The organism is Akkermansia sp. UBA7090 (assembly GCF_002493465.1).
GTDB classification, from domain to species: Bacteria; Verrucomicrobiota; Verrucomicrobiia; order Verrucomicrobiales; family Akkermansiaceae; genus Akkermansia; species Akkermansia muciniphila_A.
Map to the genome: position 1 here is coordinate 173,015 of NZ_DKYW01000025.1, position 57,671 is coordinate 230,685.

At 55.2% G+C, this 57,671-nt stretch carries 42 protein-coding genes, 4 tRNA genes, 1 other RNA gene and 1 riboswitch (2 of these 48 running past the window's edge); of the genes, 15 read left to right on the forward strand and 32 right to left on the reverse strand.

Going from position 1 to position 57,671, the window contains the following annotated elements; genetic code table 11:
* The 11 genes from B3075_RS08985 to B3075_RS09035 form a co-directional block, all read right to left on the reverse strand.
* On the reverse strand, nt 1-859 hold the 5' portion of the coding sequence (locus tag B3075_RS08985; RefSeq protein ID WP_290487990.1) for a 6-phosphofructokinase. The gene continues 386 nt to the left of window position 1, outside the view; the window shows 859 of its 1,245 coding nt (coding positions 1-859); the start codon lies at nt 857-859; the stop codon falls past the left edge of the window.
* Nucleotides 860-1,033: 174 nt separating this feature from the next.
* Nucleotides 1,034-1,945 carry a sialate O-acetylesterase gene (locus tag B3075_RS08990; protein ID WP_290487992.1) on the reverse strand — a complete coding sequence of 304 codons (912 nt, stop codon included), beginning with the start codon at nt 1,943-1,945 and terminating at the stop codon, nt 1,034-1,036.
* 115 nt (nt 1,946-2,060) lie between these two features.
* Complete coding sequence (locus B3075_RS08995; RefSeq protein ID WP_290487993.1) at nt 2,061-3,161, reverse strand: substrate-binding domain-containing protein; 1,101 nt, start codon at nt 3,159-3,161, stop codon at nt 2,061-2,063.
* 936 nt (nt 3,162-4,097) lie between these two features.
* Nucleotides 4,098-4,180, reverse strand: a tRNA-Leu gene (locus B3075_RS09000).
* A gap of 260 nt (nt 4,181-4,440) precedes the next feature.
* Nucleotides 4,441-4,572: a hypothetical protein gene (locus B3075_RS09005; protein ID WP_290487994.1), complete on the reverse strand. Its 132-nt coding sequence runs from the start codon at nt 4,570-4,572 to the stop codon at nt 4,441-4,443.
* Nucleotides 4,573-4,622: 50 nt separating this feature from the next.
* A complete protein-coding gene (locus B3075_RS09010; RefSeq protein WP_290487996.1) occupies nt 4,623-5,213 on the reverse strand; it encodes a bifunctional adenosylcobinamide kinase/adenosylcobinamide-phosphate guanylyltransferase in 591 nt (196 codons plus the stop codon).
* Nucleotides 5,188-6,003 carry a cobamide remodeling phosphodiesterase CbiR gene (gene cbiR, locus B3075_RS09015; protein WP_179218391.1) on the reverse strand — a complete coding sequence of 272 codons (816 nt, stop codon included), beginning with the start codon at nt 6,001-6,003 and terminating at the stop codon, nt 5,188-5,190. Before cbiR ends, B3075_RS09010 begins: the two co-directional genes overlap by 26 nt.
* On the reverse strand, nt 6,000-6,740 hold the full coding sequence (cobS, locus tag B3075_RS09020) for an adenosylcobinamide-GDP ribazoletransferase (protein WP_290487999.1): 741 nt from the start codon (nt 6,738-6,740) through the stop codon (nt 6,000-6,002). The genes cbiR and cobS overlap by 4 nt, the downstream gene beginning before the upstream one ends.
* Before the next feature lie 19 nt (nt 6,741-6,759).
* Nucleotides 6,760-7,800, reverse strand: coding sequence for a nicotinate-nucleotide--dimethylbenzimidazole phosphoribosyltransferase (cobT, locus tag B3075_RS09025; RefSeq protein WP_290488001.1), 1,041 nt, complete (start codon nt 7,798-7,800; stop codon nt 6,760-6,762).
* A 5-nt stretch (nt 7,801-7,805) separates the two neighbouring features.
* Nucleotides 7,806-8,789: an adenosylcobinamide-phosphate synthase CbiB gene (cbiB, locus tag B3075_RS09030; RefSeq protein ID WP_290488003.1), complete on the reverse strand. Its 984-nt coding sequence runs from the start codon at nt 8,787-8,789 to the stop codon at nt 7,806-7,808.
* 3 nt (nt 8,790-8,792) lie between these two features.
* Entirely contained in the window at nt 8,793-11,369 is a 2,577-nt protein-coding gene (locus tag B3075_RS09035) for a cobyric acid synthase (protein WP_290488005.1), read from the reverse strand.
* Between the two features lie 346 nt (nt 11,370-11,715).
* A riboswitch (cobalamin riboswitch) is annotated at nt 11,716-11,852 on the forward strand.
* 35 nt (nt 11,853-11,887) lie between these two features.
* On the opposite strand from B3075_RS09035, the gene B3075_RS09040 reads away from it, so the two are divergent.
* The 3 genes from B3075_RS09040 to B3075_RS09050 all read left to right on the forward strand — a co-directional run bounded on the left by B3075_RS09040 (nt 11,888) and on the right by B3075_RS09050 (nt 18,596).
* Nucleotides 11,888-13,894, forward strand: a complete 2,007-nt coding sequence (locus tag B3075_RS09040) for a TonB-dependent receptor plug domain-containing protein (RefSeq protein WP_290488007.1) — start codon at nt 11,888-11,890, stop codon at nt 13,892-13,894.
* Nucleotides 13,895-14,039: 145 nt separating this feature from the next.
* Nucleotides 14,040-16,157: an extracellular solute-binding protein gene (locus B3075_RS09045; RefSeq protein ID WP_290488009.1), complete on the forward strand. Its 2,118-nt coding sequence runs from the start codon at nt 14,040-14,042 to the stop codon at nt 16,155-16,157.
* A gap of 96 nt (nt 16,158-16,253) precedes the next feature.
* A complete protein-coding gene (locus tag B3075_RS09050) occupies nt 16,254-18,596 on the forward strand; it encodes a beta-galactosidase (RefSeq protein WP_290488011.1) in 2,343 nt (780 codons plus the stop codon).
* A gap of 250 nt (nt 18,597-18,846) precedes the next feature.
* On the opposite strand, the gene B3075_RS09055 is transcribed toward B3075_RS09050, so the two are convergent.
* The gene (locus tag B3075_RS09055; protein ID WP_290488013.1) at nt 18,847-19,449 is read right to left on the reverse strand and encodes a porin family protein; all 603 of its coding nucleotides are present in this window, start codon (nt 19,447-19,449) and stop codon (nt 18,847-18,849) included.
* 147 nt (nt 19,450-19,596) lie between these two features.
* Here B3075_RS09055 and B3075_RS09060 point away from each other — a divergent pair, with 147 nt between their 5' ends.
* A complete protein-coding gene (locus tag B3075_RS09060) occupies nt 19,597-20,919 on the forward strand; it encodes an amidohydrolase family protein (RefSeq protein ID WP_290488015.1) in 1,323 nt (440 codons plus the stop codon).
* Between the two features lie 146 nt (nt 20,920-21,065).
* Nucleotides 21,066-22,460 carry a dihydrolipoyl dehydrogenase gene (gene lpdA, locus B3075_RS09065; RefSeq protein ID WP_290488017.1) on the forward strand — a complete coding sequence of 465 codons (1,395 nt, stop codon included), beginning with the start codon at nt 21,066-21,068 and terminating at the stop codon, nt 22,458-22,460.
* Nucleotides 22,461-22,961: 501 nt separating this feature from the next.
* Here lpdA and B3075_RS09070 read toward each other — a convergent pair.
* The 13 genes from B3075_RS09070 to B3075_RS09130 form a co-directional block, all read right to left on the reverse strand.
* On the reverse strand, nt 22,962-23,615 hold the full coding sequence (locus tag B3075_RS09070; RefSeq protein WP_290488019.1) for a GyrI-like domain-containing protein: 654 nt from the start codon (nt 23,613-23,615) through the stop codon (nt 22,962-22,964).
* Nucleotides 23,616-24,044: 429 nt separating this feature from the next.
* The gene (sucB, locus tag B3075_RS09075) at nt 24,045-25,172 is read right to left on the reverse strand and encodes a dihydrolipoyllysine-residue succinyltransferase (protein WP_290488020.1); all 1,128 of its coding nucleotides are present in this window, start codon (nt 25,170-25,172) and stop codon (nt 24,045-24,047) included.
* 15 nt (nt 25,173-25,187) lie between these two features.
* Entirely contained in the window at nt 25,188-27,953 is a 2,766-nt protein-coding gene (locus B3075_RS09080) for a 2-oxoglutarate dehydrogenase E1 component (protein ID WP_290488023.1), read from the reverse strand.
* A 63-nt stretch (nt 27,954-28,016) separates the two neighbouring features.
* Nucleotides 28,017-29,054, reverse strand: a complete 1,038-nt coding sequence (cydB, locus tag B3075_RS09085) for a cytochrome d ubiquinol oxidase subunit II (protein ID WP_290488025.1) — start codon at nt 29,052-29,054, stop codon at nt 28,017-28,019.
* Nucleotides 29,055-29,075: 21 nt separating this feature from the next.
* Complete coding sequence (locus B3075_RS09090) at nt 29,076-30,455, reverse strand: cytochrome ubiquinol oxidase subunit I (protein WP_094136387.1); 1,380 nt, start codon at nt 30,453-30,455, stop codon at nt 29,076-29,078.
* Nucleotides 30,456-30,607: 152 nt separating this feature from the next.
* Nucleotides 30,608-31,078 carry a L,D-transpeptidase gene (locus B3075_RS09095; protein ID WP_290488027.1) on the reverse strand — a complete coding sequence of 157 codons (471 nt, stop codon included), beginning with the start codon at nt 31,076-31,078 and terminating at the stop codon, nt 30,608-30,610.
* Between the two features lie 27 nt (nt 31,079-31,105).
* Nucleotides 31,106-31,561 carry a low molecular weight protein arginine phosphatase gene (locus B3075_RS09100; RefSeq protein WP_290488029.1) on the reverse strand — a complete coding sequence of 152 codons (456 nt, stop codon included), beginning with the start codon at nt 31,559-31,561 and terminating at the stop codon, nt 31,106-31,108.
* Nucleotides 31,558-33,027 carry a hypothetical protein gene (locus B3075_RS09105; protein WP_290488031.1) on the reverse strand — a complete coding sequence of 490 codons (1,470 nt, stop codon included), beginning with the start codon at nt 33,025-33,027 and terminating at the stop codon, nt 31,558-31,560. Before B3075_RS09105 ends, B3075_RS09100 begins: the two co-directional genes overlap by 4 nt.
* 18 nt (nt 33,028-33,045) lie before the next feature.
* The gene (locus B3075_RS09110) at nt 33,046-33,984 is read right to left on the reverse strand and encodes a phosphotransferase (protein ID WP_290488033.1); all 939 of its coding nucleotides are present in this window, start codon (nt 33,982-33,984) and stop codon (nt 33,046-33,048) included.
* 98 nt (nt 33,985-34,082) lie between these two features.
* Nucleotides 34,083-35,306 carry a tryptophan synthase subunit beta gene (gene trpB, locus B3075_RS09115; RefSeq protein WP_290488034.1) on the reverse strand — a complete coding sequence of 408 codons (1,224 nt, stop codon included), beginning with the start codon at nt 35,304-35,306 and terminating at the stop codon, nt 34,083-34,085.
* 163 nt (nt 35,307-35,469) lie between these two features.
* The gene (locus tag B3075_RS09120; RefSeq protein ID WP_290488035.1) at nt 35,470-35,904 is read right to left on the reverse strand and encodes a MarR family winged helix-turn-helix transcriptional regulator; all 435 of its coding nucleotides are present in this window, start codon (nt 35,902-35,904) and stop codon (nt 35,470-35,472) included.
* A gap of 1,254 nt (nt 35,905-37,158) precedes the next feature.
* Nucleotides 37,159-37,668: a ferritin gene (locus tag B3075_RS09125; protein ID WP_179218388.1), complete on the reverse strand. Its 510-nt coding sequence runs from the start codon at nt 37,666-37,668 to the stop codon at nt 37,159-37,161.
* A 104-nt stretch (nt 37,669-37,772) separates the two neighbouring features.
* Nucleotides 37,773-39,416, reverse strand: a complete 1,644-nt coding sequence (locus B3075_RS09130; protein ID WP_290488036.1) for a hypothetical protein — start codon at nt 39,414-39,416, stop codon at nt 37,773-37,775.
* Between the two features lie 145 nt (nt 39,417-39,561).
* On the opposite strand from B3075_RS09130, the gene B3075_RS09135 reads away from it, so the two are divergent.
* The 3 genes from B3075_RS09135 (at nt 39,562) to B3075_RS09145 (ending at nt 41,009) form a co-directional block, all read left to right on the forward strand.
* Nucleotides 39,562-40,032, forward strand: coding sequence for a RidA family protein (locus B3075_RS09135; RefSeq protein ID WP_343125184.1), 471 nt, complete (start codon nt 39,562-39,564; stop codon nt 40,030-40,032).
* Between the two features lie 69 nt (nt 40,033-40,101).
* Nucleotides 40,102-40,184, forward strand: a tRNA-Leu gene (locus B3075_RS09140).
* A gap of 105 nt (nt 40,185-40,289) precedes the next feature.
* A complete protein-coding gene (locus B3075_RS09145) occupies nt 40,290-41,009 on the forward strand; it encodes a SanA/YdcF family protein (RefSeq protein ID WP_290492075.1) in 720 nt (239 codons plus the stop codon).
* Between the two features lie 839 nt (nt 41,010-41,848).
* Here the strand turns inward: B3075_RS09145 and B3075_RS09150 are convergent.
* On the reverse strand, nt 41,849-42,841 hold the full coding sequence (locus B3075_RS09150; RefSeq protein ID WP_290488624.1) for an alkaline phosphatase family protein: 993 nt from the start codon (nt 42,839-42,841) through the stop codon (nt 41,849-41,851).
* Nucleotides 42,842-43,024: 183 nt separating this feature from the next.
* On the opposite strand from B3075_RS09150, the gene B3075_RS09155 reads away from it, so the two are divergent.
* Nucleotides 43,025-43,432, forward strand: a complete 408-nt coding sequence (locus B3075_RS09155; protein WP_290488625.1) for a hypothetical protein — start codon at nt 43,025-43,027, stop codon at nt 43,430-43,432.
* Between the two features lie 294 nt (nt 43,433-43,726).
* On the opposite strand, the gene ssrA is transcribed toward B3075_RS09155, so the two are convergent.
* Nucleotides 43,727-44,086: a transfer-messenger RNA gene (gene ssrA / locus B3075_RS09160) on the reverse strand.
* Nucleotides 44,087-44,167: 81 nt separating this feature from the next.
* A tRNA-Arg gene (locus tag B3075_RS09165) sits at nt 44,168-44,244 on the reverse strand.
* Between the two features lie 213 nt (nt 44,245-44,457).
* On the opposite strand from B3075_RS09165, the gene B3075_RS09170 reads away from it, so the two are divergent.
* Nucleotides 44,458-46,608, forward strand: a complete 2,151-nt coding sequence (locus tag B3075_RS09170; RefSeq protein ID WP_290488626.1) for a RecQ family ATP-dependent DNA helicase — start codon at nt 44,458-44,460, stop codon at nt 46,606-46,608.
* A 315-nt stretch (nt 46,609-46,923) separates the two neighbouring features.
* Nucleotides 46,924-47,016, forward strand: a tRNA-Ser gene (locus tag B3075_RS09175).
* 868 nt (nt 47,017-47,884) lie between these two features.
* Here the strand turns inward: B3075_RS09175 and sucD are convergent.
* Complete coding sequence (gene sucD / locus B3075_RS09180) at nt 47,885-48,772, reverse strand: succinate--CoA ligase subunit alpha (RefSeq protein WP_012420745.1); 888 nt, start codon at nt 48,770-48,772, stop codon at nt 47,885-47,887.
* A 21-nt stretch (nt 48,773-48,793) separates the two neighbouring features.
* Entirely contained in the window at nt 48,794-49,975 is a 1,182-nt protein-coding gene (gene sucC, locus B3075_RS09185) for an ADP-forming succinate--CoA ligase subunit beta (protein ID WP_128155113.1), read from the reverse strand.
* Between the two features lie 201 nt (nt 49,976-50,176).
* On the opposite strand from sucC, the gene hisD reads away from it, so the two are divergent.
* From hisD to B3075_RS09205, 4 genes are all read left to right on the forward strand, one after another.
* On the forward strand, nt 50,177-51,475 hold the full coding sequence (gene hisD / locus B3075_RS09190; protein WP_094135412.1) for a histidinol dehydrogenase: 1,299 nt from the start codon (nt 50,177-50,179) through the stop codon (nt 51,473-51,475).
* 263 nt (nt 51,476-51,738) lie between these two features.
* Nucleotides 51,739-52,635, forward strand: a complete 897-nt coding sequence (locus tag B3075_RS09195) for a bile acid:sodium symporter family protein (RefSeq protein ID WP_094135413.1) — start codon at nt 51,739-51,741, stop codon at nt 52,633-52,635.
* Nucleotides 52,636-52,852: 217 nt separating this feature from the next.
* Nucleotides 52,853-54,520: a tetratricopeptide repeat protein gene (locus B3075_RS09200; protein WP_290488627.1), complete on the forward strand. Its 1,668-nt coding sequence runs from the start codon at nt 52,853-52,855 to the stop codon at nt 54,518-54,520.
* Nucleotides 54,521-54,596: 76 nt separating this feature from the next.
* Nucleotides 54,597-56,189: a tetratricopeptide repeat protein gene (locus B3075_RS09205; protein ID WP_290488628.1), complete on the forward strand. Its 1,593-nt coding sequence runs from the start codon at nt 54,597-54,599 to the stop codon at nt 56,187-56,189.
* A 366-nt stretch (nt 56,190-56,555) separates the two neighbouring features.
* On the opposite strand, the gene B3075_RS09210 is transcribed toward B3075_RS09205, so the two are convergent.
* The gene (locus tag B3075_RS09210; protein ID WP_094135416.1) at nt 56,556-56,882 is read right to left on the reverse strand and encodes a hypothetical protein; all 327 of its coding nucleotides are present in this window, start codon (nt 56,880-56,882) and stop codon (nt 56,556-56,558) included.
* A gap of 141 nt (nt 56,883-57,023) precedes the next feature.
* Nucleotides 57,024-57,671, reverse strand: the end of a protein-coding gene (gene xseA, locus B3075_RS09215; protein WP_290488629.1) for an exodeoxyribonuclease VII large subunit. 717 nt of this gene lie beyond the right edge of the window; the window shows 648 of its 1,365 coding nt (coding positions 718-1,365); its start codon lies beyond the right edge, outside the window — the gene reads right to left on this strand; its stop codon occupies nt 57,024-57,026.

Genomic DNA, 57,671 nt, shown 5'->3' on the forward strand with positions numbered 1-57,671 from the left:
TGGCTCCGGTTTGCCGCTTGACGGATTCCGCAAGCATGGCTCCCAGGCCGCCCAGCTGCGTATGGCCGAAGACGTCCCTGTCTCCGGATTCCGCGACAAAGCGGCCGTCTGCATATTGCACGCCTTCCGAGACGGCGACCATGCAGCAGCCGTTCTGTCTGTAAATCCGGTCCACATCCTGCCAGAATTCCTCCATGCGGAAGGGAACTTCCGGCAGGTAAACCAAGTCCGGCCCAGCTCCCGCATACGTGGCCAGCGCTGCGGATCCGGCCAGCCAGCCGGCGTGGCGGCCCATGATTTCCACGATGGTGACGCGTCCCTTGTCGTACACGCGGAGATCCTGGTGAACTTCCATGCAGGAGGTCGCGATAAATTTGGCGGCAGAGCCGAAACCGGGGCAGTGGTCCGTGCCGTGAAGGTCATTGTCAATAGTCTTGGGGATTCCGATGACGCGGCATTCGTAACCGGACTGCTGCATGAATTTGGATATCTTGTTGCAGGTATCCATGGAATCGTTGCCCCCGTTGTAGAAAAAGTAGCGTACGTCGTATTTTCGGAAAATTTCCAGCAGACGGCGGTAATCCGTATCGTCCGCGGATGGGTCGGACATCTTGTAGCGGCAGGAACCCAGGGCCGAGGCCGGAGTATATTTGAGCAACTCCAGTTCTTCGGAATCCTCCCGGGCCATGTCGAACAGGCGTTCCTTGAGCACTCCCTCAATCCCGTTGGCGGCTCCCAGCACGCGCGTGATCTGTTCGCTTTGCAGGGCGGCTTGAATGGCTCCCAGCGCGCTGGCGTTAATGACGGCGGTGGGGCCTCCGGACTGGCCGATGATGCATGCTCCTTTCAATGGGTTCATGGGCAATAATGGATGAGAGAGTTCTGTTGAGTCCCCCCTTTCAACAGCGTTGGAGGCAGGGAATGAAATGATAGTCAACCCTATCCGCAGCCCGGAGGGATGTCAAACATTATCGGTTTTCCGGATGGGGCTGCCAGGGCTGGAGAAAGTGAGGAAGAAAAAAGAGCGGTGGCATCAGTTTTTTTGTCTCCATATCTTTTCCAATGCGGAGGCAAAGCGTTCTCCCAGAGCCAGAACTCCATGCGTGCCCAGATGGATGGTATCCGTGGGATAGGGGGTGCGGAAGTCCATGCTGCGCAGTTGGAGATCGTCTGCGGGAACATAAACCGCATTGTTGACGGAGAGAGAAGTACGGGATTCTTCCGCTACATCCTTTTGCCCCTGCCGCACTTCTTCCCTGCCTGGAAAACGGGCCGGAGCGGGCACGGGAAGAACGCTGCCGTAGATAAAGGCCAGATCGGGGGCCTCCAGGTCTGCTCTGATGCGTTTAATCAGGTTGTTCAGGTTGGCGCCGTAAGACAGAGAGTTTTTGATGCCGGCAATGTCCCTTGCGTCTCCTTCTCCCTGTTGCCACACCATGGCTTTCAGGACAGGAGTATATCCCTGTTTTTTCAGGGCTTCCATTCCGTTGCGGACGGTACGGATCAGTTTGACGTATTCTTCCCCTTGCTTATCCTGAGAAGTTTGTCCAGGGTTCCATTGCAGGAAAAGGTTGCTTCCGCTCCGGGCGTGCTTGATGAGGACCCATTTTTTTTGCGGGAATTTTTTCTGCAACGCTGTTCCCAGGCTTAATTCCACGCCAAAACGGTCGGGGGATTCGGAGGCCGGGCTCAAGGGAACAAGCTGTTCTGCCGGTTCTACCCCTTTGAGGGAACCGGAATAGTACAGAAGAATCCGTTTATCCGTCTTGAAGCAGGGAGGAATGTTGTTTACATACCCTTGCCCTGTGGCGTTTGACTGGCCGCCAATGAGGATAACGTTGATTTCATCCGCATGCAGGGAAGGCGCCAGAAAGACCGGCAGGGAACAAAGCAGCCATGAAAAGAGGAAAAAACGTGCAGAGCATGGCAGTATGGAAACAATCATGGCGGGGATATTCCTGATACGTTTCCGGAAAGAAGATTCTGTCTTCTAAAGGAATTTTTCTTTGCCTGTTGCCAATATATTTTTCTGTTGATGCTTTCCTTTCCGGAAAAAGGTATTATACGGATAAGGAGTGCCGGGAAACGGATTGACCGGGGTATATTTCCGGAATGACGGAAATGCTCTTGATATTTTTCCCGGCTGTCAGGGAGCGGAGCATCCGTATGAGTTTGTGAACCGTTTTTGTCTGGTTCTCTTCATAATAGGTGATAGTGGGCAGCAGGCGTTCCATGAAGGGTTCGTACGTCAGGCTTACCAGGCTGAGCTGGTCCGGAATGCTCAGGGAGCGGGCTTCCACCCAGGAAAGGATAGGAACGACCTGATTGCCCCGCGTGGCTACCAGAGCGGACATATCCGGATGTTCTTTAAACGCTTTGGCAAGGTATTCAAAGAAGAGCGGCGTTTCAAACGGGGAGGGAACCAGGACGGGATTCCATCCCTGTTCCGCAAAACTGAAAAAGCCTTTTTGCATGAGCTGGTGGCCCTTCAATGGATCAGGAGGCAGGCACAGGCCTACTGTTCTGTGTCCCTTGTTCCAGAGGTGCTGCGCCGCATGATGCGTGGTGGCCGCCCAGTGGCGGTCCAGATAGGGCAGGTTGCTGCTCTGGTAGGAAGTGCCGCGCACAATGCAGGGAATGCGGTGCTTTTTGAACCAGAGCTGGGTTTGTTCCGAGGAACGGTGAAGTATCCAGCAGACGCATTCGGATTTGGTAACAAGCTTGGCAAGCCTCTTGTCCGGATTATTGCCTAAAATCCAGGGAGCTTCAAAAATGCGGACGCTGATGCCGTCTTCCTCCAGAATTTTGGAGATGGTGTATATCTCCGCCAATACGCTTTGAGCCAGCCTTTTCAGGGGCAGTGGCGTCAGAAAACCGAGAATTTCTCTTTTTTCCTGAATCGAATGGCAAAAGATGTTTTTAACCGTTTCTTCTTCCGTAGTTTTCAGGATGCGCCGCGGAACCTTGATGCGTGCGGGGGCAATCCATGCATCCCTTTCCAGAAGAGTGAGGGCCTTTCTGACAGTCTCCCTGCCTACGGATAACCTGTGTCCGAGTTCCCTTTCTCCGGGCAGGATATTGATCAGGCTGCCGCTGAGAATCATCTGTTTGATTTTATTGGCTACTGTTTCAACCAATGAAGATGCCGGCAACGAAGTCATACTCTTCTATATACGTATTGCATTGCGTGAATTCGAGCCAATTGTAGGGATTGCCTGCCCCTCTAAATCCGAAACGAGTGCAGTGTTGTTGTAAATTGTTGATTATATGATAATTATTTAACAATTTAGTCTCCTGGTCTTTTTTGATGAAGTGAAACAGGCGGATAATGTATATATGATATTTTATTATCAATGCATTACATGTATGCGCAATACAGTCGCTATTGGTTTGTGATTATTAGATAATATATTTAATATAAATACTTTATTGATTGTTTTGTTGGATGGTCCATTTCTCATCATCCTTTTTTCATATTCCCCGGCAGGAAATGTGCACGTATCGGCATGGATGATTTTTCTCCCGTTTCCGGCACTAAATCTGCTTGATGAAAGTGAATACCATACCGGGCGCATCCTATGCGCTGACTTGCACGGCTGCGTGTACTGTCCATGCGCTTCTTAGCGACGCTGCCTCCCTGATTGTTCTGGAAACGGAAAATTCCGGACAATATATATTCATAGCTCCCACTGATACAATAGAGGTATCAGACGAACACGCTCTGGTGACACAGACTTTTTAAAAGCGGCCGTTCCGGGATCGTCTGGCTGTGGCGGCATAAGGCCGGGTGTAGATGGCGATCCGGAAAAGCCGACGGTGGCAAAAGCGGCATGAACCATTTCTTTTTCCTGATCATCCGCCATGAAGCGCAGTATCCATGATGCAATCCAGCCAAATACTGTTCGTCAACGGTTTTTCGACAATCGGCAGAGGAGCGGGAACGGAATTTTTCCACCAGATCATTGTCTGGCGTAAACCGGGCGCGGGCCCATCTCCTTCCGTCCTGGTATTACCGCGGGAAGTCTCTATGAGAAATGAAGCGTTACCGGCTGATCATAGAAAACCCTGGGAGCGTTCAGCTACCAGGGTTTATTAATTGGTACCGCCGGTGGGACTCGAACCCACACTCTTTTGGAACTCGATTTTGAGTCGAGCGCGTCTACCATTCCGCCACGACGGCACATGAGGCAAAAGAATTAAGAGGCAAGAGGGCCGGAGAGTCAAGAATTTCCTGTGGAATATAGTGAGCCGCGGAAAAAACGGAGGGAATTTCCCGCGGATTCTCTCCTTCATGTTTCCGATTGGAAATAAGTGTTTGAGATAAGCAGCGCACGGCAGCGTTAACGTTCTGGTTGATCACGTGTTTCCTCTGTTCCTGTCGGTAAAAGGCTCCGGTGTTCCAGGCTTTGGAGATGGTCCGGTTCAGACTGGCGTTGACGATTAAGGTATGGCGTCCTGGACGGATGCCGGATTCTTCATGTAGTTCCTGCCTGCGCCACGAGTTTCCCGAAAGCGTTTTTCATGGATGATGAAAGCGATGCCAACATGGCACAGGGTGATGATACGCTTCATGTCCGGCATTTTCTTTTCCTGACCAATGGGAGCATCGTTCTTCGGGTGGTTCAGCCTTTTTTCACAGTCAGGGGCAGCCCAGCGACCATGAAGTAAACTTCATCCGCGCTTCTGGCAAGGAGTTGGTTGGCAATGCCGAGCCCGTCGCAGTAATGGCGCGTTTCCGCATCTGACTGGCTGATGCCCATGCCGGTTTCAGAAGAAACAAGCACCCATGGCACGGGGGATTGGCGGATGAGTTTTTTCAGAGCTTCTATTTCCTCAATCAGCGCTTCCTGGAATGGTTCGTAGTCCGTGGGGTCCTTCTGTGCGTACAGGGTATTGGAGGCAAGCAGGGTGACGCATTCCAGAATGACGCCGTTCACCTGGTCCAGCAAGCCGGATTCCCTGACGGCGGAAGCTACATGACGGGGACATTCCAGCGTGAGCCAGCTTTCAGGACGGCGTTCCCGGTGCTTGCGCACGCGGTATTCCATGGAGCCGGCCCCGGGCCACACTTCCGCCGTGGCGACGTACAGGATTTTTCCCCCGAATCCGGCGGCTATTTGTTCAGCGTATTGGCTTTTGCCGCTTCTGATGCCGCCCAGGACGAGCGTCATGCGTGCGGTATTGGCGTCAGTGTTTGGTGATGTAGCGTTCATGGGATTCCAGCATGGCCTGGTGGGAGTTCAGAAAGTCGTCCAGGCTGAAGACTTCCAGGGTAATGGGGGGGGAGAATCGGATATCCCACATGGGGTGCAGGATGGCGTCCAGCGTGGCGGGGGGCATGTGGTGCAGGGATTTGTGGTCCCGTTTTTCCAGCCCGTGCAGGTGGCACATGCGTATGTCCGGCAGCCAGAGCGGCAGCAGTTTTTCCGGCCGCAGGCCTTCCTTCCAGACATGGCCTATGTCAAAGCAGCGGGAATGGGGAGTGGCGGAGACCAGTTTGTCCAGGTAGTCGGTCGGGTGGCGTTCCAGATTTTCCAGGGCCAGGCATTCCGGAGCGGGCAAATGGGGCGTTATTTGCTCCAGGCTGCGGAGGATGCGTTCCGTTTCACGCTCCGTAAGGTGGGGGCGCATGTCCGGGCCGGGAATATGATCCGTAACCACGTGCATGACCCACGTGTGGGGTTCCAGTTCCCGTGTCAGGTCAATGGCGCGGATGATGTTTTCCGTATAGCGGCGGCTTGATTCTTCCGTGGCGAAACCGCCGTCCGTGGGCAGGTGGACGTTCCATTTGACCCCGGCATCCGCGGCGATGCCGGCCAGTTCCCGTATTTCCGCAGGAGTAATGAGTTCTTTGCCGCAGTCTCCGGCTTCCAGCAGGAGCAGGGCGACATCATCCGCGTAATGGACGCATTCCCTGATGGCGGGCACGTAGTAGTCCGGGATGATGAAGGAGGTGCAGCCGATGTTGAGGCCCGGAACGCGGCATTTGTGCGGAGTTTTCATAAGGTGCAGAAGGTGAGCAGGACGATCCATTCCGTGCATTCCACGGTACAGCCGAACACATCCCCGGTGACGCCGCCCAGGCGGCGGCGGGCATACAGGAGCAACGCCGTGGAACCGACCAGGGCGGCGAGCAGGGCGTACAGTCCGTGCCATCCTGCCAGCGCACAGGCAGCCAGAGTGACGGCGGCGGCTATCAGGGCGTGAACGGGGCGCGTCCCCTGCTTGAAAGCTTCCCCCATGCCGCCGGGGCGCGCGCCCGGAAAGCGCATGGCGATGAAGATCTGGCTGCGGGCCAGCAATCCTGCAAGAGCGCATGCCGTGAGCAGAAGTTCCCAGGAACCGCAGGCCGCCAGAGCCGCCAGAGCGGCTCCCTTGAATGCCAGGTTGAAGAACAGAGCCGTGCCGCCGAAGGTTCCCAGGCGGGAGTCTTTCATGATTTCCAGCCGGCGTTCCCTCGGCACTTCCACGGGCAGTCCGTCCCCGCAGTCCGCCACTCCGTCCAGATGCAGTCCGCCCGTGACGGCTACCCAGCAGGCGCAGCCGATGACGCCGCAGACCAGGGGGGGGAAGAGCAGGGTGGCCGCCCAGGTCAGGACGCCCGCCAGCCCTCCCACGACGAGTCCGACCAGCGGGAGCCATGCGGAGATGCCGTTCAGGTCGTTTTGCAGCGGCCACGGTCCTACCGGAAGCCGGGTCAGAAAGCCGAAGGCAGAGCGGATGGTGGTGATGACAGCCATAGATACGGGAAAGCTGGGGTCAGCGCGGAACGGTAATGTCCAGCTCCGGCAGGGTTTTCATTTCAGACAGCACGCGCGTGGCGGCGTCCAGCAGAGGAAAGAACAGGGCAGCCCCCGTGCCTTCCCCCAGGCAGAGGCCCAGGTCCATGTACATGGTGACGCCGATGTGGTCCATAATGAGCTGATGCCCAGGTTCCGCGGAGTTGTGGGAGCCGATGAAGTATTGCGCCGCTTCCGGGCGGATGCCCTGGGCGATGGCCGCCGCCGCCCCGGCAATGAATCCGTCAATGACGATGGGGACGCGCAGGGAGGCCGCGCCCAGCATCAGTCCGGCCATGGCTCCTATTTCCGGTCCTCCCACTTTCGCCAGCACATCGATGGCGTCGGAGGGGTCAGGTTTGTTCAAGGCGATACCCTGTTCAATGAGCTCTATTTTTTTGCGGATGACTTCCCCCTTGACGCCGGAACCGCGTCCCGTCACGGTTTCCACCGGGGTTCCCGTGAGCACGGCCACGATAGCGGAGGAGGGCGTCGTATTGCCGATGCCCATTTCTCCGGCGGCCACGATGTCCAGCCCTTTGCTTTTTTCTTCACGGGCCATGTCAATGCCCACTTGCAGGCATTCCATCGCCTGTTCCCTTGTCATGGCCGGGCCCCTGCTGAAGTCGTTGGCGCCGTGCATGACTTTTCTTTTCACCAGCCCCGGCAGATCGCCGAAGTCGTAATTCACGCCCACGTCCACCACGGAGAGCCGGGCTCCCGCGTTGCGCGTGAAGGCGTTGATGGTGCCCCCGCCCTGAAGGAAGTTGCGGGTCTGGATGTAAGTGACGTCTGTGGACGTCAGGCTGAGGCCGTGGTCGGCTATGTGGTGGTCCGCGGCGAAGAGGACCACAGCCTTGTCTTTCAGGCGCGGCGCGGGGTTGCCGGTCATGGCGGCAATCCGGATGGCTACGGGTTCCAGCTTCCCCAGGGCGAGGGGGGGCTTGGCCAGTATTTTCTGATGGTCCAGGGCGGCTTTTGCAGCCTGTTCGTCCAGCGGGGGAATATGCAGTTTGTTCATAATGGTCAGAAGTAGGGAATAAAGAAGAGGATGAGGGTGAAGAGCACCGTGCCCGCGGCGGCGGTCATCCACATGAGGCGTATGGCCAGGGCCAGGTCGCTGACGGTAGCTTCCGTGCGCCCGGTTCCTATCCACGGATAGTCCGCGGGAATTCCCTTGTAGGAGACCGGGCCGCCGATGCGGAGGCCCAGCGCGCCCGCGAAAGCCGCCTCGCTCCAGGCGGAATTGGGGCTGGCATGGGCGCGGCGGAAGGCCCAGCCCGTGGTGAGCGCCCTCCGGGCGGAAGTTTTCTTCACGAAGAGGGCCGCCAGGGAAATGCACGGCAGGATGAGGCGGGCGGGTAGGAAATTGAGAGCATCGTCCGTGCGTGCGGCAAAGGTGCCGAAGTGTCTGTACCGGTCGTTCTTTTTTCCCCACATGGCGTCCAGAATATTGAAAACGCGGTGCGTCAGCGCGGCAAAGGCCGCGCCGAAGAAGCCCCCGGCCAGGCTGCCTGCGGCGGCCCAGAACAAGGTGGAAAAGACGCCGTCCGTCAGATTTTCCGCCACGCTTTCAATGGCAGCTCTGGCCATGCCGTGACGGTCCAGCCGTTCCGTATCCCGCCCCACGATCATGGAGACGGAGCGTCGGGCTTCTCCATCATTCCCGCTGCGCAGGGCGTTTTCCACGTTCCGGGCATGCTCGGCCAGGCTGCGCGGGGCCATGCAGATGTAAATGACCAGAACGGACGGAATCCAGAATGCACGGAGGGAGGATAATAAGGAAAAGGGGAGGAAGAGCGCCGCGCATCCGAACCATGCAGGGATACAGGTTGCCAGCGCCGCCGCCATTCCCGCATGAAAAGTTCCTCCCCACCTCTGCCTCGCCAGTGTTTCCATGCGGCGCGCGCACCGGCCGATCAGACAGACGGGATGGCGCCTGTTGGGCGGTTCTCCCGCCAGAATATCCAGCAGGAAGGCCGCAGGCAGGATGAACGGGCACGGGAACATGGGTCAGCGTTTCAGTTGGAGAGCTCGGTAAATGGTTTTCAGATCCAGATGTTTCCGGACTACCTCCGCCAGACGGTCCAGCGCTCCGTCCAGGTCATAAGCGGTGTGCAGGGCTGGGTTGGCCTTCAGCCCCGAATCTTTCCTGACCATGTTGATGAACGCGCGGCGGAATTGGTCTCCGTCCAGCATGCCGTGCAGGTACGTGGCCCAGATGCGGCCTTTGCCGTAGCCGCAGGGGGAACCGTCTTCCCGGAACATGATGGGGGCGCAGCTTCCTTGATGACGGGTAACACCGTGGTGGATTTCATAGCCTGCGGCGGGAGTAGGTAGCGGCGTGCTTGCCCGGCGCACGTTGAGCAGGGTTTTGGCGGCGGCGAAGGTGGTGGAAAGTTCCAGCAGCCCCAGCCCCGGCGTGCGCTCCTCCGGGGATTCCATGTGCAGCGGGTCCAGAATGTCCGTTCCCAGCATTTGCAGCCCCCCGCAGACGCCCAGAATCCATTTTCCTTTTCCGGCATGACGGCGGATGAGGTCTTCCAGCCCGGCGGAACGGAGGGAGGCCAGATCCGCCGCCACGCTTTTAGTGCCGGGCAGGATGACCAGGTCCGGATTTCCCCATTCTTCCCGTGTCCGCACCTGGCGGAGCCGGACGTCCGGTTCCGCCGCCAGCGGGGCGAAGTCCGTAAAGTTGGAGACGTGGGCGGGCATGACCACGGCCACATCCAGGCAATCCGCATGTTTCCCGTGCTCCCCGTGGCCAGGGGGCAGCGTGGCGCGGTCTTCTTCCGGAATGTTGATGTCCCGCATCATCGGGATGACGCCCAGCACGGGCTTGCCCGTATGGTTCCGCATGTAGCTGTGCGCAGGGGCCAGCAGATCCGGGTCTCCTCGGAATTTGTTGACCACGAACCCCGCCAGCAGTTCTTTTTCCCACGGGGCGAATGTCATCCACGTTCCCAGAAAGGAGGCGTATACGCCGCCCCGGTCAATATCCCCGGCGAGCAGAACCCTGGCACGCGCGTAGTGGGCCATGTTCATGTTGACCACGTCTGCTGATTTCAGGTTGATCTCTCCTGGGCTTCCGGCCCCTTCCAGACAGAGGAGTTCATATTCATCCGCCAGGGAATCGTATGCCTTGCATACGTCCGGCCAGAAGCGCCTTTTGGCCGTGAAGTATTCCCGCGCGTCCATGCTGCCTACAGGCCGCCCCATCACGATCACCTGGGAGCCGGTATTGGAATGGGGCTTGAGAAGAATGGGGTTCATCCTGGCATCCGGATCAACGCGGCAGGCCTGGGCCTGCACTATCTGGGCGCGGCCCATTTCCTCTCCCAGCGCAGTTACGCCGGAGTTGAGGGCCATGTTCTGCGCCTTGAACGGGGCCACCCGGTAGCCGTCCTGAAGGAAAATGCGGCACAGGGCTGCCGTGAGCACGCTTTTTCCCGCATCGGAGCAGGTGCCCTGAATCATCAGGGCCGGTCTGGGCGATTTACGGATAATGGAAGGGCCGTTTCCCGCCAGTTCGGCGCGCAAGGCTTCTGCCAGCAGGGCGTGTTCCTCCGGCGTGCGGATGCCGGAGCGGAACCAGCCGCCCGTTTCCAGTCCCGGATAATTGGAACAGTCGCGCAGCGCGATGCCGTATTTTTTCAGGAGCCGGGCTGCCAGGCCATGAGGCGCCCCTGCCAGGCGGAAGAGCAGGAAGTTGGCCTCAGACGGGAGTACGGCGGCTCCCGGCAGGGAGGAGAGCCTGCGGAACAGGTCATCCCGGCGTTCCCGGTTCCGGGCGCGTTCCCTGTCCGCCCAGGAAGAGGGGTGTTCCAGAGCGGCCCTCACCGCCGCCGCCGCGAAGGCGTTCACGTTCCAGGCGGGCAGGGATTGCCGCAGCCGCTCTGCGAGCGGAGCTGCGCAGATGGAAAAACCGCACCGGACGCCGGCCATGCCGTAAAACTTGGTCAGGGAGCGCAGCACCACCAGGTTGGGCAGGAGGGATGCTTCCCGGAGCAGTGATTCCGTCCCTTCTGCGTAATCCATGAAAGATTCATCAATGATCCAGATGACTTCAGGGCGGCCCTGAACGGCCCTGCACAGGGCCGCTGCGTCCAGCAGGCCACCGGACGGATTGGCGGGATTCGCCAGAAAAACGGCGCTTCCGTTTGCTGCCTGTTCCGCCAGACGGCGAAGAGACGGGAGGAAGGAATTCCGTTCCTCCGTCCGGATGGAAAGAACATCCGTGCCGTGGCGCAGGCAGGCCAGCCTGTATTCGGAAAAAGCGGGTTCCGGAATGACGGCCTGTTTCAGGTTTAATGCGCGCGGAAGGGCGTGAATGAGTTCATTGGCCCCGTTCCCAAATGCAAAGCAGCCGGCTGGCATCCCATAATGAACCGCCGCCAGATCACGCAAATCCGCCATGTCCGGAGAAGGGTAGGGTACCGCGTTTTCCATGGCCTTCCACAGCGCTGAGGCGATGAACTCCGGCATTCCTTCCGGCCTCAGGTTGACGCTGAAGTCTAGAATATCCCGTTCCGGGCGGCAGGCTTCCGCCGCCAGGGATTTTAAGTCTCCGCCATGTGAAAAAACGTTCATGCTACAGTGATTGGAACCGGCGCGCCAAAGGTCTGCCCGTACCGGAGAAAGAAAGGAAACGCCTTGCAAATTCGGAATTCCTCAGAACCGGAGGCTTCGCCGGAAACGGGAAATCTTCCCAGTCCCGGAACAGTGGGAACAAGGCGCGTCATGAGCGCATCATGTCCTGTATGCGCCGGGAGTGACAAGACAAAAATGGAACGCCCTGTATGGAAAAGAGGGATGAAAAGAGAGGCGCTGAAACGAGGAAACGTTCTTAAGACGGCGGAATGTTCAAAGAAAAAATTTTTTGTCTTGTCATACCGGTCTCTTTGGTATTTCATCCGTCCCATGAACCCTTATGGGAAGGGTTACAGACCTCAGGGACGCCCGTAGCCGGGCAGGAAATAGATGGGGAATACCGGTGTGAATCCGGAGCGGTACCGCCACTGTAAGCGAGCCTGACTCGCAAGCCAGGAAACCAGCCTGTGAGGTTGTCCAACTGTTCGGCGAGTTACCGAACGTAAGGCACTACAACCATGCTTTATACGAAGAAAGCCCTTCAAATGGGCGCTATTGCTGTTGGCCTTGGCGCATTCGCAGGCCAGTCCTCCCTTGCCGAGTCCGCTAAAAAGGAAGACTCCAAGCCCTCCGTCAAAACGGAAACCATGCAGGTGATGCCGGAACTGACCATGGCGTCTCACTTTGTGGGCGTGCCGTACAATCGCTCCGGAGTGTCCGTTTCCATCATCAAACCGGAAGAATTCCAGAAGGCGGGCATTGAAACCCTGACGGGCGCTCTTTCCCAGACGCCCGGCGTTTTCACGCTGGACGGAGGCGGCACCTGGCAGCGCGGTTCCGTGAGTAATACCGTCATCCGCGGGATGAACAAGGAGACCTACACCCTGACCATGGTTGACGGCATGCGCATCAGTGATGCCAATATGTCCGGCAACAAGCTGCTGGGCATCACCAATCTCTTTACGGTGGGCAATGCGGAAGTGGTGAAAGGCGCGCAGGGCGCCGTTTTCGGTTCCGGAGCCATTGGCGGCGTCGTCGCGATGGATACTCCGGAGGGGGAAGGCGAGCCCGTAACCAGGATTTTTGCGGAGGCCGGTTCCTTCGGCTCTTTCAACAGCTATGTCACTTCATCCGGCAAGATCAAGAAGCTTTCCTATTTTGTGGGCGTTGGGTTTGAAACTACGGAAAACGATCCGTCAATCTATCCGGCTATTTATGACAACAGGACAGGCATGAACGATTTCCGCCAGTGGCAGGAAGCCGTGCGCCTGGGCTATGACGTCAATGACAAGGTGAAGGTGAACTTTACCTATCGCCGCCTGGATTCCTACTTTGAATATCCCACGCCGTATGTGGATTACAGCCAGTGGCCTTCCGTTCCGGATTCCCATCTGTACAATACGGAAGACAAGAACCGCAGCAACCTGGTGACAGGGCGTGTGGATGCGGAGATTTCCAAGCTGTGGTCCACCAGCTTCATGGTGGGGCATTACAACATGGACTATTCCTGCCATACTCCCGGATTTGACTTCCAGCCCAACGTGATGCGCAACCGCCGCTTTCAGATGGAGTGGCGCAACGCACTGACGTGGAACAAGGAATGGAAAACCATCGCCGGCATGGCCTGGGACCGTTCCGACTACATGAGCGAAAACAATTACGTTGCCAAGGATGAATGGCAAAGCACGCTTGCCTTCTTTGCGGAGCAAATGTGGTCCCCCACGGACAGCTTTGACGCCAGCGTGGCCCTGCGCCTGGAACATGATTCCGTCTGGAACAATCATTTTACGTGGCGTTATTCCAATTCCTGGAAAGTGACGGGCAAGGATTCTCCCACCCGTATTTTCGGTTCTGTGGGTTCCGGTTTCCGCGCGCCCACCTATTTTGAGCAATATGCGGCCAATTACGGTTATGTAGGCAATCCTGATCTGGAGGTGTCCAAGTCCCTGGGCGGCGACCTGGGCGTGGAACAGCGTCTGGCGGACGGCCATTATGCTTCCGTGACGGGCTTCTGGACCCGTATCGACGATGAAATCGGCACCATGAGCGTAGGCGCCTGGCCTGATTCCTATACCACTTACACCAATTATTCCCACTGCACTTCCTACGGCGTGGAAGCAGCGTTCAAGGGACAGTTCAAGGACGCGTGGAACAGCGGCTATTATGCCAATTACACCTTCACGATGCCCAAGCGCGATTCCATCGGCAAATACGAAACCATCCAGATGGCCAATACCGCCCGCCACACCATCAACGCAGAGGTTTATACCTCCCCGGTTGAAAAGCTGACGGTCGGCTTCGGCGTGACGGCTGCCATGGGACGCACGGACTACAACTATGCCCGTCTGGACAATTTCTTTACGGCGCGCCTGTTCGCCCGTTACCAGGCAACGGACAATGTGTCCCTCCATGTGCGTCTGGAAAACCTGTTTGACCAGAAATTCATCATGACGAATGATTATAACTCCGGCCCGCGTGAAGCCCGCGGTTTCGGAATCTTCGGCGGTGTGACGGTCGAATTCTAATTCCTTTCACTACTAATTGTTGATTGCTCCCCCATCTTCCGTTTTGCGGGCTGTTTCAGGCGAAGTGAACAGTTCCGCGCGGAAGATGGGCTTTCTGTTTTCCGTAGTTCCCGGAATCGGTTAACATGCGGCAGTCATCTGAGCTGTGTTGCGCTGGATATCCATACTGGGGGCATTGGCCCTTTCCGTCTTTCTGGGAGGTGTCTTCTACTTTTCCCAGCGGGAAGAGGATGTTTGGCATGAGATTTCCGGGCGGATGGACGGCAGGGGAATGCCTGCCGTATTTGACGGTTTTGTGGAACGCTGGAACAGAGCCGTGGAGTGGGAGCTGCGCCGTGAGTTGGCTGAAGGGGAAAGGAAGAAAAAACTTCTGGTCGTTTCCCGAGGGGAAGGGGACGATCGGCGTTTGGCGGAACAGTCCCGTTCCGTGGAACGCATCAGGAAAAGGCTGTTATTGAAAGACCATATCCGCCTTCTTCCTCTGGAAGACGTGCCAGACGGATTGGAATGGCAAACCGGAATGGAAGAGCCGGAGGTGGGCGATCCGCGCGCCGTCAAGGGGGGGAAGGTCCGGTTGTGGGTCAATACTCCGTTTCCCGGAACGTTGCGTGCTTTCGGACCGGGAAGTGAAAATTTTTTCAATTACTCCGCCATTGACAACGTGTGGCTTCCCCTCGTGGGGTTGCATCCGGAAACCTTCCGGCCCATTCCGGGGTTGGCGGACCGCTGGGCCCTGTCCGCAGATGGAAAAACCGTTTTTTATCATCTGGATCCGGAAGCGGCCTATTCGGACGGACGCACCGTGAAAGCGCAGGATTTTCTGTTGAATATTTGCCTCCGCACGTCCTGTTTTGCCCGGGACCCGTTCTGGACTACCCTGTTCCGTTCCATGTATGACCAGATTACGGTATATGGGGATTCCGTCATTGCCCTTACGCTGCCGTCCCGCGGGCCGTTGCTGCCTTACATGGCCTGTGCGGATTTTCATCCGGCCCATCCCGGTTTTTATCATGATTTCAACGCTCTGTTTCTGGAACGCTACCAGTGGAAAGTCCCTCCAAATACGGGAGGCTACATGGCTGTTCCCGCTAAAATCCGGATAGGTGAAAGCATTACCCTGGCCCGCGTGAAAAAATGGTGGGCAAAGGACAGGAAGTATTACCGCCATTCCTGCAATGCGGACCAGGTGGAGCATGTGTTTGTGAACATGGAAAACAGGGCGGTAGAAATGTTCCGCCGCGGGGATCTGGACATCATGAACGTCCGCAAGCCGGAGGTGTGGGAAACGGGGCTGGAGCAGCCGGAAGTGCACCGGGGCTATATAGATAAATACAGTCAGGAAGCCAATTATGCCTGCCCTCCGTACGGCCTGTATCTGAATTGCTCGGACAAACTGTTGAAAAATCCGGATATCCGCCGCGGGCTGGCGCATTCCGTGAACATGGGTATGGTGATTGATACCCTGTTCCGCGGGAATATGAGAAGGCTCGGTTCCTACATGGAGGGGTACGGAGACCTGACTCTTCCGTTGAAAGCGCCGGAATACAGCAAGAAAAAAGCCATGGAATATTTTGCCCGCGCCGGTTACCGGGAAATGGGGGCTGACGGCGTGCTGAAAAATGGACGGGGAGAACGGCTGGTGGTGGAGTTGACATTTGCGGATTCATCCACCCTGATGACTAATGTCTGTTCCATTCTCCGGCAGGAAGCGCTGAAGTGCGGGGTGGACCTGCGTCTGGATTCCCTTACCTACAGTGTCTGTTCCCGTAAGGTTTTTGAAAAACGGTATCAGGCGGCTCTGTGGGCGTGGCCGTTGCAGACGCCGTTCCCCCGGCTGTATGAAACATTTTCTTCCGAGTTGGCGTATGACGCCCGCGGAAATCCCGTAAGCAATACGAATAATATTGTTGCCGTGTCGGACGCTGAACTGGATGCCGCTCTGGATGCGGAACGCAATGCCCCGGATACCGATTCCCTGAAACAGGCCCTTCACCGTGCCCAGCAGCGCCTTCATGAACTTTGCGTCTGGATTCCCGGCTGGAGGGAGCCCTACACGCATATCGCCTGCTGGCGCTGGATACGCTGGCCGGAATCACCCACGCGGTTCTGTTCCCCCAGAATTTACGATCCTCTGGAGTCGCACCTGTACTGGGTGGATGAGGAAATAAAGAGGGAGACGCTGGAGGCTCGGAGCCGGGGCGTTCCGTTTGAGGAAAAGCATCAAATAATGCATCTTGAAAGAAAGGATGGTTCCGCTCCGTAATAAAACCGGGCCGCCTCTCTTTTTAAATTGAAAGGAGGTGGTTTTTCATCATAATCCCCATCTCATTTACTGCAATTAATTATTAATTCCATCACCATGAAATTATCCTTTTTCCCCGTTCTTCTTCTGGCAGGGCATCTTGGCGTGGCCGCTCCCATGCCTCTGCCGGAATCCAATGACGGAGCCAAACATGTCTTTTCCACTAATCAGGAAAATTTTTTGATGGACGGAAAGCCCGTCAAAATCATTTCCGGGGAAATGCATTACCCCCGCGTGCCGCGCCAGCACTGGAAAGACAGGTTCCAGCGCATGAAAGCCATGGGCATGAATACCGTCTGCACTTATCTGTTCTGGAACGCTCATGAACCGGAACCGGGCAAATGGGACTTCTCCGGCAATCTGGATTTTGTGGAATTCATCAAGGAAGCCCAACAAGCAGGCCTGTGGGTCATCGTGCGTCCGGGGCCCTATGTGTGCGGGGAATGGGAATTCGGCGGATTTCCCGGCTGGCTGCTGAAAGATGAAGATTTGAAAGTCCGTTCCCAGGACCCCCGCTTTCTGGAACCGGCCATGGCTTATCTTAAAAAAGTCTGTTCCATGCTGGAACCGCTGCAGATCACCAAGGGAGGCCCCATCATCATGGCCCAGGTGGAAAATGAATACGGCTCCTATGGTTCCGACAAGGATTACGTCAAGAAGCACCTGGACGTGATCCGGAAAGAACTTCCGGGCGTGGTTCCCTTCACGTCGGACGGTCCGAACGACTGGATGATCAAGAATGGCACGCTTCCGGGCGTGGTTCCCGCCATGAATTTCGGCGGCGGAGCCAAGGGCGCCTTTGCGAATCTGGAAAAGCACAAAGGCAAAACGCCCCGCATCAACGGCGAATTCTGGGTGGGATGGTTTGACCACTGGGGCAAGCCCAAGAATGGCGGCAGTACGGAAGGTTTCAACCGCGACCTGAAGTGGATGCTGGAAAACAATGTTTCTCCCAACCTTTTCATGGCGCATGGAGGGACCTCCTTCGGTTTCATGAACGGGGCGAACTGGGAAGGCGCCTACACGCCGGACGTCACCAATTACGACTACGGCTCCCCCATTTCCGAAAACGGAACCCTGACGGACCGTTACCGCACGTTCCGCCAGACCATTCAGGATTATTACGGTGATACGTACAAGCTTCCCGAACCTCCCGCCCAGCCGGAAATGATGGAGCTGCCCCCCATCACGTTTACGGAAACGGCCGGCATGTTCTCCCGTCTTCCTCAGCCCGCCATCCGCAAGGATCCCGTCCACATGGAAGCCCTGGGGCAAAGCCTGGGCTTCATCCTGTACCGGACAAAGGTGCAAGGCCCGGTGAAAGGAGAACTGAAGATGAACAACATGCAGGACCGCGCCATCGTTTACGTGGACGGCAAGAGGCAGGGGGCGGCGGATCGCCGTTACAAGCAGGATTCCTGTGACGTGGTGATTCCTTCCGGACTTCACACGGTGGACATCTTTGTGGAAAACATGGGCCGCATCAACTTCGGCGGTCAGATCCAGGGCGAGCGCAAGGGCATCCGGGGGCCCATCACGCTGGACGGCAAAAAGCTGGAAAACTTCCTTATCTACAACTTCCCGTGCAAGGGAGTGGAGCTTTTTCCCTTCTCCGGCAAGAAGCCGGCGGGCGACCAGCCCGTGTTCCACCGCGGATATTTCAACGTTTCCAATCCCAAGGATACCTACCTGGATATGCGGGACGGCTGGAAGAAAGGCGTCGTGTGGGTGAACGGCCGCAATCTGGGCCGCTTCTGGTTTATCGGCTCCCAGCAGGCTCTTTATTGCCCCGGAGAATACCTGAAACCTGGGAAAAATGAAATCGTGGTGTTGGACGTGGACGGAGGTTCCGGCACGGTGAAGGGGGTGAAGGAAGCCATTTATGAAGTCAACAGAGACCCCGCCATGGCGGATGTCTTCCGCGTGGGCAAACCTGTGGCTCCCGCTGCCGGCCAGCTGGTGCATAAGGGGACCTTCGCCAGGGGGGCGGATCAGCAGGAAATCAAATTCCGCGCTCCCGTCCAGGCCCGTTACATCGCCATTGTCAGTAAAAACGCCCATGACAACGGCCCCCATGCCGCTATTGCGGAGCTGAACTTCCTGGATGCCTCCGGCAACCTGCTTCCCCGCGAACAGTGGTCCGTGGTTTATGCGGATTCCCATGAAACGACGGGGGAAGCCGCCCAGGCGGGCCTGGTGATGGACAACCAGCCCACCACCTACTGGCATACCAAGTGGCAGGGGGACAACCCCCAGCACCCGCACATGATCGTGCTGGATCTGGGCAAGGTGCAGAAACTTTCAGGATTCCGCTACCTGCCGCGCCAGAACCGGGAAAACGGCCGCATCAAGGACTATGAAGTCTATGCGTCTCCCAAACCGTTCAAGCCTGCCAGGTAAGATCCACTGAATTGCTGAACTTTCCAGGGCCGCTCCCTCTTGAATGAGGGGCGGCCTTGTTGCGTCCGGACATCCCGGAAGAAACAGTCCTCCTTTTTCCGGATAAGAGCCGTCCCGGTTTAAAGAGGCGTATCAGCTTTTCGTTCCCTTGTTTTCCGCTGTTGTGCGGGTTGGCATTTCATGCGCAAAAAAAGACGGCTCCGCAGTGTAACGGAGCCGCCGAAAGGCAGTAAAAACTGATAGCTGGTTGTTAGAAGTTCCAGGAAAAGCCCAGCTTGATGGTGTGGTAGCCGGGATCATTGTAACCCTGAATCTGGTAGTATTCGTAGCCAATCAGGAAGTCCGCGCTGTTGGAGATGCTGAACTTGAAGCCGGCCTGGGCAGCCCAGGAGAACTTGGTGGAGGAAATGGTGCGGGAACGGCTGCCGTCTTCCAGGCCATGAATGGTGGTCTTCACGTCGCCGTAAGTGGCGCCGACTTTGCCGCCCAGATAGAACATGGTGTAGTCGCCGATGGGAAGGTTCAGCGTGTAACCGGCCATCATCGGAATATAGGTGGAACGGAGGCTGGCGGTATAAGGACCGCTGATGCCCAGGTCCTGCACGCTGGGATGGTGGGAACCGGCCAGAATACCGCCGTTCAGGGAAATTTGATGAACAATGCTGCCGGTTTCAATATAGTTGAAAATGCTCAGATTGCCGCCGGCCACGTTGGGCATGGCGTCTTTGGTGGCGATTCCGTAAGCCCCTTCCAGGGACATGCCGAACTGGCCGTCGTATTTGTCGGCATGATAGGCGCTGGCGGAAGACACGGAGGCCGCAATGGCCAAACCTAACAGTATAGTTTTGTTCATATGGAGATAAATGGTGAATTTAACTGTAATACATTCTTGGCAGTTTTCTCTTTTGAAGTCAAACATGAAATATCAAATGGACGCGAAATCCCCAAACCCGGGGAGATGAAGTTGCCAGAACGCTCCCGGTGGGGTACATTCTGCTTCATGGAACAACAAGCGTGTGATTTGCTGGTGACCGCTTCCCGCATTCTGGGCGGGGCGGAACAGTCCGGCGCTCCCGGAGATGCGGCCGTCGCCGTCCGGGACGGGAAAATTCTGGAAACGGGGGGCGTTGCAGAGCTGGAAGCCAGGTGGACGCCCGCCGTCCGCAGGGATCTGGGAAATGTGCTGCTGATGCCGGGGCTGATTAATGCCCATACGCATGTCCCCATGACTTTTTTGCGCGGTTTTGCGGATGACTTGCCGCTGATGGAATGGCTGACCGGGCATATTTTCCCGGTGGAAGCCCGGCTGACGGATAAAATCGTCTCCCTGGGGGCCCGGCTGGGCATGTATGAAATGATGCGGACGGGCACCACGGCGTTTGTAGATTCCTACCTGTTGGAGGCCAATGTCCTCCAGGAAGCGGAACGCATGGGAATGCGCTGTGTTGGCGGGGAAGTCGTTTTTGCTTTTCCTTCTCCGGCATACGGGGGGTGGGATGGTGCGGAAGCCCTGTACCGGGAGCAGGCGGAACGCTTTTCCGGCCGCGGCAGAGTGCAGGTGGCCCTGATGCCGCACAGCGTGTACACTACCAGTGACGAAGTGCTCCGGAGTTCCATGAAGCTGGCGGAGGAACTGGATCTGATGCTGCATATCCATTTGTCCGAATCCGCCGGGGAAGTGGAGCAGTGCCGTTCCCTGCACGGGGGAAGGCGCCCCGTGGGCTATGCCCGCGATATGGGGCTGCTGAATGAACGCGCCGTGCTGGCTCATATGGTGGACGTGACGGATGAGGAACTGGAGCTGGTGGCCGCTTCCGGGGCGGCGGTTGTCCATAACCCGGTCAGCAACCTGAAACTGGCGTCCGGCTTCGCCCGCGTGCGGGATATGGTGCGGGCCGGCGTTCCCGTCTCTCTGGGAACGGACGGAGCGTGCAGCAACAACAGTCTGGATATGTTTGAAACAATGAAGCTGGCCGCTATTCTTGCCAAGGGGTACAGCGGGGACGCTACTGCGCTTCCCGCCATGCAGGCGTTGAAGATGGCTACGGCGGAGGGCGCCCGCATTTTCCGGACGCCGGGGTTGGGAACACTGGTTCCGGGAGCTCCCGCGGATATGATCGCCCTGAACCTGGATGAACCGAATCTGTGCCCGATTTTCAACGAGACATCCCATGCCGTTTATGCATCTTCCGGCAAGGATTGCGTGTTCACCATGGTGGAAGGGAGAATTTTGTATGACCATGGAATTTACACGGATGGCCTGTATGCGGATACCGCCGCGGAAATGCGGGACCTGGTAAAGTGGGTTAAAAATAGTGATTAAGTATTGGAAATGAGTGAATAAAGGCAGGTTTTCAACACATGCTTTAATCACCGGTCCCTTACCTCTGCTATCTGTCGGCCTTCCGAACCGGCGCATGCTCATATTCCTTCTTTACCCGCAAGGGGGGATGCCTTTATAGTAATTTCATGCAATATGATCTCATCGTCATTGGTGGAGGCCCTGCCGGCTATGTGGGCGCCATCCGCGCCGCCCAGCTGGGGAAATCCGTGGTGTGCGTGGAACGCGAGCGGGTAGGGGGCACCTGTCTGAACTGGGGTTGCATCCCCACCAAGGCGCTTCTGAAAAACGCTGAGGCCTACCTGACTGTAACGGCCCGTGCCAGGGAATTCGGCATGACGGTGGAGGGCGTCAGCGTGGATTGGAGCGAAGTGATCGGCCGTTCCCGCAAGGTCAGCGACCGCCTGGCCGGGGGCGTTGGGTTCCTGTTCAAGAAAAACAAGGTGGATTCCGTTACGGGGGAAGCCTCCATCATTTCTCCCGGCAGGGTGGAAGTAAAGGCCGCCGACGGGACGGTGAATGTTCTGGAGGGAAAGAATATCCTGGTCTGTACCGGCTGCGTCACCCGCACGGTGCCCAGCCTCCCCCTGAACGGCACTACCGTCATCGGCTCCAGGGAAGCCATGGTGCTGGAAAAGCGGCCTGAAAGCATGATCATCATCGGTTCCGGGGCCATCGGCACGGAATTTGCCTACATTTACAATTCATTCGGCACCAGGGTAACGCTTATTGAAGCGCTTCCCCGCATGCTTCCCAATGAAGACGACGACTCCTGCATGACGCTGGAACGCGCATTCAAGAAGCAGGGCATCAAGGTGATGACCGGAGCCTCCGTGGAATCCGTTACGGAAACCTGTGACGGACAGGTCAAGGCCAGCGTGAAAAACAGCAGGGGACAGGAAGAGGAAATCACGGCGGATATCTGCCTGGTGGCCATCGGCGTGAAGCCGGTTGTTCCCGCCTCGCCCGGCCTGGACCTGGAGCTGACGGAAAAGGGATTCATCAAGGTGAATGACCGCTATGCGACTTCCATACCCGGCGTGTATGCGGCAGGCGATGTGATCGGCGGCGTGCTGCTGGCGCATACGGCTTCTTTTGAAGCTGTGCAGGCAGTAGAGGGCATGTTTAATCCGGACTATCAGCCCAGGCAGGTGGGCTTTTTCCCGAGCTGCACATATTGCTACCCGCAGGTGGCTTCCGTAGGTAAAACGGAACGCGCCCTCAAAGAGGCGGGCGTGGAATACAAGGTGGGGAAATTCCCCTTCCAGGCCATTGGCAAGGCTGTAGCCGCCGGAGAACCGGACGGTTTCGTAAAAACCCTGTACGGCGCCAAAAACGGAGAACTCCTGGGCGCCCACATCGTGGGGCCGGAAGCCACGGAGCTGATTGCCGCGCTGGGCATCGGCATTCAGGCGGAACTGACGGATGAAGATATCCACGCCACCATTTTCGCCCATCCCACGCTGTCTGAGGCCATCCATGAATCCATGCTGGCTTCCGAGGGAATCGCCATCCACATGTAACGGTTTTCAATGGAAGGGCCCCCCCATCCGGGGTTCTTCCATTCATTCCTTTGTCATGCAAACGGATGAATGACAATCTGCGTTGAAAAAAGACGTTCAAGGATAAGCTTGTTGATGAGGGCGGCAGCGTCAACAATTCCCGTAAGTTTATCAGACAGGCTTTAAGCAGGATTGATAGTCAATGTAGTAGATTGACTGCAAGTTTTGGAAAGCCGCGGTTTGCTTGTTTATATCATCAAGGAACGGGGATAACCTGGAAACCACAGGCAACAGGGCCATTTGCGGCACGAGTGGGCAGACAACTGCGAAAACGGAGCGGGAGTAATCCAAAACGGCTCATGCCGCATTGAAGTACGGAAAAGAAAGGGCAAGAAGATTTTGGAAACAGTTCCGAAACAGTTTCGCTTCAGCCTCTGTTTTTGTTTGCGTGATGAATGGGAAGTTGTTTGACACTAATTTATGGGGAAAATATATTTATAACGTATAGATAAATCCTCGCATTTATTTCTTCTCCAATATTTTCTGTTTTCTCTTTATCGGGTGTCTGATGACAGTTTTCAGTTTGCCCACATCACATTTGCGTGGATCGGAAAGATAAATTTCGTGATGATAACGAGTATCGGTAATATCGATCTCATATCCATTGGCATTTGCGTATTCTTCCATCTGGCGGATGGTTTCGGGTTCGTTATCATAAGAGCCGAGGTGCATGCATTGAACGCAATCGCCTTCTTCATAGGTAAGAAAATCCACCGTTGAAAAGTCCTTCTTTTTCTTTTTGGTTGCTTCCTCGATTGCCCACTCAAGATCTTCCTTAGTCACAAAGTCTGGTAAACGGATAATAGAAATAAATTTAAAATTTTCTTTATGGCCATAGTCCATTCCATCGCTGCCATTTTGCCACCAAAAGCCTTCAAGAGGCGGGACAATATACTCAAAAAAGCCTTTAATCTTGCGGGAACTCTTATAGCTCATTTTGATAGTATAGGCAATTCCGTAAAGTAGTTCAATGGAGCGTTGGTATTCTCCACCCTCATCATTAGGATTTCCCTTGCCACGAACTGCTATGTAATTCATTTTAGGAATAGTAACGATTGCCGGTTTGTTCTTCGGCATGTAAAATTCCTTGTATTCTTTCTTATAATCAAAAACCATGCTTAACACTCATTGAAATTATTTTTTTCTTATTATGCCATTTATGAATTTTTAGAATCATAAAGGGAAAAGCGGAAGTAAATAAAAGAATGGGCGCAACAGGCGAAATTTTTTTGAAAATACAGCGGTTTTAGAGTGATTGATTTTTTAATTGCGATTTGCTGATTAGTTCAATCGATTCAAATATGGCACATTTCTCTGTTACAAATAATCCGTATTTTATATATGCTTTAACTATCCGTTCGTCAAGAGGAGGGCAGTATTTTTTATAAAGAGCTTGAAGAATCCCCCTCCCTAAAAATTTTCCCCTTCCCTTGAAAAGCGCCTCTTGACAAAAGACCTGGGGGATTCATTTTCTGAATACTTGGAAAATCAAAAAAGATATTTGTTTTTTTCTTCTTGTTATTTAGACTTTTTCCCTGCGGCTCCTCATAACTCGAATACTGGATTTTCCACGGCGTTTTTGACGGCAACGAGAAATTGCACGGCCTGCTTGCCGTCCACCAGGCGGTGGTCGTAGGAAAGGGCCAGGTACATCATGGGCCGGACGACGATTTGGCCGTCCCGGACCACGGGGCGTTCCTGAATGGCGTGCATGCCCAGAATGCCGCTTTGGGGAGGGTTCAGAATCGGAGTGGAAAGAAGCGATCCATACGTGCCGCCGTTGGAAATGGTAAAGCATCCGCCTTGCAGGTCCTGCATGGACAGGTTTCCGCTACGTGCTTTTTCCGTCAGGACGGCGAGTTCCTGTTCCAGCTCCGGAAACGTTTTCCGGTCACAGTCCCGCAGCACGGGGACGACGAGACCCTTGTCCGTGCCAATGGCTACAGAGATGTCATAGTACAGGTTTTCCACGATGTCCGCGCCGTCAATTCTGGCGTTGACCTGGGGCACTTCCTGCAAGGCCTTGACTACTGCCTTGATAAAGAAGCTCATGAAACCAAGCTTGGTTCCGTGCCGTTCCCGGAATTCTGCATGGAATTGTTTGCGGAGTTCCATCACGGAGGACATGTCGCATTCGTTGAACGTGGTGAGGATGGCCGCTTGGTGCTGGGCCTCCACCAGCCGGGCCGCGATGGTGCGGCGCAGCGGACTCATGGGTTTTCTGAGGAAGCGCGGAGCAATTTCCTTTTCTGCCTCCCTGTCCTCTCCGGCAGGAACCTGTTCCGGGAGGGGGACTTTCCCGTGTGGCTTTTGTTCCGGAAATTCCGCAGCTGGGGCGGAAGGCGCGGAAACGGGGGACTTCCGTGTTTCCGGCGAGGTCGTTTTTTTCGGCTCAAGCGGTATGAGCAGAGTTTCCCTTTCCGGTGCGGCTGCGGTTCTGTCAGCGGAAGAAATGCGGCCAAGAACTGCGCCGATAAGGGCTTCTTCCCCTTCCGGAACGAGGATTTCCAGTACGCCGCTTTCTTCCGCCTCCAGATCCGTGGAAACCTTGTCCGTTTCCAGCGTCACCAGCGTATCGCCTTTGGCTACCGGATCGCCGGCGTTCTTGTGCCACGCGGCTACGGTGGCGGAGGTGACGGATTCTCCAAAGTTGGGAGTCAGGATGTCGCTCATGGGAGGAAGATGGGTTCAGGATTGCGCCCGCGGCCCGAAAGCAGCGGCGAGAAGTCTTTTTTGCGCGGCGGCGTGCAGGGCCTTGGCTCCTTCCGCAGGGCAGGCCATGGGCGGCCGTCCCGCATAGCGGAAGGAGGTGGCGAAGAGGTGCCCCAGCCTGTTCCGCAGGTGGCCCCAGGCCCCCATGTTGGAGGGTTCCTCCTGGCACCAGACGAAGTCGCGCACTTTCTGGTAGGGTGCCAGCAGGAAGGTGAGCTGTTCCCGGGCCAGAGGATAGATTTGTTCCAGACGGATGATTACCGTGTCTGCAATATTCCGTTCCTTCCGGCAGGCGGCCAGGTCATAATAAACTTTCCCGGTGCAGAAGACGGCGCGCGTCACCTGATCCGGCGCGGGAGCGTCCGGGTCCGGCAGTACTTCGCGGAAACGGGAGGGGGCCAGAAATTCCCGGTGCGGGGAGACGGCATCCGGACGGGAGAGCAGGCTTTTGGGCGTAAAGACGATCAGGGGCTTGTGCAGATTCCGGTGCACCTGGCGGCGCAGGGCGTGGAAGTATTGGGCTGGGGTGGTGGGGTTGATGACCTGCATGTTGTCGTCCGCGCAAAGCTGGAGATAGCGTTCCATGCGGGCGCTGGAGTGTTCCGAGCCCGCCCCTTCATAGCCGTGGGGCAGCAACAGCACCATGCGGTTTTTCTGGCGCCATTTGGTCTCCGCGGCCGCAATGAACTGGTCCACAATAACCTGTGCTCCGTTGGCGAAGTCCCCGAACTGGGCCTCCCACATGACCAGAGCGTCCGGGCTTTCCAGCGCATAGCCGTATTCAAAGCCCAGCACGGAGGCTTCCGACAGAGAGGAGTTGTAAATGCGGAACGCGGTAGTGCCGTGGTTCAGCTTTTCCAGAGGAATGTACAGGGAGCCGTCATTGAAGTCATGCAGGACGGCGTGCCGCTGGGAGAAGGTGCCGCGCTGACAGTCCTGGCCGGACAGGCGCACGGTGTGGTTTTCCGCGAGCAGGCTGCCCCAGGCCAGGGATTCCGCCATGGTCCAGTCCAGCGGTCCGCCTTCCCGGAAGGCCTCCCTGCGGCGAGCCAGGAAGCGTTTTTCCAGCGTGGGGTGAGGCGTGAAGCCGTCCGGCAGTTCCGTAAGGATATTTCCGATGCGCTGGAACAACTCCGGGCTGATTCCCGTCCGTATGCTGGTACGCGGGATGGGCGTTTCATCCGCATCCTGCGCGGTGGCGGGCAGGAGGTAGTCCACGGGATTTCCCTTCATTTGCAGGTAGGCCTGTTCCATGCCCTCCCAAAGGTCTTTCCTGATGTCCCGCTCCTGCTGTTCCGTCAATTCCCCGCGTTCCCTGAGCGCCGTTCCGTACAGGGCTGCGGCGGTGGGACGCGCCTCAATCCGCTTGGTCTGCATGGGCGCGGTAAAGGCGGCCTGATCCGTTTCATTGTGGCCCAGACGGCGGTAACAGTACATGTCCAGAATGATGTCCCTTCTGAATTTCTGGCGGAACTGGAGCGCGAAGTCCGCCGCCCATACCAGGTCTTCCGGGCTTTCTCCGTTGATGTGCAGGATGGGGGATTGAAGCATCTGCGCCACGTCCGTGGCGTAGCGGGAGGAGCGGGCTTCGTCCGGGCCGGTGGTGAAGCCGATCTGGTTGTTGATGACGAGATGCACGGTGCCGCCCGTGCGGTAGCCTTTCAGCAGGGAAAGATTGAGCACTTCCGCCACGATTCCCTGCCCAGAGAAAGCGGCGTCTCCGTGCAGGACGAGCGGCAGCACATGCTTGCGTTCCGCGTCTTGCAGGTTGTGCTGCATGGCCCTGGCTCTGCCTTCCACCACGGGATACACGGCTTCCAGATGGCTGGGGTTGGAGGAGAGGCGGATGTGGAGGTCATGCCCGTCCACGTGGCGCGTGGCGGCGTAGCCGAGGTGGTATTTGACGTCGCTCCTGCCGATGGGGGATTCCGGAAGGTAGTCCGGCGTGAATTCGTGGAAGATGGTTTTCAGAGGTTTGTGGAGGATGTTGGCGAGCACATTCAGCCTTCCGCGGTGGGCCATGCCCATTTCAATGTGGGAGACTCCGGCGGCGGGACAGCGCTTGATCATGGCGTCCAGCAGGACGATGGCTCCTTCCCCTCCTTCCAGGGAGAAGCGTTTTTCCCCCATGAAGCGCTTGCCCAGGAATTCCTCAAACAGTTCCGCCCTGCAGAGATGGAAGAAGGCTTCTCTCCGGACTTCCGGGCCATAATCCACACCGTTTGCCCGGAGCTGGATTTTTTCTTCAATCCAGGAGCGGATTTCCAGATTGTCTATGTGGTGGTATTCAAAGCCGATGGCTCCACAATAGATTTTTTGCAGCCGATTGGTGATTTCACGGAGAGTGAACGTTCCTCCGTCCATGAAGGTGCCGATGTTGACGGGCTGGTCCAGATCCTCTTCTCGGAATCCCATATCCTCCGGGGTGACGGGGAATCGGGGCCGGTCCGGCGGCTCCAGCGGATTGAAGCGGGCGCATTGGTGTCCCATGACCCGGTAGGCCCGGATGAGCTGGCTGACGCGCCCGCGGCCTTCCGCGCTTTCCGGAGGAACGGTGTAAAGGGACGTGTTCGCATCGGTCCCTGTGTTTTCTTTTTTCCCGGGGGCTTCTCCGCTCCCCAGTTCGTAGCCCTCGAACCAGGCCGCCCAGAGAGGATCTACGGACAGGGGATCGTTTTTCCATGATTGATGGAGCGCCGTAATTTCCTCCGGAGGGATTTTGGAGAAGATGGAGGCATTCATGCGGCAGAGCGGATGGTACGGGGCGTTTTCAGTTCTCTGATCGCTATTTTTGTCCGCAGGGCGTCAATAACTGTGTTCGTTGAGCTGAACTTTTCCACGGAAGACCCAGTAAATGGCGGCGGAATAAGCCAGAACGAGCGGCACGCCCATGATGGCTATGTATGTCATCACGACCAGGCTTTCCCGCGTGGATGAGCCGTTGACGAGCGTCAGGGAGTGTTCCGGGTTGGGCATGGAGTAAAGCAGGTTGGGGAACATCGCTGTCCCGAAGAGAGCCATCATGCAGCCCATGGTGGAGCAGGAGGCGACGAAGGCCCAGCCCGGACGGTTCCTGTGGATGAAGAGCCAGATGGACGCGATGGAAATGACCGCCAGGGCGGCGATGCCGTAAATCCAGGGGGAACGTTCCAGGGCCGCCGCTACGTGCGGAACATACAGCAGGGTGGCAGCCCCGTGCAGGATGATCAGGACAGTGAAGATGATGACGCAGGGTCTGAGCAGTTTCCTGATTTGTTCCTGAAGGCTGCCCTGGGTTTTCATCAGCAGGTAGATTCCCCCGTGCATGGAGAACAGGGCGACCGTCGTCAGCCCCAGAAGAACGGAATAAGGATTCAGCAGGCTGAGGAATGTTCCGGTGAAGTTTCCCTGCTCATCCAGAGGAATGCCTTTGGTAACGTTCCCCATGGCTACGCCGATGAGCAGAGCCGCCAGAAGGCTGCTGATGGAGAAGATGGTATCCCATCCCCTGCGCCACCATTTCATGGGCTGCTTGCTTCTGAATTCAATGGACACGGCGCGGAAGATAAGGGTAAGGAGCAAGAGCATGAAGGCCAGGTAAAACCCGGAGAAGACGGAGGCGTACACGTACGGAAAGGCGGCGAAAAGGGCGCCTCCGCCCGTGATGAGCCAGACTTCGTTTCCGTCCCATACGGGGCCCACGGCATTTAGTGTGAGTCTTCTGTTTTCATCGCCCTTGATGAAAAGCTGAAGGGCGCCGGTTCCCAGGTCAAAACCGTCCAGAATGGCGTATCCGGAGAAAAGCACGCCGACGAGGATGAACCAGATGATTTGCAGGTCTGCGAGAGTGAGATTGTCCAACATGGTTTTAAAGAGGGGTGAAGATTAGTCTTTGACAAAAGGAACCTGGAGTTTGCCTTCCCCGGCGCCGTCGTCTTCGTCAGTTTCCTGATCCGGACCTTTGTGGATTTTATGGGTGATTTGATAGAGGAAGAGGGCCAGCAGCAGGGCATAAATGATAAAGAACATACCCAGGGAGGAAAGGGCTTCTGCCGCGGTGAGGGTGGGGGATACGGCGTGTTCCGTTCTCAGGATGCCGTACACAATCCATGGTTGGCGCCCCAGTTCCGCTACGGCCCAGCCCGCCTGGTTGGCTATTTGCGGGCCCAGTACGGAGAAAACGAAGCACCAGAGCAGCCAGCGCTTCTGGAAGAGCCAGCCTTTTTTCCAGCCCCACAGGCCCACCAGAAACAGGGCCGCCAGGGCGCAGCCGATCAGGATCATGAGATGGAAGGAGTAAAAGACGGGCAGGATGGGAGGGCGTTCGTCCTGCGGGATGCCGTTCATGCCGGTGATGGCCGTGTCCAGGTCATGATGGGTCAGGAGGGTGAGCAAGTATGGGATGGAGACGCCCGTCACTTCATGAGTGGACGGGTTCATCCAGCCGATGAGATGGAGAGCCTGGGGAGCGCCGGATTCCATGACGCCTTCCATGGCTGCGAATTTGGCGGGTTGATGGATGGAGACTTCTCGTGCGCTGGAATCTCCCGTGATGCCCATGCCGGCCACGCCGATGAGGCCGATGACCAATGCCACCTTAAAACTTTTTTCTGACCCTCCGGTGAAGCGTTTTTTCAAAATATACCAGGCGGAGACGCTGAGGACGAGCGTGGCTCCCGCCAGCCAGCAGCCGGAGAGCGCGTGCGTCAGGCGGTCCACGGTGGATGGATTGAAAACAACGTCATAGAAGCTGGTGATATGGGCCTGGATTTTTCCGTTTACTTCCACCAGCTTGTATCCGGCGGGCGTCTGCATCCAGGAGTTGGCCACAATGATCCAGATGGCGCTGAAATGGGCGCCGAGAGCGACCATGCAGGAGGAAAGAAAGTGCATTTTGGGACCCACCTTGTCCCAGCCGAAAAGCAGGATGGCCAGAAAGCCTGATTCCAGGAAGAAGGCGAAAATGCCTTCTGCCGCCAGAGGACTGCCGAAGATGTCGCCTACGCAGCGGGAATAATCCGCCCAGTTGGTGCCGAACTGGAATTCCATCACGATGCCGGAGGCTACGCCAAGGGCAAAGATAATGCCGAAGATTCTGGTCCAGAATTTGGCCTGCTTGTGGTAGAGGTCATTTTTCGTTTTCAGCCAGAGGCCTTCCAGGGCGACCAGAACCACCCCCAGGCCGATGGTCATCGGCGGGAAGATGTAGTGGAACATGATCGTAATGGCGAATTGGAGACGGGATAATAAGACCGGATCGTCCATGATTGATTGGGGATGAGTGGATGTTTATGGAACAGGAAGACGGCAGCCAAATACCGATACCTTCATACTTTATACATCCCAAGAGAGCCTTTGTTCAATTATTTTCCTTTTCCGCGAATAACTTTTTTAGATTGTGTCTAAAAAAGAACGGATTAACATTGAATGAACACGTCCATTCCTTCTTCCGCCAGAGCAAAAAGCGCCAGCATATCCCTGGGGGAAAGGCGTATGCAGCCATGGGAAGCCGGGGTGCCCAGCAGTTCCGTATCGTTGGTGCCGTGGATGTAAATATAACGGCTCCGGGTATTGGCGTTGTGCGGTTCCAGTCCGTCCAGCCACAGAATGCGGGTCAGGATGAAGTCGGAATGTTCATCCATACTTTTCGGGATAGCGGCGGGATAGCGGCCTGCCGGAAGGCGTGAGATGAAAATAGTATCCTCCGGTTCTCCGTCCCCGATTTTTTTGCAGATGCGGAGATGTCCTGTGGGGGTTTTCCCGGAACCTTCTTCATAGCCTGCTCCCGCTTTCCCGCTGGAGACGGGGCAGCGGAGCAGGATTTTTCCGGATTTTTCCAGCACCAGTTCCTGGCAGGACAGATTAATGCGTATGGAAGAGGGAGCCATGACAGGGAGGAAGGAGTCAAAGAGGAGTTACTCCTGTTGTTCCATCCGGGCGATGATGGCCTGAATGGCGGTGGTCAGTTGCTGCGCTACTTTGTTGTAGGTTGCCTGTCCGCAGCCGATGGGATCGGCGATGCCGCGGTTGCCCGTGTAGCAGGTGACCAGCCTGACTTTATCCGCATATTCGGGGAAATTGGCAAGCAGGGCGGCCAGGTGGCTCTCCGTCATGGCATAGACATCTGTGGCGTTTTTCATCAGTTCATCCGTAACAGGACGGCTTTCATGGCTGGAGAGGTTGACGCCATGTTCCCGGAGGACGTGAAGCGTTTCCGGGCTGGCCTCCTGCCCGGGCCATGCGGCAGTTCCTGCGGAACCGGCCTGCCATTCCGGATGGCGCGAGGAAAGTTTCCGGAACAGGCCTTCCGCCATGGGGCTGCGGCAGGTGTTGCCGGTGCAGATGAAGAGGATATGCTTACGCTGTGTCATGAGTCGGGGCGTTCTCTTTTGGAATGATGGGGAATAGGTACTTCGTTGGGTTCCTGGTACAGGTTGTCCTGGGGCAACACATGGCCGGCGCCGCTGCCTGCCGACGATGGAGCGTCGTCGTCTTCCTCGTCTTCATCCTCAGCATCGCGGGAGGGGGGGGAGAGCTGGGGGAACAGGCTGCACGCCAAGGCTACGCACAGTATCGCCGTTACGGGAGTCATGACCGGGAACCATAGATCATGAGCGGAAAAGAGATACCATGCGATGAAGGGAACGAACAGGATACAGAGACCCCAGGTGATGAAGCGCCCTCTGCGTTGAAAACGCAAAGCCCATACTGACAGAAGCAGGACGTCCAGCACGATGATCCACTGTACCCAGGCGGGGGCTACGGGTATCAGAATGGCAGGGGCAGGGGCAAGCGCTCCCATGATGCTGCGGACAGTCTGCGCCGCCAGAAGGGATTGCGCGTCCGGCGTGTCGGAAAGGGTGGAGGGTTCGGAAACGAGGACCGCGTCCGCAGAGGAAAGCAGTTTTCTGACGGCAGTGGTATCCGGCGGACGCAGGCCGGACATGACGGGGACGATCACTTCCTTGGTGTCCAGAATGGTGGGGCTGCTGTTTGCCGCCAGGGGGATGCGGCCGTATTTATCTAATGGAATGGAGCGTTTGCCGCCCAGAAAAAGGGTGTCTCCCGGAATGATTCTGACATCGCCGGGTTTCAGGTCCAGGGCATTCAAAGCGGCTATCAGAGGAAGAGTGGGAATGATATCCCCGCCCCAGCGGATAAAAAGCGGCGGGGAGACCCTGTTTTCCGGAGATGGGGAAAACAGATCGTTATTTTCCACAACGGTTCCCAGGGAGGGGGCTGACGTGGTTATTTGCGGAGGTTCCCCTACGAACCTGTCCGCGCGCGGGAACTGGTCCGTCTTTCCTGCGATATTGGGGGCGGGAATAACCAGGTCTTTCCAATCCGGCGGGAGGGGGGCATGGCGGGAGGACTCGCTCATCTGCCGTCCCAGAGCCTTGTGGCGGAAGCGGTCCAGTTCATACCCCACGGCGGCTTTGACGATGCTGTCCGGCTTTTCTTCCCAGGTCATGGGGGACATCACGTAAACATTCCTGGCTCCCTGTTCATACAGGTGCCGGAACAGCACCGTGTAATCCATGGGATTGGGAGGATAGGAAGCGAAACTGTTCAGTGATGATTCCCGGTGCAGGGAAACCACGGGGAGCTGGGATGTCTGCCCTTTGTTGAAATAATCGTAGGGCTGGAGGACGATGCTGCTTTCCGTATTCAATCCTTCGGGGCGAATGGTTTGGTATTTCCCTGCCAGAAAACGTTCCGCCGCCTGTTCATAACAGAAAATGGTAGGAGAAAGAAGCGCATACCCCAGAATCCAGCCCAGCCCCAGGGAAATCTGGAACAGGGACAGGACAAGCAGGAATTTGGGGGGAAGCTTCATCAGAAGGGCTGGGAAAAATCATGCTAGCATAGCAGCCAGCGGTTCTGCAAGCGTGGAGCCTGGCAGAAGCCTCCGCAGGTGTTCCAGCCCGGCGGGAATCTGATCCAGATACCAGGTTTTCCCCTGGTTGTGGCCGATATTGGCGTAAGCGCCCAGCATCTGCATAATCCGCTGGAGGGCGCAGGCGCGGAAAATGCGGTGATCTATGGAGTGAGCGGAGATATTTTCCCACTCCCTGAGCAATTCATCCGTTTGTTCCGGTTCCAGACGGGCGTAGCCGTCATAGACCAGGGAAGCCAGATCATATTCCGGACGTCCGCCGCGCATGCCTTGAAAATCAATCAGCCAGGTTTTTCCCGCGTGGATATGCACGTTCTGGGACTGGCTGTCCCGGTGGACGGGGCATTCCGGAAGGGCTGCCAGAAACTGCGCCTGCTCTTTCAGGGCGGGATGGTTCAAGAAAGAAGCCGTTTCCAGCCCCAGATGGGCGCCCAGGAAATGTTCGGCGAAATAGGACTGTTCCCAGAGGTACAGAGCCTCGTCAAAAGCGGGCTGGAGGGGAAAATTCTCCGGAAACGGGCAGGAGTGAAGCAGATGAAGTTGTTCCATAGCCCGGATGTAACGCAGACGCAGGGAAGGCCAGGGTTCTTTCCGGAAAGCCAGCAGGTTGGCGTCTCCCAGGTCTTCCACTAGGGCGGCTCCGCAGCCGGGGCCAAGAGGTTCGTAATCGTAAATTTCCGGAACGTTGACACCGTGGGCGTGCAGATGCCGGGCTGCGGGAATGAAGGAATCATTGTCCGAACGGTCATTTCTCCACTGGATGCCGATGCATGTGCGGCCGTCAACATGGATGCGGACGATCGTACGGCCGGAGGCTCCCAAAACCAGGGGGCGGAAATCTTCCTGACGCGGAATAATGTGAAAACTCCGGTGAACCAGACGGGACAATTCTTTCATGAAAAGGAGGCGTGGAGGCGGTAAGAGCCTTGCGGAAAGAATGGCGGATGAAGGATGACTGCGTCCTTCATCCGCCGAAAATGGGAAAAGGCAGGCAATCAGGCGGGGAACTGGCGGTCTTCCCCATAGCCGTAATGCTCTACGACGTAATCCACATCCTTGTCTCCTCGGCCGGAGCAGTTTACCAGAATGGCGCCGCCTCTGTTTTCCCGGGCCCACTTCATGGCATACGCGATAGCGTGGGAGCTTTCCAGGGCAGGAATAATCCCTTCGTAACGGGAGAGTTTGAAGAAGGCGTCCACGGCTTCCTCGTCTGTGGCGGTGACATAGTTAACGCGGCCGATGTCGTGCAGATAGGCATGCTCCGGCCCTACGGAAGGATAATCCAGACCGCTGGCTACGGAATGGACCGGTCCCGGATTGCCGTCTTCATCCTGAAGCATGATGCTCTCAAACCCGTGCAGTACTCCCTTGCTTCCATAGGAGATGGAGGCGGAATGATCCCCAAGCCTGGGGCCTTTGCCGAGGGGTTCTACGCCATAAATATCCAGCGGATCTCCCAGGAAGGCGGTAAACATGCCCATGGAATTGCTGCCGCCGCCTACGCAGGCGCAGACAGCGTCCGGCAGAAGCCCCGTCATTTCCAGGAATTGTTCCCGGGCTTCCACGCCGATGCACATTTGAAAATCACGCACCATTTGAGGGAAGGGGTGGGGGCCAACCACGGAACCGATGCAGTAAATGGAATCCTGGTAACTGTTCAGGTAAGATTCAAAAGCGGAATCCACGGCTTCCTTCAGGCTTTGGAGGCCGTGCGTGACAGGCACCACCTTGGCGCCCAGAATTTTCATGCGGGTGACGTTCGGAGCCTGTTTGGCGATATCTACCGCACCCATGTGGATTTCACATTCCAGGCCGAAGAAGGCGGCGGCCGTAGCCAGCGCCACGCCATGCTGGCCGGCGCCCGTCTCCGCGATAATGCGCTTCTTGCCCATGTATTTGGCCAGGAGGCCTTCCCCCATGCAATGGTTGAGCTTGTGGGCGCCTGTATGGTTCAGGTCTTCTCTCTTCAGGTAAATTTGAGCGGTGCCCAGATGGCGGGAAAGGCGCTCGCAGTGGTAAACCGGGGTGGGGCGCCCCTGAAACTGTTTGCGGATGCGCCGCAGTTCATTAATGAACTGGGCGGAGTGGGCTATCGTCTGGTAGGCTTCCGTAATTTCTTCAAAGGCGGGAACCAGCTCGTCCGGCAGGTAAACGCCGCCGTATTCGCCAAAGCGGCCCTGGGCGTCTGGAAAATTGCGTAAATAGGTATGGAGATCCATGGTCTGTTGCGTTCGTGACGGCCAGTATTTAACACGATGCCACAGTTCAGGCAAAAACAATCTCCCCGGAAGCCTTTTAAAAAAGAAAGGAAAAGAAAAAGTCTTTTCCCGGAACAGAGGAAACGGTTTTTCCGTAAGGGCAGGGAAAGGAAACAGTCGGAAATCAGGCCAAACGGCGCTTTCTGATGGATTTTCCAGTATCGGCAAGCGTCTGGCGTGCGTCCGGATCCGTTCCAGCCATCAGGGCTGCCAGATCCCGAACGATATTCTGGCGCATGCGTCCCACCAGGTCGCGCCCTTCCTGAGTGATGGCGACCATGATTTTGCGGCGGTCTTTGGCCGCGCTCATGCGTTTCAGGTAGCCCATTTCCTGTAATTTATCCACCATCCCGGTAGCGGCCGCGGTAGAATGCCCCATTTTCAGGGCAATGCTGGACATGCTCAGAAAATCTTCGCTGGCCAGATAAGTCAGCAGGAAAAACTGGGGGTAGGAAACCTTGCCCTCATTCAATTCTGAAGAAAGATTCAGAATGCAGGAACGTTGCGTGAACAGGATGAAATCCGCCAGCTTGTTTGCTTCTTCAGAAATGGAGCTCATGATTGTTGTGAATGTATGGGAGGATTGATAGCGATACCCGCCCGGAGACTCGCCGGCGGTTCGGCCAACCTACCGCCGCGTCCTTCTGCGGGCAAGTCAAAAATATAAATTTTTATTAAAATTTTACATTTGCGGATAATAAGCATTTTGATGGTATTTGGAATACAATATGTTGACTGTTAATAGAATGGATATATTTTGAATATAGAATGTGAATAACATGTTGAAAATAGATGTAAACTATTGAAAAACGTTAGTTTTTTACAAAACTTCCGGGAATCCGAAGCAAATCTGGCATAAAGAGGCGTTGCAGCATGACAAGCCTGGATTGGAGAGAGCTCTTGTGCAGAGGATTTTCATGGGAAATAAAGGCTTGCCGGACGAAAATTTTATACAGCAGGAAGCAATATTTTCCTGTCCTTGAGGCAGGCTTGGAACCTCTGCGTGCCTGCCGGAAGATTAGGAAAGGAAGTTTGCCGTCGAAACCTTTCTTTCAGGGCTCCTTCCTGCTGCAGGGGGGACTTTGCGGTGATATTGACCTATGACGCGCATTGGCGCGTAAAGGCAGGATAAAACCTTTTTAAACGGTCTTGAAGGGGGAGAAAAAGTCAAATGGAAATACTCTGCCGCGCTGATGGAGCAAGCGCTGTCACGGGGCCGGCTTGAGTGTTATGCTCCGCTTTTGAGAGAGAAAAAATTGCTTTTTCCCCAAAAGTCAAAGGCAGACGGAAGTAATAGGGGAAGTGTTCAGGGAGACGAAAAAAGACTGCCGGGTTTCTAAGAGATTACCTGAAAGGCTCCTATTATCTGGAACGGCCTATTTTTGAAAACGGAGCAGTAGAAATGAAAGGTCCGGGCACATCACCCGCACTCGTTAATGCGCTATTACAAAGGACGCAGCATTTTCTACCGGAACGGTGCGTAAAAGGTCAGTTACGCCGTCCATGCTCATATTCTGGATATTCCTCACGGTTCCGCACAACGGAAAATTGTGTGATCCGCTGGTCTATTTCCTGAAAAAAGAAAGACGGCGTTGCTTGCCGTTTTTCAGCCCGGCAATACAGCAACGCCAGCTGCTTGCATCATTGCAGGCAGAAAATCATGGAATAAAGCATTATTACCGGCAACATCATTGCATGCCGCCAATCTTATGCCTGTATCCGCAAGGTATTTTATTCCTCCGCCATTCTCCGGCAAGTTCTCTCTGGAACTCTTTTTCAGAGAATGGGCGGAGGCGGAGAATAATAGTAATGATTAGTTGGCGGGAGGCGGCGTAAAGGTGCGGGCTGACAGGTCTTTGTCCAGAAGCAGCATTCCCTGTCCTTCTCCCTTGATCATGCGCAATTTGCTGATGATGTCCTTGACGGTTTCTTCCTCTTCCACCTGTTCGGTGACAAACCATTGCAGGAAAATATCCGTGGCGAAATCCCGCTCTTCCTTGGCAAGGTGCACCAAGTCGTTGATGCGGCGCGTGACCTCCTGTTCGTGGGACAGCGTTTCTTCAAAAATTTCAAGAATATTGGACCAGTTCGCATCCGGCGCGTCTATGGAAAGCATTGTAACCTGACCTCCGCGGGAAAGAAGGAAATCATAAAATTTCAGCGCATGAGCGGTTTCTTCCTGATATTGAATGCGCATCCAGTGGGAAAAACCCGTCAAACCGGCATCCTGAAGATAGGCGGACATGGCTAGGTAAAGGTTGGCTGAATACATTTCCCATTTGATTTGCTCATTAAGAGCAGCTGCCATTGTTGTACTGATCATATTGTAAAATCCTGTTGATTTTTCCCACTTCTACAAAACAAAGTCCGCAGAATCAAGATAATCCTGCGGACTGTATGACGGGAAGGGAGATATAAGGGAAGGCGTCAGGCTTTTGCGGAAACTTCCTCCGGAATATTATCTTCAGGAAGTTCTTCCGCCGGAACAGGGGGCAGCTCCTCATGTTCCGTAATCACGCTGTTTTCTTCAGATGCTTCCTCCTGGGCGGGCATTTCCCCGGAAGGAGAGGCAGCCGTCTGTTTTTCTGGTGCAGCGGAGCCCGTTGCCGGCGCGTCCTGTCCCTTCTCTTCCGGTTTCCGTTTTTCCTTGAGGGCCTTCTTGGGAGAAGTCGCCTGGGCGGAAACGGTTTTTGGACGGCTGACGGTGTTATTGGAGAAAACCAGGATATAGCCCTGTTCAGACAGCCAGAGCAGGTCGCGAACCAAATTCTGCTGTTTTTCCATGGCCTGGGCTACTTCCTCTTCCGTGGCCTTTTCCTGTTCCGGGACGGGGGCCAGCTCTTTAAGCATGACGTCGACGCCTTTGCCGGGATTATTGGTCGCCCAGGTGGCAATGGACATCAGGGAATCTGATAAGACGGTGCCTTCTTCCATGGCCTTGGGGCGCGCCGGGCCGGTGTAATGGTTGCCTTTCCACTTGAAAATAGGCATATGATGCCGGGCTAACCCGTGGCAAAGGTTTGGAATCAGCATGCTGGGATGGCGGCGGGTGGTGCCGGATAATTGGATCAGGTGCGCCCACAGACCGGGGGAGAGGTGGTTTTTCTTCACGGCGCCGTTGACGAACACCTTATCCGTAACGTCATAGCACTCGTCAAAATGGTTGGATTCGAAATCCTGTTCTACCGCGGCAGGGGATTCCAGAAGCGCCTCGGAGGCTCCTTCACGAAGGGGCTTCCAGGCGGTGCGTTTGGAAACGGATGCCTGCCATGCCTGGACAGCTTCTTCGCTCTTGTCCGTCACAATCTTGGAACGGAAAGCCTCAAAAGGCATATTGGCAAATTTGGTGCGATGCAGATTCATCAGGGCGGACTGGTAGCCGTGCCAGTTGACGGGGCCTACCAGCTCGTTGTTCAGGGAACATTTGGCAATGGCTTTGAAATCCCCTTTTGGAGCTTCCACTTCCTGTTCTACGGATTCATAATATTTGGGCATCCAGGAGGACTGCCAGAGGTGTTTGACGGCCTCCTGCCGGGAAATAAAGCAGGCGCCGTCTCCATGCTTGCAATGATACAGATCCGGGCCGTTTTCCTGCTTCATGAATACCAGGTCATAACGGTCGTAGGAGCCCATGACAACCTTGGCAAGATCCAGCAGGGAAATGGTGCGGCGGTGTTTCTGTACTTCCTGGTGCAAGGCGGCCAGCCCGGAATCCACGGGGCGCAGCTCCACGCGCAGACCTTCCGTCGGTTCCGCCACGGCGGAGCGGGGCGTCTGATCGCGGCGGTTGCGGAAGGAGCCGCGCGTGCGGTCTTCCCGGTTAAACCTTCTCTCACCGCTTTGGCCGTCAACGCGACGTTCTCCCCGGGGCTGGCGTCCTTCGCGGTTGTCGCGCCGCGGGCGGCGGTCGCCTCCCTGCCTGTCGCCGAATCTGCGTTCCGTGTAGGATGCAGGCCGTTCCTGACGGGCTCCAGGTCTCGCCCAGGCCGGACCAAATTGAAAGTCGGCCAAGCCGGAAAGATCCGGAATCTGCTGCTTGGGGTCTGTGGAGGGAGTTTCGTCGGTCATCATGTACGGGTTGTTTCAATAGCAACTAAATGAGGGGGATGGCAATCATTTTACGTGCAAACAGACCGAAAATTGTTCAAAATGTCATGAAAGGCATCTGGAAATGCAAATATTTCCGGTTGAATCCTTTCAATTCAACTTCTGTCAAATGCTCTATATGGATAAAATACGTCAACGACTTTCCGACCTTGGGTACGCCATTTACGATGCTCCCGCTCCCGTAGGCTCCTATGTGCAATGCGTACGCACGGGCAACCTGCTTCACCTCTCCGGCGGCATTTCCGTGAACGGGGACGACAAATACTTTGGCAAAGTAGGGCAGGATCTGACGGTGGAAGAAGGGCAGGCCGCTGCGCGCGCCGCTATGTTGAACCGTCTGGCCGTCATCGTGCAGGCGGTGGGTTCTCTGGAAAAAGTATCCAGAATCGTGGCCGTGAACGGATTTGTGAATGCCGGACCGGATTTTTATGACCATCCCAAGGTGCTGAATGGCGCGTCCGACCTGCTGGTGGAAGCCTTTGGAGAAATTGGCCGCCACAGCCGCACGGCGGTAGGCGTATCCGCCCTGCCGCTCAATGTAGCGGTGGAAATCAGCATGGTGGTGGAGGTCCGTGATTAATATTTAAAAATCGGAAGGGATTCGTGCTTGAATCCCGGCGGCATTCCTGTAGAGTGCCGTCCGGTCAATGCCCTCGTGGCGGAATGGTAGACGCTGCAGACTTAAAATCTGTTGTCCGCAAGGACGTACCGGTTCGAGTCCGGTCGGGGGTACTTCTCTAAATAACAGTAAATTATGTAAATTAAAGGCTCGTTTTTGGCGGGCCTTTTTTGTTTGGCTCCAATCATTATTTGCTGGCTGAAATGGAAACACGGAGTATGAAGTTGTTGGGTATCTTCCGGTCGGGAAAATCAGATGGTTCATGGTTCCTCGGAAAAAAGGGAATGCTGTTGGCGTTGAAAATAGCAGGAGGCATTCTTGCGGCATCGGTTGTGATGTGTGTTGCTGCGGAATGGTACATTGATTCCGTTTCAGGGGGGAGGATTGTTGAGCATTCCAGAGATGTCCCCGTTCGTGCTCCTGTTCTGGTGTTAGGATGCTCCCCGACATTCATGGGCACCCCTAACGGATATTTCCATAACAGGATGGATACGGCCTCGGAACTTTGGAAGAATGGAAAGGCAACGGTTTTCATCGTTTCCGGAGATAATAGTTCTCATGCTTACAATGAACCGGAATGGATGAAACAGGCTCTGGTGGAGCGTGGCGTCCCAGAGGAGCGGATTGTATGTGATTTTGCAGGGTTGCGGACTCTGGATTCTGTCGTGAGGATGAAGGAAATTTTTGGTGTTTCGGCGATGATTATTGTTTCTCAGGAATTTCACAATGAACGCGCCCTGGCAATCGCGGCGCATGAGGGGATGGATGCCTGGGCCGTCAGCGCGCCGGATGTTCCTAACCGCCGTTCCCGTATGAAAAGCTGGTTCAGGGAGCGTGCGGCCCGCGTATGGATGATGCTGGACTTGTGGGTTTGGAGTCGTGAACCTCGTTTTTTGGGTGAACCTGTGGTTTTGCCGGAAATAAAAGAGGAAAAATGAACAACACCTTAGCGGTAGGGCGCATCATAAGATGTCTTTTGATGCGGTACGATCACCCGGAAGGAGAGAGTGCCCGAGCCTTGAATTATTAAATGCTGAATGGCCTGCTCATGTCGGTTACGTGGGATGATTGCCATGAAGGTGGGAAAGGAGCCAGAAGGGCTGAGTGAACAATTCATTATGAAAGACGGCAGGGGGATGAAATGGGAGAGGTTAAGGCGGACGATTTTTCAGGGAAGCAACGTACTGCCAGTGAAAAAATGTTGCTGTTTGCAGTCCATGCTGTGTGTCTGGAGGTCATGAACCAGTTCGTGCGCAAAAATACGGTCAGAATTCAGGAGAGAGGCTGGGCTGGCAGTGGAGGCCGTGCGCTTTATTGTCCTCCATAGAAAAAACAGGCGCAATCCTTCCCCTTATCTTATGCGTATGGGCGGGCAACGGTTGAAAAAAGGATGGTTGGAAAACATCAGAAAGCTGATGGTCTGGTTGGGATAAGCTTGTCTCCATGTCTTTGGAAAAAACACGCCTGAACAGGTTCTGTTGCGCTTTGAGGCGGCTGATAGCCTCCTGTTGGAATTCCTTGTTTGATTAAAAAGGAGAAAAAATACGGTGAAAATCATTGACTCTTTCCGGGGAAGTGCTATGCAAGCTGTAGCGGCTTGTGGGAAGCAGGCCGTTTTATTCCGGCTGTCATGTTCCCTTCTTCTAGCGGTCAGGAAGGCCGTCTCTCCAACGGCAAAGGCTCGGTTCAACTCCGGCAGGGAATGCCAGCGGCAGGCATGTTTTTTGTTTTTCCGTGAAGAGACGGCAAATTGCATCAGAAGAAACAAGGTGCTGGGTTATGATGGGAACACGCTTTCAATGACTTTCCCCGTCCATTCCGGTAGTGGCTTTCCTCCGAATAAATGAAGAATCATGGGAGCGGTATTGGTGGTGTTGTTCGGTTCGGTGATCAGGAAATTCCTCTTAATGCCCGGGCCTGAAATTCCCCATGGAACTATCATTTCCGCTGCGCTCGTACCCCCGTGGCCTTTTCCGATTCCCCCATGATCCGTCAAAAATAAAAAATGCGTATCGTTGAATAAGTCTTCCTGCCTCAATTTCTGAAAAAAGATTCCAATTTGCTGATCCGCCTCTTCAATAGATTGAAGATATTCATTGGACATCCATCCGTACTTGTGCCCCGCATTATCTGTATGAACGGAATAGAGGAAAACCACAGTCGGGATGTGGCGGTGTTTCATGATGAATTGAAAAGCCTGATTGTAATTGGGGATATAGGCATCGTCTTTCAGATACTTGATTTCATCCAGATATTTTTCGTTGAACGGATAGGCGAGAGGTTTCCAATTATAATAAAAAGCTGTTTTACAGGAAGGCTGGCATTGTTTCAGGGCCTGAAATACGGAGGGATAATATCCGTCTTCGTCTTTCCGTACGGCGGGGTAGGAGGAAGTTGCCAGCGTCCAGTTATTATTGAAGACACCGTGCTGTTCCGGGCCGCTGCCGGTTAAGTGACTGGTCCAGTTAGGCAAAGTGACGGAGGGCATCACAACCCTCGTATCCAGAGAGAAAGCTCCCTGTGACATCATTCCTTTTAAGGAGGGAGCATGCGCCTTTTGAAAACCTTCCAGACAAATCCCGTCCAGGGAAATCATGATCACTCTTTTGGCGGAATTGTCGGGAGTAATATCCGGTACGGAATTTTTAGGAATGCCGGAACTATATTGTGTGGCGGAAAGGGCTGTATCGCCCGTCGCCATTCCTGCCGCCGCCAGACCTAATTGATTCAGGAAGTTCCGGCGGGTTGTTTGATGAGAGGAGTTTTCCATATAAAATACATACTGCCGGCTTGGAATATTTTTATCAACTCTTGCCAGCATGCCGGACAGGAGCGTGGTCTCAATCTGGACGTTTTACACAGGATGACATTTTCCGTGAGCGGGAGCAGATTTTCAGGGAAGTGGTGTTATGTACCGCCGTTATTGAAATCAACAGATTAGCGTAATCATACCATGAGAGAGATACAAATACAGTTTTCCAAGCCCGGCAACTGGCGGGAATTCACGCTGACAGCCATCTACCAGGATTCGGATGGATATACCCGTATAGACCGCTATAAACAGAATGACATACCGGCCAACCAGGCCCCGGCTTTAGGCGCGGCTGTAGCCGTCATTGAGGACATGGAAGAGGACTGGCAAGCTGTCCAGGTATGGGCAAGGCTGGGAAATACCTCTGTGCTGAATCATTCCGCAGGAGATGATGAGGCCGTTGAGTTTGGTGAAGCCGTTCTGCTGACGATTGAGGCTGTCAATAGCCTTGGAGGCCGCCGTATTTTTACCCCTGTTAATTATGCACAGTTCATACTGGTGGATTTTGCCTCCATATCATTCTTCAAGTATTTTACCATCAGAAAATAATAAGGATATCAGCAAATAAGGTAGGACTGACTGCATGATGGCGGCTGGCTGGGGGATATGTGATGCAGCGGCTTTAGAGCATGGCAATGTAAGAGGGGGTGAATAGATGAAATAGCTTGTTCCTTATCAAGGATGCTTCCTCCACATCCTTTTCCGCCTACTGCCTGGGAGAAAGGAGTATTCCTGCGTACAAATTACAGTACATTGTTTCCAAAAGCCGTTATCATGTACTGCGGCTCTATAAAAACAAAAACCGCAAGCGTTCTTTTTCAAACGCTTGCGGTTGTTTTGAAATGGTGGAGGCGACGGGAGTCGAACCCGTGTCCTGAAGGCCATTGATGACGGCATCTCCATGTTCAGACGCATATTGCTGCTTTCGCGGCTGCTTCGCCATGCGTCAACTAGGCAAGCTCGCTAGTTGCCTGTGGAAGTCTCGTGCGTTGCGCGGCAACCCCGCATTGCACCAGCCTGCTGTCTCTTCGTCGTCCCCTCTAGCAGGCGTTGAGGTTCTGACGCGGCTGAACTAATTAAGCAGCCAGAGCAAGGTCGTTAGACTCTGCATTTATTTTTTTAATCGGCTTTTTAGAAGGCCAGCCGATTAACCTTCACATGCAGCCAGCACCGCAGACTTCCAGTCGAAACCATGGCGCCCCCATATGTATTTACCAGTAGAGACAAAAAATCCCGCCGTGATGTTCAGGCAGGAATCATTTTATTTGCTGGTAGTGATGCAAGTGGCACGCCCGTAGGGATTCGAACCCCAAACCTTCTGATCCGTAGTCAGACGCTCTATCCAATTGAGCTACGGGCGCTTTGACTTGCGTCGTTTACCGCGTAAGCGGTGAGAGAAATATAGATTTTTCTTCGGGAAAGTCAAGATGTTTGTAAGATGATTTGAGAAAAAAATTCATTTTTCTCTTTTCGGGAAAATAAATTTTCAGAAAAGGAACCGTTGACTGCGGGATGGAGAAAGAGGGGAAAGTCGTTGCGTCATGGAATGGCCTGTGGCACACTAAATGGAGGAAATGAGCGAGTTTAAGGTGATCAGGTCGCCGATGGAGGCATTGAAGAAGTTCTTCGGCTTTTCCGTCTTGAGAGAGGGCCAGGATCAAGTGGTGGCTTCCATTATGGAAGGCCGCAATGTATTGGTAGTGATGCCCACGGGAGGAGGAAAATCCCTGTGTTATCAGCTTCCTTCCTTGTGCCGGGACGGGGTTTGCCTGGTTGTCAGTCCTCTAATTTCTTTAATGAAAGATCAGGTGGATGCCCTTGCCGCCAGAGGGATTCCCGCCACCATGATTAACAGTTCCCTGAGTTTTACTGAGCAAAAGGAACGTTTGGACGGAATGAGGAAGGGAGCGTTCAAGCTGGTGTATGTGGCTCCTGAACGTTTTGGTCATGAAGGATTCATGCATGCTCTGGCGGAGGTGGATGTAAATATGGTGGCTGTGGATGAAGCGCATTGCCTGAGCCAGTGGGGGCACGATTTCCGTCCGGATTATCTGAAGCTGGGAAGAGCTGTTGAGATGCTGGGGAGGCCCCAGGTGGCTGCGCTGACCGCTACGGCCACGCCGCGGGTGCGGGAAGATATTCTGAAACATCTGGGGCTGGATGACCCGGTGACGATTGTGCGCGGGTTTGCGCGGGAAAATCTGCATTTCCGCATTACTGCGTGCGATACGCACAAAGACAAGTACAGGAGATTGTATGAATTGGTGAAGCGTCACAAGACGGGCATTATTTATTGCTCCACCCGCAAAAAAGTGGAGCAGGTATATGAGGCTCTTTCCGAGCTTGGATTGAGCGTGACTGCCTACCACGCCGGCATGACGGATGAGCAGAGGGAGGAGGCCCAGAACGCTTTCATGAACCGTCATGCGGATATTGTTATTGCCACAAATGCGTTTGGCATGGGCATTGACCGGGCGGACGTCAGGTTTGTGGCTCATTTTGAAATTCCCGGCAGTGTGGAGGCCTATTATCAGGAGGCCGGACGAGCCGGACGAGACGGGAATGAAGCGTATTGCGAACTTTTGTTCAACCATGCGGATTTGCGGACCCAGGAATTTTTTATTGAAGGAGTAAATCCGGGAATTCCATTGATTGTGGAGCTGTACGAGTTGCTCAGGAAGCATTGCAGTGCGGAAACCCACGATGTCATGTGGTCTCTGGAGGAAATGGCGGAGCGTCTCAAATGCCGTAATGCCATGCAGGTGGGGGCAGCTTTATCCGTGCTTATACGCAATGGAGCGATCAGCCGTCATGACGTTCCGGGACAACGCGTGAAGCTTACCAGAGTAACGGATCCTTCCATAAGCGGTTTGAAAATTCCTCTGGATGGAGACGCCCTGAGGGAAAAGGAAGTGAGGGACCGGGAGAAACTGAAGGCAATGACGGAGTTCGCTTATTCCTCCGGCTGCCGTCAGCAATGGATTTTGAATTATTTCGGGGAGGAAGATGGAGTTCCGTGCGGCCACTGTGATCAGTGCCTGACGCTGGGCGTTGAGGAAGGCCAATCTCTGGGAGAGGAAGAGACCTTGGTGGTGCGGCAGGCGTTGAGCGGGATTGCGCGCGCATCCGTGCGTCTGGCTGATGGTTCATGGCAGGGAAGATGGGGCAAGACGAAGATTATTCAGATGCTCAAAGGGGCGAAAACCCAGGAGTTGTTAAGAACATCCCTGGTCCGGCTGAGTACTTATGGCATCCTTTCCCGATGGAGCGAGGACGATATCCGCCAGTTGTTCCGAGCCATGCAGATGGCGGGATTGACCAGAATGAGCGGAGATGCGGATCGTCCCCGGATTACCCTGAGTCCGAAAGGCAATGAAGTGATGATGGGGCGCAAGAAGGCATCTTTGGTTTGGCCTTTTGCCCGCCGGGGAAAAATATCCGTATCTATGGAGCAGGCCAGAGTCCGGTCTACGGGAAATTTGGCTGCCCTGGGAGAGTTTGACGAGGATTTGTTTTTGAAGTTGAAGGAACTGAGGAATGAACTGGCTCGGGAGGCCGGGATTCCGGCTTATGCCGTATTTCACAATTCTACGCTGGAAGGTCTGGCCAGGTTGAAACCTACCACCCGCCGTGGCGCTATGAATGTTCACGGCATTGGAGAGCAGAAAGCTGCCCGTTACCTGGATGATTTCCTGGAAGTCATTGCCGAGCATTGCGGGGTTTGAATAGGTCTTTCCTGCTATTTTCCCAATCAGGTGTGCGCCGTTTCCGGAAAATGGCGTTCATGCTATGCTGAATATATTTTTCGGAAAAAAACGGATGTTTATTTTAATAATATATTTATTGATATGGAGTTGTGTATATTTTTCTCTTTCAAGGAGATTGTTTTTTTGCCCGAATGGAACAATCAAATGAATAGCTGTCTATCCCAATCCAGTAGAACCGAGAGGATTGCTTGATCGATATTTTTGACTGTATTATTTATGTATTGACTTCATTTTGGGAAGCGTGTAGTTTCTTTTCCACACATTACTCAAGACGGAGCGGTGGCTGAGAGGCTGAAAGCACTCCTTTGCTAAAGGAACGTACTGGCAAAACCGGTACCGAGGGTTCGAATCCCTCCCGCTCCGCCAAAACCTTTCTTTTTTAAGAGCCTGCATCTCCATGGGCAGACTCTTTTTTGTTTGTAAATCAGGGGGATTAGATGGTGGGGAATTATTCGCTGGTCTGACTGTCTTATTTGATATTTATCAAATTTGAATAACTTGGGCCCAAAACGCCGGTTAGAATGCCTAGCCAGCATTTGGAGAGTACAAAAATCAAACCCGCCGCACGTGTGGCCTGAACCAGTTTAATGATCTCCCTGAAGCTTTGAAAGAAAGAGGGTGGGAGATTCTGGCATTCATGGAAGAGTTCGGCTTGAGGCTGGCTGTTTCCGAGGAAGGAAGCGGAAAGTTTTTCAGATATTTTTATCCCGTGGATTGAATGTCCCTACGGGAAAGTTGGCGACCGTTTGTGGGGGCAGGAGGCTATTATTCACATGCCGCGTTGGGCTTCCCGGATTTTATTGGAAGTTGCGGAAATCAGAGTTGAGCGGCTTTTGGATATTACGCCGAACGGAGGCACGGATGGAAGGCATGGAATGCTGTCTGGCACGATGAAGAAACCAATGTCTGGTTTATGAAGGGGTGACACGGAGAAATCCGCGGGGTTGGCTTTTGCCCGGTTATCTTTCTTTCCCTTATGGGAAAAATGAAGAGGAGCGGTTCCGCCGAACTGAATCCGCGGATGTGGGTTATTCAGTTCAATGTATTAATTATCAACGGAAAGATCAAATAAAAGAATATTTCGGTTACAGAGGTTTCGTCCTGCTGGGCGGAGGGAATTTCCTCTGTTGCCATTCAGACAAAATCCGCTTATGTAATCAACTCCGTTTTACCATGAAAAAAGCGCCTTCCGGCAAAGGAAGGCGCTGGATATGAAAAGGTGAAAGAGAGGGGATTACATTCCCTTGTTTTTCATGGCTTCCGCCAGGGCGGCGCCCATCTGAGCCGGTGTCTTGGCAACTACAATACCGGCGTTCTTCAGGGCTTCCTGCTTGGCGGCGGCAGTACCTTTGCCTCCGGCAACAATGGCTCCTGCATGTCCCATGCGTCGGCCCTTGGGAGCCGTGGCTCCAGCGATGAACGCGGCAACAGGTTTTTTGCAGTTGTTCTTGATCCATTCAGCGGCTTCTTCTTCTTCGGAACCGCCGATTTCACCAATCATGATGAAGGCGTCCGTGTTCGGGTCTTCCGTGAAGAATTGCACGGCCTGCTGTTGGGTCATGCCGTGGACGGGGTCGCCGCCGATGCCAATGCACATGCTCTGGCCCAAGCCCATGTTGGTAACCTGCCAGACGGCTTCATAAGTAAGCGTGCCGGAACGGGAGACAATGCCGATTCTGCCGGGTTTGAAGATGTAGGCCGGCATGATGCCGATCTTGCAGTTAGCGGAGGGATTGACGATTCCGGGGCAGTTCGGGCCGATGAGAGTTACGTCCTTGTCCTTCAGGAAAGTTTTCACCTTCTGCATGTCCTGTACCGGGATGCCTTCCGTGATGCAGACGATGAGCTTCACGCCCGCGTCTGCGGCTTCCATGATGGCGTCCGCAGCGAAGGGCGGGGGAACGAAGATCATGGAGGCGTTGCAGTCCGTGGCCTTTTTGGCTTCCGCTACAGTATCGAAGACGGGGACCTTGCCTTCAAAGAGCTGGCCGCCCTTGCCGGGGGTCACGCCGGCGACGACATTGGTGCCGAAGTCCATGCAGTTTTTGGCGTGGAATGCGCCGGCGCTGCCGGTGATGCCTTGCACGACCAGACGGGTGTTCTTGTCAATGAGAGATGTCATTGTCGTAATAAATAGTGAGGGTTATTTGACTGCTGCCACCGCTTTCTGGGCGGCTTCGTCCAGGTTGTCGGCAGGGATGATGGCGATGCCGCTGTCTGCGAGGATTTTCTTGCCGATTTCCACGTTGGTTCCTTCCAGGCGGACGACGAGCGGGATTTTCATGTCGATGTTTTTCGCCGCGGCCACAATGCCCTGGGCGATGACGTCACAGCGCATGATGCCGCCGAAGATATTGACCAGAAGGGCCTTCACATTCTTGTCGCTGGTGAGGATGCGGAACGCGTTGGTTACCATTTCCTCCGTGGCGGAACCGCCCACGTCCAGGAAGTTGGCGGGTTCTCCGCCGTAGTATTTGATGATGTCCATCGTGGCCATGGCCAGGCCGGCGCCGTTCACCATGCAGCCGATGTTGCCGTCCAGGCCGATGTAGTTCAGGTCGTACTTGCCGGCTTCCACTTCACGGGGGTCTTCTTCCGTTTCATCCCGCATTTCCATGATTTCCGGGTGGCGGTACAGGGCGTTGTCGTCAAAATTGAATTTGGCGTCCAGGGCGCACACGCGGTCATCCGTGGTGACTACCAGGGGGTTGATTTCCACCAGGGAGCAGTCCAGAGCGGTGAAAAGCTTGTAAACGTTGGTGATAAGCTTGGTGGCCTGGCGGAGCAGGGGGCCGGTCAGTCCCAACGCCACGGCGATTTTGAGAGCCTGGAAAGGCAGGATGCCCAGCGCCGGGTTAATGTGTTCGCGGATAATGGCTTCCGGGCGGGTGGCGGCCACTTCTTCAATGTCCATGCCGCCTTCCGTACTGGCCACGATAACGGGGCATTCCCGGGCGCGGTCCTGAAGAATGGCGAAGTAGCATTCCTTTTTGAGATCCACGGCTTCCGCCACCATGATTTTGCTGACCAGCTTGCCGGCTTCCCCGGTTTGCTTGGTGACCAGAACCTGGTTGAGCATTTTGCCGGCAACTTCTTCCACTTCCTCCACGGACTTGACGACGTGGACGCCTCCCTTAAAGCCGTTCTTGAAGGTGCCTTTACCACGGCCGCCAGCGTGTACCTGTGCCTTAACTACGTATTGGGAGAGGCCCATGTTCCGGGCCGTTTGTGCTGCTTCCTGAGCTGTGGAGGCGGCAATGCCCTTGGGGGTTGCCACGCCAAAACGCTCAAAGAGTTGTTTTGCTTGATATTCGTGAATGTTCATGACAGTGGGCCGTTTGGCCAAATGTTTGCGGAAGAAAGGCTAGGCCTATTTTTGGTGTCGGTCAAGGGAGAATGGTTTGGTCTTTTGATTTTTTGTCCGGAGGCGCCGTGAAGTTCCGTCGGAAATCAAAGAGGACAGAAGGCTTGACTGCGTGCTTAAAGATTGTGAAACTCCCTTCCCGTTTTTCTGTAGAGACCTTTTATGAAAATTTACCGTCCTTCCGATACCTGCTTTGACGAGATGAAGCGCCGGATGAACCGCCGCGCACTCCCGGAGGATTCCGTAAGGGATACCGTGAACGCTATTATCCGGGATGTTTCCGCGCGCGGAGATGAAGCCCTGTTTGATTATGCCGCCAGATTTGACAAAGCGCATCTGGATTCTTCCTCCCTGTTCGTAACGGAGGCAGAACTGGCGGAAGCGGAGGCCATGGTGGAGAAGTCTGTGAAGGAGGCCATTGCCGTTTCTCTGGCAAACATCCATTATTTTTCAGACCGCAGCCGCAGGCGGGATTGGTCCGGCGTGAATGCGCAGGGCGTGGAGGTAGCGGAGCGGTTCCTTCCGTACGACCGAGTGGGCATTTATATCCCCGGAGGTAAAGCTCCTCTGGTGTCCACTTCCATCATGACGGGCGGTTTTGCTCAGGCCGCCGGCGTGCGGGAGATTGTGGCCGCCACGCCCTGCGGGCCGGACGGCCGGGTGAATCCCGCGCTTTTGTATGCGCTGAAAGCCTCCGGCGCAACGGAGATTGTCAAGATAGGGGGCGCCCAGGCGATAGCCGCCCTTGCGCTGGGGACGGAGAGCGTGCAACCGGTGGAGAAGATTTTTGGCCCCGGCAACCGTTTTGTAGTGGAGGCCAAGCGTCAGTTGGTGGGGGCTGTTGCCATTGATTTGCTGCCCGGCCCCAGTGAAGTAATGGTGCTGGCGGATGATACTGCGGATGCGGAGTTCCTTGCTGCCGACCTGCTGGCGCAGGGCGAGCATGGCCCGGACAGCGTAGTTGTTTTTGTCACCACATCGGAAGCGTTATTGGAGCAGGTGGAGGCGGAAGTGGAACGCCAGGCTGCCCTGCTGAGCCGCGGGTCCATCATCCGGGAGGTGCTGGACAAGCATGCCTACGGTTTTCTGGTTTCTTCCATTCAGGAAGGGGTGGAACTGGTTAATGCCTTTGCTCCGGAGCATTTGGTGCTCGTCACGCGGGATGAAGAAGCCGTGCTGGATGGCATCAGGACGGCGGGAGCCATTTACGCTGGCTCCCTTTCTACTGTAGCCTGCGGGGATTTTCTGGCGGGTCCCAGCCATACGCTGCCTACCGGCGGCGCCGGCAAGTCTTTTTCCGGCTTGCGGGCGGATCAGTTCCAGCGCCGCACCAGCGTGGTGCGCATGGACCGGAATGCCGTGCTGAACTCCGCCCCGTATGTGGCAGAGTTCGCCCGGGTGGAGGGGCTGGACGCCCATAACCACTCCATTCAGGTGCGCGCCGCCCGTGTGGACCGGTAATCCCGGATTTTTTTCAATTCTCTCCATGATGCAACAGCGGGGAATCAGGGAACGGTTGCCAGTTGCAGCAGGTCTCCTTGTTGCCGGATATGGCGGTATGGGCGTTTCCCGGCATCATGGGGGTGGAGTGGCGCCGGCTGTTGAGAGCATGATAGCCGGCTTGCCGATTTGTTGGCGAGATTCGTTGGGATGGAGCGTCCGCGGGAGGGGCGGATTCATCCATTTGCTCGGAAATCCCGCGTAATCGTTTCACCGCATTCCGCATGTTCAAGTCCCTCATCCGCACATTTGCCATTGTGGCGGCCTTCATCGCGGGGTACATGATGCCCGGTCTGCATGTGTACAGCTGGACGTTCAAGTGGATGCTGATTGTGATGCTGTTCGTCACCTTTCTGGGCATCCGCTTCAAACGCATGAAGCCGGAACGGGCTCACTGGCTCCTGACGGGGGCTAATCTCATGGTCGCCCTGGCGGCATGGGGTGTGTGCCGCCTTGTTTTTGGGGATGGGTATCTGGCTCAGGCCGCTTTTTTCGTAGGCATCATGCCTACAGCCACGGCGGCTCCCGTGGTGATGGGGCTGCTGGGCGGCAGCGTGGAGTTTATGCTGACCGCCCTTTTGCTGATTAACGGTATTATCTGCGCCCTGCTGCCTTTCATCCTGCCGGCGGTTGTGGGGCGGGGCGGTTTTGAGATTTACCTGAACGTGGCCCAGAATATTTCCCTGGTCATGTTGCTTCCCCTGGCCCTGGCGCTGGCGGCGCGGCGTTTTTATCCGCGCGCGATTGCCTGGCCCAGGAAGTTGAAAGACGTCACCTTTGGCATTTGGGTGGTGATTCTGGTTTTGATAGCCGCAAACGCTTCTTATGATATTTCCTCCCGTGAGGGCATTTCGGAACGTGTTTTGGAACAGATCGGCGTGATTGCCCTGCTGGTTTGCGGGCTCAATTTCGGGCTGGGGCATTTGCTGGGGGGGCGCACGCGCGCTGCGGAGTGCAGCCAGGCGCTGGGCCAGAAGAATACCACCCTGTCCATTTATCTGGCTTTGACGTATGCCAGCCCCATTGCCGCTCTTGGCCCCACGTTTTATGTACTGTGGCATAATTTATGGAATGCCTGGCAGTTGTACCGGGCGTCCGAACGAAAGCGCAGGGATGGATAAGGGATGAGCCAACCGGTCCGGCGGAGGCGTCCGGCAGAGTTATAGGGGTGTCCATAGCCGGAAAGAACGGGTGGGAGGGGCTTTTGATACGGTTCCCAATGACGGCCGGCAGACTGTTGATGGTTCTTTTTTATCCACGGTCAGAAACGGCAGAGGATTGCTCCCCGTGCAAAAAGCTTGAAATTCGGGGAACGCCCGGTAACGTTATGCACCTGTTATGCAGGCATCTTCTCCTTTGCCCCCTCTGTCTCCGCGTACCAAGTGGCTGATTGCCCTGTGCCTGTGCGTTCTCGTGATGCTGCTGGAGTTTCTGACGTACCATATGGCGTACCGCATCGGCTATGATGAAGGGATGTTGACCACTCCGCCGGTGGTGGTGCAGAAAAGCGATGAAAAGGCCATGCAGAATTTGTCCCGCTTCATGGCGGATGTCTTTGCCTCGCGCGAGAGCCTGGCCGGCATTCTGGACAACCGGGAGGAACGCCTGGCATGGATCAGGGATCCGGAACTGCGGACAGAAACGGCCTGGGGCCTTACCCGCGAGTTGATTAGCCGGGGCGGCGCCATTCTTGCTCTTCCTGCGGCCAGGGAATTAATTGACGCGGGATACGCCGCCGGACGCTGTCAAGTATGGGCCCCCCGCGCGGATGCCGTGGCAAAAGCCCTGTTGGCGGAGCACCAGTACACTTCCGCCTACGATTATTTGAAAACCGCAGAGGAGGGATATGAGAAGGAAGGAATGACCGAACCGCTGGTGCGGACCCTTCAGACCATGAGTTCCATTGACCAGATGCTGAACAGGAATGAGCAGGCAAATATGTTGCTCCAGCGTGCGGTGGATGCCGCCGCGCATCTGGGGCCGGATGCCCTCCCTGTCAGGTCCAGGCTTTTGGCCGCCCAGGGAAGGCTGGCGCGCACTACGGGACGCATTCCGGAATCGCGCGAGTATTTCAAGAAAGCTCTGGCCCTGTGTTCCCAGCCGGACAAGACCACCGGAGACCTGGCCCTGGCCAGCATCAGCATGGGGGAGGCCATGTTGGAAGCCGGCAGGAAGGAGGAGGCCCGGGAACTGTTTTTAAAGGGACTTTCCGGCTCGGAAAATGCCTCTTACCTGTTGAATGACTGCCTCAATGCCCTGCGCGGTCTGGCCCGCATTTCTACGGAGCAGGGGAATTATGAGGAAGCCCTGGCTTATCTTTACCAGGCGGAAGGAGCTGCCCGCGGCGTATTGCCGGCAGACCATGCTTTTTGGACCGGGTTATATGATCAAAGGGGATGGGTCAACATCTTGCGCAAGGCCGCTCCGGAAGCCCGGGCGGATTTTTTAAAGGCCATTTCCAACAGCTCGGCTTCTCCCATCATTTCCGCACAGTCACGCGAAGGACTGGGCAAGGCATGGCTGGATGCCGGGGAGGGGAGTAAGGCCAGGGAGAATCTGGAAAAGGCTCTTCAGTTGCGGAAGTCCCATTTCGGCTCGGATCTTCTGTCCCTGGGCCGCGTATATTATTCCCTGGGGCTTGCCTGCGATATGGCAGGGGACAGGGAAGGCGCCCTGATAGCTTATGCCGGAGCGGTGGATTCCCTGTTGAAATGCGTGGAGGGGGCGGAACGCAGAGATTTGCTGGTGCAGTCTTATCTGTGCAAAGCGTACGCCCTGTGCGACGGAGAACAATGGAAGGAGGCCGCAGAGGCTTTTGAGGCGGTTCTTCCCATGCTGGAAGGGGAGCAGCGGTCGGAAAATTACAAACAGCTTGGACGCTGTTACGACGAACTAGGCATGAAGGAGAAAGCGGATGACTGCTGGAAGGAATCCGGTTTTCCCCGAGTGCGCATGGCGTCCCCCAGACGCAGAACCTCCGTGAACTCCAGATCTTCACGGAGATAGGATGCGGGAGTTTCGTAAGACGTTGCGAGGCGTTTATTTTGCTTGATTTGTGCCGTCTTTTTGGCTCAATGCCTGCATGAGTTCCGAGCGCCATTTTTCCAGTAAGCCCTACCGTCCCGCACGCAAGAAAAAGTCTTATTGGAAACCGGTCTTCTTTCTGGTCCTCCTGGGAGGGCTCTGGTTTGGCTACATCCAGTGCTGGCCTACGATAGAAGGGTGGTTCAAGCCAACCATCCATGAGGTGCACAGCCAGACGCAGGCCATGGGGCATTTGCAGGATATGCTGGCTTCCTGGAACGGCTCCGATGCAGAGCTGGCGCAGATGGCATCCTCCGTGGACAAGCAGGTGGAATGGATGAATTCTCCCGAAGCCAGAGATTCCTTTGCATGGCTTTTGGCGGTGGAAATGGACCGGCGCGGCATGTTGAAAGAATCCGAACCTATGCTGGCTGCGCTCTTGGAAAAAAAGCTCGCCGCTTCTTCCTCTATGGCGGCGGAGGACAAAATCCGCCTCCTGGGCGTCAGCCTGAACTGGGCTCAGGAATTCGCCCGCCGCAAGCATGATGCCGTGGCGGAAAAGCTTTATGAAGTGATTTTGAAAAATACGCCGGAGGACCAGGTTTCCCTCCATTTAGCTTGCCTGGAGCCATTAATCCGTTATGCGTATGACCAGGCCAGGTTTGAGCGTTTTTCCGCGTTGTGCAAACAGGCTGTTTCTCCTGTCATGAGGAGCATGCTTAACAAGCCGGAGGATGTGAAGAGCATGGTTAAAATCCTGTTGCTTCAGGATACCCTGCCTGACAAGGCTACCGGGTTGCCCAGCGGCACAGGAAGCGCGATTGCCCGGGAGCTTCTTACTAAATTCCGCCTGACCGCCAACCCTGATATGGGCCGCATTATCCTGAATGAACTGAAGATGTCGCTTAATGCGCGCCGGAAGTATTCCCAGGAAGAATTGAAGGTCATGGCCGACCAGCTGGAAGCAGCCCTGATCTGCTTCCGTGCGGCTGAAACGGAGATGGACTGCACGCCGGAGACAATGCTTGCCCTGGCGCAGGTAAGGATGCAAATGGGGGATTTGAGGGAGGCTTCCCGCCTGTTGTCCCGTGCGGAAGGAGCCGCCATGACGCTTGGCGTGGATGCTCCCCGTATTTTGAGCGGCTCCAGCCTGAGCCAGGATATTGCGTCCATGCGCTCCCAACTTGAAAAATACAGCCAGGCAGAGGCTTTGGTGAAACGGGCTTATGAAGATGTGAATATCGCCGCGGCTTTCCTGAAGGCGCGGGATTACGATCAGGCTGTGAAGTATCTGGAGCAGGCAATGAAAGTGGCCCGTGAAAATACCACGTTTGTTCAGGCGCTTCAGCCGGTCATTCTGAATCTTCAGGCGGAGATAAGCGCCGGCAGGGAACAGTGGGCTTTGTCGGAGGCCCAATATGGAAAGTTGATTGAGGAGTGGGATGCGTTGACTCCGGAAGATAAGGAGAAACTCCGGAACAATCTGGCCTCTATTCAGTTGGGAGAGCTTTACCATGAAATTCACCGCAACTGGGCTGGCGTGTGTCTCAAGCAAAAGCGAACCACGGAGGCCCGCAGGGTGCTGGGAAAAATAGGGGAAGTTCCGGCGGAAGAGCCGGAGAGGCGCGCTTCGCGCCGCCGCCGCAGATAGTCGCCCCTGCTCTCAGTCAGGCTTTCCTTTTTTGGAAAAGGCAAAGTTCTCAATTGGCATACCGGAGGGACGCAAAGTTTCCAGGAGGCTCCGGTTGGGGGCCTTGAACCGAGACAGGATGCCTGCGGGCGGCTGCGTGATTGCTGAAGGGGCTTTTTACGCGAAATGCCGCTTTAATCCTCCCATGGCATCATCAAAGAACTTTGGGCAGGTTCCGTTTCCCTGTATTGACGGGTATTCCGCATTCTGAAGGGGAATACGGATTCCAGACCTGTCAACAAATTATGTGCCTCTTTTTGCAAATGTAACGTTTCCGGTATGATTCATACCCTCAGGCAGAACTGAAAAACAGCTTCCGCAGAATCTTTAGCTGCGGACTTTGTCTTTCTGCCTCACATGGCTGAGAGCCCTTTTCCCATGAACCATTTTTTCACGGCGGTCAGCTGCGGACTGACGGCGAGAGCGCACAGTATATTTTGCGAAAATTTGGCTAACCGTAAGGTTGCCCTGTTCGAAAAGTTTGAAAATATTATCTCTCACCCTCATGGCTTCCTGAAGCGCCGCATCAGCGCCCCCGTATTGAGAATCGGAGAAATAACGGGTGAATAAACGCTTGTTCTTACAGATCGCCAACCGGTAGCCCTGAAAGGCCGTTGTTTCGTAAGTGTAACGGGTGATGTTTTTACAAGGCATATGAACAGGAGTTGTGGGACCGGGTGATAGAAGCAGTGGTAAGCTTCTATTAGGATAGGTTCCATTTCCTGCAAAATCCAGAAAAAATACAATTTGTTAGATTGAGTGCAAAAAATGCACCGCTAGATGTTTGTAGACAGTTTATTGCGGTGTGTCATCCCTGACATAAAAACAACCGTCGGAAACGCGGATTTTCAATTTTTCTCCTGCCTTCACCTGGTTTGTTTGCCGGATAAGCTGCTTATCCTGGTTTTCCACCAAGGCATATCCGCGGCGAAGGGTCTGTTCCGGGCTGTGAGCTTCAAGACGCATCTGAATCAGAGTAAGTTGTGAAGATAAATCCGCCATGCGGGCGGCGACTGCATGAGATAATCCGGCCTGAAGGGAAGCCAGAAGCTGCGTGCGCTCCCGATTCCTGTGGGCCGGGTGGCGCATTTGTAGATGGTGTTCCAATTTATTGATATTCAGTGTACTCTGAAAAATTTGCGTGGCTGCGGCATTTTGCAGGGTTTCTTGCATATCGTCCAGGCGCTGGGAATAAGGGGAGAGCAGGGAATACGCATCCAACAGTTTCCCCCGCAGGTAAACATCCAGTTTCAGCTTGGAACGCAATAGGGAATGCCGTGCGGAGGCCTGAAGAGCCTGTTCCATTCTGGACAGTTTGCGGAGCCATTCAGGTCCGTCCGGCGTGGCCAGCTCCGCAGCTGCGGTGGGGGTGGGCGCGCGCAGGTCCGCTACGAAATCCGCAATGGTGAAGTCCGTGTCATGACCCACTGCGGAAATCACGGG

Bases quoted from the DNA above. Each gene is read 5' to 3' on its own strand.
- cbiB (WP_290488003.1), bottom strand. From the start codon at position 8,789: ATGTTCCCGTGCCCGTTCATCCTGCCTGCGGCCTTCCTGCTGGATATT.
- B3075_RS09135 (WP_343125184.1), top strand. From the start codon at position 39,562: ATGCTCTATATGGATAAAATACGTCAACGACTTTCCGACCTTGGGTAC.
- B3075_RS09110 (WP_290488033.1), bottom strand. From the start codon at position 33,984: ATGAAAGAATTGTCCCGTCTGGTTCACCGGAGTTTTCACATTATTCCG.
- B3075_RS09205 (WP_290488628.1), top strand. From the start codon at position 54,597: ATGAGTTCCGAGCGCCATTTTTCCAGTAAGCCCTACCGTCCCGCACGC.
- B3075_RS09145 (WP_290492075.1), top strand. From the start codon at position 40,290: ATGAAGTTGTTGGGTATCTTCCGGTCGGGAAAATCAGATGGTTCATGG.
- B3075_RS08995 (WP_290487993.1), bottom strand. From the start codon at position 3,161: ATGACTTCGTTGCCGGCATCTTCATTGGTTGAAACAGTAGCCAATAAA.
- sucC (WP_128155113.1), bottom strand. From the start codon at position 49,975: ATGAACATTCACGAATATCAAGCAAAACAACTCTTTGAGCGTTTTGGC.
- B3075_RS09170 (WP_290488626.1), top strand. From the start codon at position 44,458: ATGAGCGAGTTTAAGGTGATCAGGTCGCCGATGGAGGCATTGAAGAAG.
- B3075_RS09095 (WP_290488027.1), bottom strand. From the start codon at position 31,078: ATGGCTCCCTCTTCCATACGCATTAATCTGTCCTGCCAGGAACTGGTG.
- B3075_RS09200 (WP_290488627.1), top strand. From the start codon at position 52,853: ATGCAGGCATCTTCTCCTTTGCCCCCTCTGTCTCCGCGTACCAAGTGG.
- B3075_RS09040 (WP_290488007.1), top strand. From the start codon at position 11,888: ATGCTTTATACGAAGAAAGCCCTTCAAATGGGCGCTATTGCTGTTGGC.
- B3075_RS09090 (WP_094136387.1), bottom strand. From the start codon at position 30,455: ATGGACGATCCGGTCTTATTATCCCGTCTCCAATTCGCCATTACGATC.
- cobT (WP_290488001.1), bottom strand. From the start codon at position 7,800: ATGAACAAACTGCATATTCCCCCGCTGGACGAACAGGCTGCAAAAGCC.
- cydB (WP_290488025.1), bottom strand. From the start codon at position 29,054: ATGTTGGACAATCTCACTCTCGCAGACCTGCAAATCATCTGGTTCATC.
- hisD (WP_094135412.1), top strand. From the start codon at position 50,177: ATGAAAATTTACCGTCCTTCCGATACCTGCTTTGACGAGATGAAGCGC.
- B3075_RS09010 (WP_290487996.1), bottom strand. From the start codon at position 5,213: ATGAACGCTACATCACCAAACACTGACGCCAATACCGCACGCATGACG.
- cobS (WP_290487999.1), bottom strand. From the start codon at position 6,740: ATGGCTGTCATCACCACCATCCGCTCTGCCTTCGGCTTTCTGACCCGG.
- sucD (WP_012420745.1), bottom strand. From the start codon at position 48,772: ATGACATCTCTCATTGACAAGAACACCCGTCTGGTCGTGCAAGGCATC.
- B3075_RS09150 (WP_290488624.1), bottom strand. From the start codon at position 42,841: ATGGAAAACTCCTCTCATCAAACAACCCGCCGGAACTTCCTGAATCAA.
- B3075_RS09080 (WP_290488023.1), bottom strand. From the start codon at position 27,953: ATGAATGCCTCCATCTTCTCCAAAATCCCTCCGGAGGAAATTACGGCG.
- cbiR (WP_179218391.1), bottom strand. From the start codon at position 6,003: ATGAAAACTCCGCACAAATGCCGCGTTCCGGGCCTCAACATCGGCTGC.
- trpB (WP_290488034.1), bottom strand. From the start codon at position 35,306: ATGGATCTCCATACCTATTTACGCAATTTTCCAGACGCCCAGGGCCGC.
- lpdA (WP_290488017.1), top strand. From the start codon at position 21,066: ATGCAATATGATCTCATCGTCATTGGTGGAGGCCCTGCCGGCTATGTG.
- B3075_RS09155 (WP_290488625.1), top strand. From the start codon at position 43,025: ATGAGAGAGATACAAATACAGTTTTCCAAGCCCGGCAACTGGCGGGAA.
- B3075_RS09120 (WP_290488035.1), bottom strand. From the start codon at position 35,904: ATGAGCTCCATTTCTGAAGAAGCAAACAAGCTGGCGGATTTCATCCTG.
- B3075_RS08990 (WP_290487992.1), bottom strand. From the start codon at position 1,945: ATGATTGTTTCCATACTGCCATGCTCTGCACGTTTTTTCCTCTTTTCA.
- B3075_RS09070 (WP_290488019.1), bottom strand. From the start codon at position 23,615: ATGGTTTTTGATTATAAGAAAGAATACAAGGAATTTTACATGCCGAAG.
- B3075_RS09195 (WP_094135413.1), top strand. From the start codon at position 51,739: ATGTTCAAGTCCCTCATCCGCACATTTGCCATTGTGGCGGCCTTCATC.
- B3075_RS09105 (WP_290488031.1), bottom strand. From the start codon at position 33,027: ATGAAGCTTCCCCCCAAATTCCTGCTTGTCCTGTCCCTGTTCCAGATT.
- B3075_RS09055 (WP_290488013.1), bottom strand. From the start codon at position 19,449: ATGAACAAAACTATACTGTTAGGTTTGGCCATTGCGGCCTCCGTGTCT.
- B3075_RS09005 (WP_290487994.1), bottom strand. From the start codon at position 4,572: ATGAAGCGTATCATCACCCTGTGCCATGTTGGCATCGCTTTCATCATC.
- B3075_RS09060 (WP_290488015.1), top strand. From the start codon at position 19,597: ATGGAACAACAAGCGTGTGATTTGCTGGTGACCGCTTCCCGCATTCTG.
- B3075_RS09035 (WP_290488005.1), bottom strand. From the start codon at position 11,369: ATGAACGTTTTTTCACATGGCGGAGACTTAAAATCCCTGGCGGCGGAA.
- B3075_RS09100 (WP_290488029.1), bottom strand. From the start codon at position 31,561: ATGACACAGCGTAAGCATATCCTCTTCATCTGCACCGGCAACACCTGC.
- B3075_RS09125 (WP_179218388.1), bottom strand. From the start codon at position 37,668: ATGATCAGTACAACAATGGCAGCTGCTCTTAATGAGCAAATCAAATGG.
- B3075_RS09130 (WP_290488036.1), bottom strand. From the start codon at position 39,416: ATGATGACCGACGAAACTCCCTCCACAGACCCCAAGCAGCAGATTCCG.
- B3075_RS09210 (WP_094135416.1), bottom strand. From the start codon at position 56,882: ATGCCTTGTAAAAACATCACCCGTTACACTTACGAAACAACGGCCTTT.
- sucB (WP_290488020.1), bottom strand. From the start codon at position 25,172: ATGAGCGACATCCTGACTCCCAACTTTGGAGAATCCGTCACCTCCGCC.
- B3075_RS09050 (WP_290488011.1), top strand. From the start codon at position 16,254: ATGAAATTATCCTTTTTCCCCGTTCTTCTTCTGGCAGGGCATCTTGGC.